This is a genomic window from Arenibacter sp. P308M17 (assembly GCF_003426735.1).
Classification (GTDB): domain Bacteria; phylum Bacteroidota; class Bacteroidia; order Flavobacteriales; family Flavobacteriaceae; genus Arenibacter.
In genome coordinates, this window is sequence record NZ_QVON01000002.1 from 288358 (window position 1) to 346028 (window position 57671).

General features: G+C 38.1%; 43 protein-coding genes, 1 tRNA gene and 1 pseudogene (2 of these 45 only partly in view). 25 read left to right on the top strand and 20 right to left on the bottom strand.

The window, feature by feature from the left end:
* On the top strand, positions 1–600 hold the final stretch of the coding sequence (locus tag D0S24_RS05150; protein WP_220377729.1) for a sialidase family protein. The gene continues 1065 nt to the left of window position 1, outside the view; 600 of the gene's 1665 nt are visible here — the last part of the coding sequence; its start codon lies beyond the left edge, outside the window; the stop codon is at positions 598–600.
* Between the two features lie 10 nt (positions 601–610).
* Positions 611–3271, top strand: coding sequence for a sodium:solute symporter family transporter (locus D0S24_RS05155; RefSeq protein WP_181938032.1), 2661 nt, complete (start codon positions 611–613; stop codon positions 3269–3271).
* Between the two features lie 97 nt (positions 3272–3368).
* On the opposite strand, the gene D0S24_RS05160 is transcribed toward D0S24_RS05155, so the two are convergent.
* The 4 genes from D0S24_RS05160 to D0S24_RS21025 form a co-directional block, all read right to left on the bottom strand.
* Entirely contained in the window at positions 3369–3587 is a 219-nt protein-coding gene (locus tag D0S24_RS05160; RefSeq protein ID WP_117018795.1) for a hypothetical protein, read from the bottom strand.
* Between the two features lie 14 nt (positions 3588–3601).
* A complete protein-coding gene (locus tag D0S24_RS05165) occupies positions 3602–4024 on the bottom strand; it encodes a hypothetical protein (protein ID WP_117018796.1) in 423 nt (140 codons plus the stop codon).
* A gap of 18 nt (positions 4025–4042) precedes the next feature.
* The gene (locus D0S24_RS05170) at positions 4043–4567 is read right to left on the bottom strand and encodes an RNA polymerase sigma factor (protein WP_117018797.1); all 525 of its coding nucleotides are present in this window, start codon (positions 4565–4567) and stop codon (positions 4043–4045) included.
* A 124-nt stretch (positions 4568–4691) separates the two neighbouring features.
* Positions 4692–4868, bottom strand: a complete 177-nt coding sequence (locus tag D0S24_RS21025; protein ID WP_181938033.1) for a hypothetical protein — start codon at positions 4866–4868, stop codon at positions 4692–4694.
* A gap of 442 nt (positions 4869–5310) precedes the next feature.
* Here D0S24_RS21025 and D0S24_RS05175 point away from each other — a divergent pair, with 442 nt between their 5' ends.
* The gene (locus tag D0S24_RS05175) at positions 5311–5673 is read left to right on the top strand and encodes a hypothetical protein (RefSeq protein ID WP_117018798.1); all 363 of its coding nucleotides are present in this window, start codon (positions 5311–5313) and stop codon (positions 5671–5673) included.
* A 298-nt stretch (positions 5674–5971) separates the two neighbouring features.
* Here the strand turns inward: D0S24_RS05175 and D0S24_RS05180 are convergent, their stop codons facing one another.
* Both D0S24_RS05180 and D0S24_RS05185 read right to left on the bottom strand, forming a co-directional pair.
* Complete coding sequence (locus tag D0S24_RS05180) at positions 5972–6445, bottom strand: hypothetical protein (RefSeq protein WP_117018799.1); 474 nt, start codon at positions 6443–6445, stop codon at positions 5972–5974.
* 4 nt (positions 6446–6449) lie between these two features.
* Positions 6450–7052, bottom strand: coding sequence for a cytochrome P460 family protein (locus D0S24_RS05185; protein ID WP_181938034.1), 603 nt, complete (start codon positions 7050–7052; stop codon positions 6450–6452).
* A gap of 11 nt (positions 7053–7063) precedes the next feature.
* Between D0S24_RS05185 and D0S24_RS05190 the strand changes: the two are divergent.
* From D0S24_RS05190 to D0S24_RS05215, 5 genes and pseudogenes are all read left to right on the top strand, one after another.
* Positions 7064–8083: pseudogene (locus tag D0S24_RS05190) on the top strand (ATP-binding cassette domain-containing protein); the annotation flags it as partial.
* A 353-nt stretch (positions 8084–8436) separates the two neighbouring features.
* A complete protein-coding gene (locus D0S24_RS05195) occupies positions 8437–9690 on the top strand; it encodes a tyrosine-type recombinase/integrase (RefSeq protein WP_117018802.1) in 1254 nt (417 codons plus the stop codon).
* 9 nt (positions 9691–9699) lie between these two features.
* Positions 9700–10464: a hypothetical protein gene (locus D0S24_RS05200; protein WP_117018803.1), complete on the top strand. Its 765-nt coding sequence runs from the start codon at positions 9700–9702 to the stop codon at positions 10462–10464.
* 212 nt (positions 10465–10676) lie between these two features.
* The gene (locus tag D0S24_RS05205) at positions 10677–10970 is read left to right on the top strand and encodes a helix-turn-helix domain-containing protein (RefSeq protein ID WP_117018804.1); all 294 of its coding nucleotides are present in this window, start codon (positions 10677–10679) and stop codon (positions 10968–10970) included.
* A gap of 325 nt (positions 10971–11295) precedes the next feature.
* The gene (locus tag D0S24_RS05215) at positions 11296–12501 is read left to right on the top strand and encodes a primase-helicase family protein (RefSeq protein ID WP_117018806.1); all 1206 of its coding nucleotides are present in this window, start codon (positions 11296–11298) and stop codon (positions 12499–12501) included.
* Between the two features lie 257 nt (positions 12502–12758).
* Here the strand turns inward: D0S24_RS05215 and D0S24_RS05220 are convergent, their stop codons facing one another.
* Both D0S24_RS05220 and D0S24_RS05225 read right to left on the bottom strand, forming a co-directional pair.
* Positions 12759–13553, bottom strand: a complete 795-nt coding sequence (locus D0S24_RS05220) for a hypothetical protein (protein WP_117018807.1) — start codon at positions 13551–13553, stop codon at positions 12759–12761.
* A 202-nt stretch (positions 13554–13755) separates the two neighbouring features.
* The gene (locus tag D0S24_RS05225) at positions 13756–16341 is read right to left on the bottom strand and encodes a thrombospondin type 3 repeat-containing protein (RefSeq protein ID WP_117018808.1); all 2586 of its coding nucleotides are present in this window, start codon (positions 16339–16341) and stop codon (positions 13756–13758) included.
* A 1065-nt stretch (positions 16342–17406) separates the two neighbouring features.
* On the opposite strand from D0S24_RS05225, the gene D0S24_RS05230 reads away from it, so the two are divergent.
* The 9 genes from D0S24_RS05230 (at position 17407) to D0S24_RS05270 (ending at position 31337) form a co-directional block, all read left to right on the top strand.
* Entirely contained in the window at positions 17407–18060 is a 654-nt protein-coding gene (locus tag D0S24_RS05230; protein WP_117018809.1) for a hypothetical protein, read from the top strand.
* Between the two features lie 368 nt (positions 18061–18428).
* A complete protein-coding gene (locus tag D0S24_RS05235; protein ID WP_117018810.1) occupies positions 18429–20021 on the top strand; it encodes a class I SAM-dependent DNA methyltransferase in 1593 nt (530 codons plus the stop codon).
* A gap of 80 nt (positions 20022–20101) precedes the next feature.
* The gene (locus D0S24_RS05240; RefSeq protein WP_117018811.1) at positions 20102–22846 is read left to right on the top strand and encodes a P-loop NTPase fold protein; all 2745 of its coding nucleotides are present in this window, start codon (positions 20102–20104) and stop codon (positions 22844–22846) included.
* A 2-nt stretch (positions 22847–22848) separates the two neighbouring features.
* The gene (locus tag D0S24_RS05245) at positions 22849–24036 is read left to right on the top strand and encodes a restriction endonuclease subunit S (protein WP_117018812.1); all 1188 of its coding nucleotides are present in this window, start codon (positions 22849–22851) and stop codon (positions 24034–24036) included.
* Complete coding sequence (locus D0S24_RS05250; protein ID WP_117018813.1) at positions 24033–27038, top strand: type I restriction endonuclease subunit R; 3006 nt, start codon at positions 24033–24035, stop codon at positions 27036–27038. The genes D0S24_RS05245 and D0S24_RS05250 overlap by 4 nt, the downstream gene beginning before the upstream one ends.
* A 36-nt stretch (positions 27039–27074) precedes the next feature.
* Entirely contained in the window at positions 27075–28079 is a 1005-nt protein-coding gene (locus D0S24_RS05255) for a PD-(D/E)XK nuclease family protein (protein ID WP_117018814.1), read from the top strand.
* A 60-nt stretch (positions 28080–28139) separates the two neighbouring features.
* A complete protein-coding gene (locus tag D0S24_RS05260) occupies positions 28140–28406 on the top strand; it encodes a type I restriction enzyme endonuclease domain-containing protein (protein WP_181938035.1) in 267 nt (88 codons plus the stop codon).
* A 66-nt stretch (positions 28407–28472) separates the two neighbouring features.
* Complete coding sequence (locus D0S24_RS05265) at positions 28473–28739, top strand: hypothetical protein (RefSeq protein WP_220377730.1); 267 nt, start codon at positions 28473–28475, stop codon at positions 28737–28739.
* Positions 28740–28766: 27 nt separating this feature from the next.
* Positions 28767–31337: a UvrD-helicase domain-containing protein gene (locus D0S24_RS05270; protein WP_117018817.1), complete on the top strand. Its 2571-nt coding sequence runs from the start codon at positions 28767–28769 to the stop codon at positions 31335–31337.
* A gap of 109 nt (positions 31338–31446) precedes the next feature.
* Here the strand turns inward: D0S24_RS05270 and D0S24_RS05275 are convergent.
* Positions 31447–31531 (bottom strand) — tRNA-Ser (locus D0S24_RS05275).
* A gap of 502 nt (positions 31532–32033) precedes the next feature.
* Between D0S24_RS05275 and D0S24_RS05280 the strand changes: the two genes are divergently transcribed.
* The 4 genes from D0S24_RS05280 (at position 32034) to D0S24_RS05295 (ending at position 37954) form a co-directional block, all read left to right on the top strand.
* The gene (locus D0S24_RS05280) at positions 32034–32666 is read left to right on the top strand and encodes an NAD(P)H-dependent oxidoreductase (protein ID WP_117018818.1); all 633 of its coding nucleotides are present in this window, start codon (positions 32034–32036) and stop codon (positions 32664–32666) included.
* 650 nt (positions 32667–33316) lie between these two features.
* On the top strand, positions 33317–34525 hold the full coding sequence (locus D0S24_RS05285) for a DegT/DnrJ/EryC1/StrS aminotransferase family protein (protein ID WP_117018819.1): 1209 nt from the start codon (positions 33317–33319) through the stop codon (positions 34523–34525).
* Between the two features lie 51 nt (positions 34526–34576).
* The gene (locus tag D0S24_RS05290; protein WP_117018820.1) at positions 34577–36874 is read left to right on the top strand and encodes a GH92 family glycosyl hydrolase; all 2298 of its coding nucleotides are present in this window, start codon (positions 34577–34579) and stop codon (positions 36872–36874) included.
* A 291-nt stretch (positions 36875–37165) separates the two neighbouring features.
* A complete protein-coding gene (locus D0S24_RS05295) occupies positions 37166–37954 on the top strand; it encodes a DUF1080 domain-containing protein (protein ID WP_117018821.1) in 789 nt (262 codons plus the stop codon).
* 169 nt (positions 37955–38123) lie between these two features.
* On the opposite strand, the gene ribB is transcribed toward D0S24_RS05295, so the two are convergent.
* The 10 genes from ribB to D0S24_RS05345 form a co-directional block, all read right to left on the bottom strand.
* Positions 38124–39266 (bottom strand): 3,4-dihydroxy-2-butanone-4-phosphate synthase, encoded by a 1143-nt coding sequence (gene ribB, locus D0S24_RS05300; protein ID WP_117018822.1) that lies wholly within the window; start codon positions 39264–39266, stop codon positions 38124–38126.
* Complete coding sequence (locus D0S24_RS05305) at positions 39263–40678, bottom strand: LptF/LptG family permease (protein ID WP_251795720.1); 1416 nt, start codon at positions 40676–40678, stop codon at positions 39263–39265. Before D0S24_RS05305 ends, ribB begins: the two co-directional genes overlap by 4 nt.
* A gap of 72 nt (positions 40679–40750) precedes the next feature.
* Positions 40751–41395, bottom strand: coding sequence for an outer membrane lipoprotein carrier protein LolA (locus tag D0S24_RS05310; protein WP_117018824.1), 645 nt, complete (start codon positions 41393–41395; stop codon positions 40751–40753).
* Between the two features lie 31 nt (positions 41396–41426).
* Positions 41427–43811 carry a DNA translocase FtsK gene (locus D0S24_RS05315; RefSeq protein WP_117018825.1) on the bottom strand — a complete coding sequence of 795 codons (2385 nt, stop codon included), beginning with the start codon at positions 43809–43811 and terminating at the stop codon, positions 41427–41429.
* Positions 43812–44042: 231 nt separating this feature from the next.
* Entirely contained in the window at positions 44043–44408 is a 366-nt protein-coding gene (locus D0S24_RS05320) for a diacylglycerol kinase (RefSeq protein WP_117018826.1), read from the bottom strand.
* Positions 44401–44907: a thiol peroxidase gene (gene tpx / locus D0S24_RS05325; RefSeq protein ID WP_117018827.1), complete on the bottom strand. Its 507-nt coding sequence runs from the start codon at positions 44905–44907 to the stop codon at positions 44401–44403. Before tpx ends, D0S24_RS05320 begins: the two co-directional genes overlap by 8 nt.
* 234 nt (positions 44908–45141) lie before the next feature.
* On the bottom strand, positions 45142–45399 hold the full coding sequence (locus D0S24_RS05330; protein ID WP_117018828.1) for a DUF6952 family protein: 258 nt from the start codon (positions 45397–45399) through the stop codon (positions 45142–45144).
* Positions 45380–45694 (bottom strand): co-chaperone YbbN, encoded by a 315-nt coding sequence (locus D0S24_RS05335; RefSeq protein ID WP_117018829.1) that lies wholly within the window; start codon positions 45692–45694, stop codon positions 45380–45382. The genes D0S24_RS05330 and D0S24_RS05335 overlap by 20 nt, the downstream gene beginning before the upstream one ends.
* Before the next feature lie 90 nt (positions 45695–45784).
* Positions 45785–46429, bottom strand: a complete 645-nt coding sequence (locus D0S24_RS05340) for a peroxiredoxin (protein ID WP_117018830.1) — start codon at positions 46427–46429, stop codon at positions 45785–45787.
* A 592-nt stretch (positions 46430–47021) separates the two neighbouring features.
* Positions 47022–47633, bottom strand: a complete 612-nt coding sequence (locus tag D0S24_RS05345) for an RNA polymerase sigma factor (protein WP_117018831.1) — start codon at positions 47631–47633, stop codon at positions 47022–47024.
* Between the two features lie 80 nt (positions 47634–47713).
* Here D0S24_RS05345 and D0S24_RS05350 point away from each other — a divergent pair, with 80 nt between their 5' ends.
* The 4 genes from D0S24_RS05350 to D0S24_RS05365 all read left to right on the top strand — a co-directional run bounded on the left by D0S24_RS05350 (position 47714) and on the right by D0S24_RS05365 (position 55883).
* On the top strand, positions 47714–48856 hold the full coding sequence (locus D0S24_RS05350) for a FecR family protein (protein ID WP_117018832.1): 1143 nt from the start codon (positions 47714–47716) through the stop codon (positions 48854–48856).
* A 178-nt stretch (positions 48857–49034) separates the two neighbouring features.
* Positions 49035–52421, top strand: a complete 3387-nt coding sequence (locus tag D0S24_RS05355; RefSeq protein WP_117019318.1) for a TonB-dependent receptor — start codon at positions 49035–49037, stop codon at positions 52419–52421.
* A gap of 12 nt (positions 52422–52433) precedes the next feature.
* A complete protein-coding gene (locus tag D0S24_RS05360; RefSeq protein WP_117018833.1) occupies positions 52434–54242 on the top strand; it encodes a RagB/SusD family nutrient uptake outer membrane protein in 1809 nt (602 codons plus the stop codon).
* A 36-nt stretch (positions 54243–54278) separates the two neighbouring features.
* Complete coding sequence (locus D0S24_RS05365; RefSeq protein ID WP_117018834.1) at positions 54279–55883, top strand: DUF1735 domain-containing protein; 1605 nt, start codon at positions 54279–54281, stop codon at positions 55881–55883.
* Between the two features lie 688 nt (positions 55884–56571).
* Here D0S24_RS05365 and D0S24_RS05370 read toward each other — a convergent pair.
* Positions 56572–57671: the 3' portion of a Na+/H+ antiporter NhaC family protein gene (locus D0S24_RS05370; RefSeq protein ID WP_117018835.1), read on the bottom strand. 376 nt of this gene lie beyond the right edge of the window; the window shows 1100 of its 1476 coding nt (coding positions 377–1476); its start codon lies beyond the right edge, outside the window — the gene reads right to left on this strand; the stop codon is at positions 56572–56574.

The window sequence follows — 57671 nt, forward strand, 5'->3', positions numbered from 1 at the left end:
GACGGTACTTTGGTAATCCCGACCCAAGGTAGGGATGAAAACGGATTGCCGTTTTCCAACATAACCTATAGTAAGGATGGAGGGGAAACATGGACTACAAGTAATCCCGCATCCCATAATACTACCGAATGTATGGCCGTTGAACTCTCCGATGGGGCAATTATGCTGAACATCAGGGACAATCGGAATGGCGAGAACAAATCGGAAACCAATGGCCGCGCCATTATGGTAACAAATGATCTGGGGAATACTTGGACAGAACATCCCACCTCCCATGGTGCACTTATTGAGCCTAGGTGCATGGCCAGCATTCATCGGCATGATTATACGGATAGTACAGGGACTTCAAAAAGTATTTTGCTGTTTTCCAACCCTAATTCCAAGTACAAGAGAATCAAACAGACCATCAAAGTCAGTTTGGATGATGGCAAATCCTGGCCCAAGGAATATTGGATGGAGCTGGACGAAGGAAGGGGAGCCGGATATTCCTGTATCACCTCTATTGATAATGACCATATTGGAATTCTTTATGAAGGGAGTCAGGCCCATATGACCTTTCAAAAGATCAACATCAATGAATTAATTAAAAGGCATGACTAAAAAAGTCTTTTTGGATACTAATAAATATAATACGTTTTCGAGTATATTATTAATTGTTGTACTCTGTTTAGTTTGTTTAAAGGTTAATTCACAGGATGGCTATTTAGAGTATGGCCATCTTCCAGACCTGCCCCCTAGTATAGGGCAAAATATCCAACCAGGTCTTGCAGGTCCATATACAGGGGTGGATGACGATGTATTGATTGTAGCGGGAGGTGCCAATTTTCCGGATAGATTGCCCTGGGAAGGCGGTATCAAGGCCTACTATGATGGAATTTTTATACTTAAGAAAAAAACCGACGGCACATTTCAATGGGAAATAGCTACCACTAAATTGCCTTTTGCCGCTGGGTATGGGGGAGCAATTTCTACAAATAATGGTTTGCTATGCTTTGGCGGGAACACATCGGACAAAAATATATCGGATAGCTGGTTTATAGATTACATTCCAGAAACAGGGGAAACAAAAATAAATAAAGGACCTAGATTACCAGTTCCTCTGACCAATTTTGCCTTTGCCAAAGTTGATCATGCCATTTATGTTGCGGGTGGAATTTCCAAATTTGGAGGTCCGTCCACCACCAGTTTTTATAGACTGTCCCTAGTAGGGGAGGATCCACGGGACTGGAAATGGGAATTACTGCCATCTTGGGAAGGTGGGCCAAGGGCCTTTTCGGTAGGTGTGGGCCAAAGCAACGGTTTGGAGAATTGCTTTTATCTTTTTTCAGGGAGGAATATAAGTCCTCAAGGAGATTGGACGATACTTTCCGATGCCCATGTTTTTAACCCAACTACCCATAAATGGCAGGTCATTTCAAATGGAACGGACCAAGAATTTAAGGTAATGGCCGGCACGGCCTTTCCGCTTGGTGCCAGTTCCATCATTTTTACTTCCGGATCTGATGGTGATCTGGCCGTGAAGGAAATCGGCATCAAGAAAAGATTGGAACAATTGGAAAACCAATTGTTAAATAGGGAAGATGTGGGTGAAATGTTGAATTTGGCCAAAATGGAAATGACCGATCACTTGAACAACCACCCGGGATTTGGAAATGAAATATACGGGTTCAATACCATTTCCAAAGAATTTTATAGGGTAGGGGAGACACCACAAACCGGTCAGGTAACAACCACTGCTGTTCGCTGGGGAGAGGATATTGTAGTGCCATCAGGAGAGATCAGGCCAGGGGTAAGAACGCCAGGAGTAATGAAAATCAAGATTAACAAGGATGCCAAACACCTAGGTACATTGGATGTTTTGGTCATTGCCCTATATTTTCTTATTCTGGCCTGGATGGGCTATTTTTTTTCCAAACGCCAAAAGAACACTGAGGATTATTTTAAAGGTGGTGGCCGTATCCCTTGGTGGGCAGCGGGATTAAGTATTTTTGGGACCGCTTTAAGCGCCATAACCTTTATGGCCGTGCCGGCAAAGACCTTTGCTACGGATTGGTCGTATTTTATGCTCAATATGACCATTTTTTTGGTAGCGCCGGTCATCGTGTTCTGGTTTATCCCTTTTTTTAGAAAACTCAATGTTACTACAGCATATGAATTTTTAGAGTCCCGTTTCAACCTTACCATTAGGCTGTTGGGCAGTATGTCCTTTATCTTGTTCCAAATTGGTCGTATGGGAGTAGTAATGTTCCTGCCCTCCATAGCGTTGAACGTAGTTACCGGAATAGACATTTTTATCTGTATTTCACTAATGGGAGTGGTCAGTATGATCTATACCATTTACGGTGGAATAGAAGCGGTGATCTGGACAGATGTTGTTCAGGTCATAGTACTATTGGGTGGTGCCATCCTGTCTTTATTTTTAATGATATCTTCCATTGAAGGAGGAATTTCCGGCATCTACGAAACGGCCAGGGCACATGATAAATTCAATATAATTGATCTGGATCTGTCCTTGGAGCGACCTACAGTATGGGTGATGATAATAGGGGGGATCTTTGCCAATATCACCACCTACGGCTCGGATCAGACCATGGTACAGCGTTACTTGACGACCAAAACACAAAGGGAAGCCCAAAAAAGTGTTTGGACCAATGCTGTTTTAACCATACCGGCTACATTGATATTCTTTTTTGTGGGTACCACCTTATTCGCGTTTTTTAAGAATTATCCTTTGCAGCTCAATCCCACTTTTGAAAATAATGATGCCATTTTTCCATGGTATGTAGTTTCGCAGTTGCCTACAGGTGTTTCAGGATTGTTGATAGCGGCCATATTTGCGGCGGCCATGAGCAGTTTGAGCAGTAGTATGAATTCGGCAGCGACTTCCTATGCTACCGATATTCATTTTCGATTTGGATGGAATAAGGAGACCAATGAATTGAAATTGGCGAGAATGGCTACTTTGATCATCGGAATTATCGGGACACTTTTTGCGATCATGATGGCAACCATGGATGTAAAATCCCTATGGGACGAATTTCAAAAGGTACTGGGTCTGGTGATAGGAAGTTTGGGTGGTGTTTTTTTACTGGGAATATTTACAAAAAAGGCAAATTCAAAAGGTGTTCTGATCGGTATAACTGTGAGTATCCTTATACAGGTGCTAGTAGGAATTACAGCTCCGGTTCATTTATTATTGTACTCCGCTACTGGGGTGGTTTCATGTTTTTTGGTGGGATATGCCGCTAGTTTGTTATTCAGAAAAAAATAATTGCTCCATAGATGCAGTACCCTTTAATGGTGTGTATAAAACGATTTGAAATACATGCTGATCTCCTTGGGCACCTATGGAATCAGGGACAAAGGCCCTAATCCAACAATGGTTGTATATAAAATCCTTTCTCCTGTATGATGTCGATAACCTCTTTTTCCTTTAATTCAGTCGTAGCCTCAATTCTAAGTATATTGTCTATATCCTCAAGGTCTACGGACCATTTAATAATATCGGAGTGATGGTTCAATATGGGTTTAATGGACTTCACTTTTCCCTTCGATTTTATATCTGTCTGAAATATTAGTACTACCATAATAATAAATTGTGTTATTCCAAATCTGGTTGTTTGCTGTTATCCTGCCTAGAATGGGTTTGCCTACTTAAATAGTCCTTGAAATGTTGATCTCCCTCTTCCTTCCAAAATTTATCGTAGTGCTTCCACTTTGAAAAATCGGTTCTGGATTCATTTTTACAGGTCCTATTGGAATGCTTGGACGATCTTTTCTTTCCGCCACCGCTACCGCCACATCCCCCAAGAAGTATCTTTAAAAGAATGAAGAGTCCAACTGCCTGCCAGTAAGTAATTGGGGGCAAGCCAAATATATCCGGCATTAACCAGTTCCATAACCACATTAAAACAAAACCGAACAATATGGCCAATCCTACTATGGCAATGGTCCCAAGAATTATCATACCAATAATTTTGATGGGCGATTTCTTTCTGAATTTATGGGTAAAAAAATTTGTCATGGTTTAATGATATTAAGTTTATCTATTTATTTTCTGTTCAATTTTAGTGTATAATATGCCAAGTGCCCTATGCCTTCTGGACATCAATGTACCAATGGAAATGCCGGTTTCCTTCGAAATTTCCTTGTACGTAAACCCATCAAAGTCGATCGCGATGATAATGTCCTTGTACGCAGGCTTAAGTTCACCTATACATTCTTTTAATAACAAAACTGTTTCCTCGGAGGAATAGCTATTGGCCGTTTGATGGAGCACATCTACCAGATCCAACAGATCATTATCAATAGTAACGGAAGAGCTATTTTTCTTGGTACGCATTACATCGATAATTCTGTTCCTTATAGAGGTATAGACAAAACCGGCCACATTATTTATAGGGGCGTACCTATCCGCCCCTGAAAATAATTTTAAGGCAACATCCTGGATAATATCCTCAGCGTCACGGTTGGCAGTATCACTTATTTTTGTACCCACATACCGTTTGAGAGCGTCATATTCCCGTCCGAAAAAATCTCTTAGTTTTTTACTGTTTTCCGATTCCAAATTTGGTTATGCCCTTTTAAAGGTGTCTTTATTTTATAAGACGAATAAACTTTAATTTATTGCATTATTGGTCTTTATTTTTTGAAAAAAAGTGGAATTTAATTTTGCAGCGATCTAAATGCCCCTAAAACCTTACCCTTTCCTCTATGTGCCTCTTTTCCGATAAATAATAAGGTCCGTTGACCACAAGGCCCCAAAGGGAAAAAAAGGCTACGTTCAGCGTAACGGGTACACGATCTATAATGGGGATGGATTTCCCATCTACAAAGGTACCGTCCTTAAGGATCGATCGGTTTTTCATCTCCAGGGTCTAAAGCCAAAATACAATAAAACATTACTTCATATTCCATAAGTGACCTAATGGTTGAGCGAGAACCTCTTTCAAAAGGGTTTTATTTGTTGGGGATTATTAGCGTTATTTTACTTTCCAAGGAACGGCTTTAGGAATCGTTATTTTGTACTCTGGATCTTATACACGGGCAGCAGCAGACACATTTGTAGAAAACCAATTGACTTCTATTTCTATCAAACCCAAATCTGCTGGCAAAAATGAGGGAGAATAATAATTTAACTTCATTCCCCAATTATAATTTGTACAGCAAGAAGGTATTCGCTCAGTTTCATAACCAATATTATGTGTTTAATAGACCTAAAATGTTTTTAGGGCAATTTTCATAGCTATTCCGTCAATCAAATCCAGTATCATCGGATAATTTCGATTTATAATTAAAAATTATAGAATTATGAAAATGACATTAAGTATAATAAGTTTGGTATTCTTGGTAATATCCACTTCATGTAGCAAAGATAATGATCCATCAGATGATAATCTTTTCGTTGGCACCTACAACGGAACGGTGAGTTATTCAAACCCAGATGACGGCACCGAAATTTCGACTGATGATGGTAGGGTAACTTTGGTCAAGGTAGGTGATGCCTACAATTTTGATTTTTCGGATGGTATTCCCAGTTTGAACGGAATAGAAATGGAAAAAAATGAAAATGTATTTATCAGCTCCGATGGTGCAATTAAAATTGATGAGGGCACCTTATTGATTGCCTACTCCAGTGAGAACGAAACTTGGGGGGCAAATTGCGACAGATAATTGTAAAATAGATTCACAATTTAAAGGGCCGCTTCATATGAAGCGGCCCTATTGGTTTATAAACTTATTGAGTATCCAATTTTATTTAAAAGAAAGAGATTTTAATATATGATTGTACTGGTTCATAGTTTCAAACAATGTGGGAGTATTTTAGATGTTGGCACACTGCTTTTTGGCCAAGAACTTTGGTGAAAATTTGGTAGCAAGATGCGTTTCCTTTTTTAAACCGACTAATACATACAATTTTTTCAAAAACCCGGGATAACCGATGGATTGTTTAATTGTCAATTTTGAATTTTTAAGGTAAAATGAAAGGTCGATATTCGAATATATAAGTAATTCTATCCTGTTGTACTAATTGATTTCCATCAATAGAAGTTGGAGCTCCATATTCTAAATGGTAATCGATAATTAGATAATCCCGCTGTTCATCTTTCTTCACGTCAATTTTTTCAACAGAGAGCAGATCTTCAGTTATGTTACTTCCAAACCAACGCGGGTTTTCCCTATATTTCCATGTAACATACAAATATTGTTCTCCAAGAATATGCCGCCCATTACCTTTTAATGCCACTTCATATGCTTTTTCATTCCCATATAAAACAGACATGGTTTCTAAGTTTGGATTAATAGCGGTCGTAATTACTTTTAAATCCCTTGAATCAAAGATTAACCTGTCCGAAGTGGTTTCCACTTTACTATTCCTGCCACAAGCTGTTAAGTACAGCGTTGAGAGAATAATTAAACTAAATTTTTTAATGGCTTTTTTCATAAGATTAACTCTTTGTGTTGATCTTTAGCGGTACATTAAAGAGATAACCGGTCTCTTTTGCTTTAAGGCGATGACAACTTATACACGAAGTGACTGCAAAGTTGGGGGTGTTGCCATAGGGTATGAGGTTTTGTGTAGAGAATTTTGCAAAGCCCCAACCTTCAGTATCCTTATATTTTTTTGCATCTTTCACCATAAACTGAACATTAATGAATTTGCCGGGAGAAATTTCACCATGCTTATTTTCAACTTGTTCCCATACCGCTTTTACCACTATGGCACCATCGGGTATTGGATCAAACTGTTCAGCTTCTATGGCGTTCACAACAACATCATTACCATAGGTTACCCGCATTGTTTCACCGTAGAGGGTATTAAGGCTAAGCACTTTCCAATTCTTAAAATCGTCAGAATACCTTACCCCATTTGGAGAGATGGGAACTGAATCTATTGAAATATGATTTTTTTTCCAAAGCTTAAATTCATCTTCAGAGGTTTTTTTGCGAACTGTGTCCTTTGGGTAGTTTTTATCGGGCAATGCCCGAACGTAATCTTCAATAACGGCTATTTCTTGGTCTGAAAGTTTTGCCTCGGGATGTACTTTCAAGTAATGTTCGAGTCGTGGTGAGCCACGACAGAAAATTACTGAACTTTTTGAATACCATTTGCGAAATGAGTAAAGACGGTATTAAAGTGTATGGTGGAAATTATGAATTTTATGATCAACAAAAGCAAATAGAAAACAACGCTTTAAATCAGGATTTACAGAGTAAGGAAAAAGCGCTGCGAAAAGCCAAAGAAAAAGAAAGGGAGACTTTGGAGCGTCAACGAAAGTTGGACAGCAGAGGGAAAGGAAAACAGGAAAAATCAGGTGTTTCCAGAATTATGATGAATACCTTGCGAAACAAAGCTGAAAATAGCACTTCAAAAATAAAAGGCCTTCATGCTGAAAAAATAGGTGGTATCTCCCAAGAATTACAAGACCTGCGTTCTACTTTACCAGGCATTGATAAAATGAAATTCGGCTTTAACAATTCGGAACTATACCACGGAAAAATCCTTTTTACAGCAACGAACATCAATTTTACTTATAACACAAAACCGCTCTGGAAGCATCCTTTGAGTTTGCAAATCACAAGCGGCGAACGCATTGCATTGAAAGGCGTAAACGGTTCGGGGAAAACAACTTTAATAAACCTATTTTTAGGAACTTTGGAAGCACAATCGGGAAAAGTCTACAGAGCAGAAAGTACATCGGTTTATATTGACCAAGACTATTCTTTGCTTGATGACAAATTAAACGTTTACGATCAAGCCCAGCAATTCAATGCTACAGCATTATTAGAGCACGAAATCAAAATCCGGCTCAACCGTTTTTTGTTCGGCCAAGATGATTGGGACAAATCGTGCAGTGTATTAAGTGGTGGTGAAAAAATGCGATTAATGCTTTGCTGCCTGACTATCGGTAATCAAGCGCCAGATATCATCATTCTGGACGAACCCACCAATAATTTGGATATTCAAAACATAGAAATTTTGACAGCGGCCATTAACGAATACAACGGAACGTTAATTGTCGTGTCCCACGACGAATTATTTCTAGAGCAGATTAATATTATAAAAACCATAGAATTATAATCTGCAACATATAAACCTTTGGCAACAAAAATCCCTTAGTTAGAAGCCCTTGATCCGCCATTTCCCTAGTGTCGTGTCAATGCTACTGTCTCGTATATATGATTTTAATGATATTGGCGAAAATTTAAAAAGCCCATAAACATAATATTTATGGGCTTTTGGTGGAATTTGATACATTCCTGGCGGAGAAAGAGGAAATTGAACCTTATATATCCAAATATAGCTTAACCCTAATAAAATAGGCTAATTAGACCATATTCATTGATAAAATATATCTTAATAATATCTCAAAAACATATTTAATTATATCTTTACTGTCACCAAAACTGTCACCTATAAATATATTGGTTACAATGAGATATACTTTTAATTTAAAAAATCCCAAAGACAATAAACTTACGTTAATTTATTTTTCCACTTACTTTAAAATGGAAAACAAAAAATTTGTGTACTCCACTGGTGAAAGTATACTTCCTAGTGAATGGGATTTTCAATTGCGACAACCTAACGATATTACAGGTAGGTCCTCCAGGGCCCAAAACCATCGTTCTATAAAAATGCAATTAGACAGGTATTCCAACTATTTTTTAGAGCTTGTAAATCGATTTAAGCACATAGGGGAAGAGTTGGACATTGAAACTACAAGAAACCATTTCAACACCCACTTTAAAAAAACAAAACCATTATCCAATAAATTTTTTGAAGTATACGAAGTTTTTTTGGAAACAAAACGAAATGATTTTTCCGGTAATGCCAATTCGCCCAGCACAATAGCAAGATATAAGTATAATAAGAAGCTTTTGAAAATGTTTCAAGAGTATAGTAAAAAACAACTAAACATCAATAAGTTGGATTTAGAGTTTTACAATGCTTTTATTAATTATTGTGTAACTGTAATGGAGCATTCTGCAAATACCCTTAGGCGAAATGTTGGACTTTTTAAGACTTTTATGAATTGGGCCTTGGAAAATGAATATACGTACAATACAGACTTTAAAAAGTTTAAATCTCCATCCCCTCAAGCCACGCAGGAAGTAGCATTGACCCTAGACCAGGTGAAAGTGATTTTTGATCATGATTTCTCTAATAACCTTAAATTGGAAAGGGTAAGGGATTTGTTTGTTTTTGGCTGCGCAACCGGAATGCGTATTAGTAATTATTCCAGTGTTAAAAAGGAGGATATAATAAATGGGCATATTCAAGTAGTAGATGCTAAGAACAAAACCAAAAACCTTAAAATCCCACTGAATGACTTTTCAATGGCCATCTTGGAAAAGTACAATTACGAACTGCCAAAAATATCTACCCAAAAATTCAATAAGTATATCAAGGAAGTCTTTATTGCTGCGAAATTTAATGACATGGTAAAAAAAACTACAAGAGTTGGAAACGTCGTAACTGAGGTTACAGAGGAGTTTAACCAAAGGGTTTCCTCCCATACGGCACGTAGAAGCTTTATAACAATAATGAAAAATAAAAAAATACCTGACAAGGTTATTATGGAGTTTACAGGTCATCGTAGTTTAGAGGTTTTTAATAAATACTACAAACCCAATGAAGATGACAAGAAAGAGTTTATGACCAATGTATGGAGCCTTAATCAATAATATAAGTACATGGAAAAACAGTCCAACCAAAAGCGGAATCTTGAAAAAATAAATACATACATATCTGCAATAAAAGAATTATCTAATCTTGACGACAATGAAAAATTAGAAGGATTTGAAAAGGCTGTTAGGGAATTAGCAATTAGTGCAGTTACAGAGGATTTGAATGCTAAAATTCAAGAAGCTAAAGACATCATAGAAATCTTAAACAAACGCATTGCCAGTTTGGATAATGAGTGCAAAGGGTACTTAAAGGAAAAACTTTCCATGAAAAGAGCGAAAGAAGATGCAGAAGAAGAACTGCAGGATCTTACTATTGAAAACAAAATAATGCAGAAAGAATTAGACAAGAGAGATTATGTATATGTAAAGCAGTTTAACAATTTATACTGGGGTGACAACTATCCCGCGCTTAAGGTATTATTTGATTTTCTACAAAAAATGAGCTGTTTAGATATCAATTGGAGTTATTTCTGCTTTAATATGTGCCTTGAAAATTCAGAGGCAATTAATCTCAAAACTACCATGCTGTATAAAAAGGAAATAGGGTACCTTTTGGCCCATATAAGAAAGTTTTTTAATACTGAAATCAAAGGCTCATCAACCACTTACAAATCTTGGTTACAGGAAAAAATATTAATTGATAATTTAGAAGTAGAGGACGACTTTATTAAAAAATATGTTCGTAATTATAAAACAGGTACCCCATTGCAATCCGATAAGGTAGAAATCATCGATGGTTTAATGCTAAAAATAGCAGAGAGATATAATTAAGTATAATTTTTAAAAAAGAATTATTATCCCAGTTCAGTCCCAGTTCTTCAATTCTCCAATTAAACAACAAATCATAAACTTTAAAATACTGAATTTCAATTACTTAACTGTTATTCAGGTTTAACACTTTCTCTTTTTTTTCTCTTTTCATTCTTATAAATCTTTGCCGTAAGCTTTCAGATAGAAGGCCATAACATTATAATTTATAAGCCATGAACAAAATTATTATTACAAGCGCGGAAGAATTAGCGTACATCGTGGATAAGTCCATTGGTGACCGCATGGATGGTTTAACCCAACTCATCCAACAAAAAATTACCCCTTCAAAGAAAAAAGCTACCGTAAAAGATGTGGCAAAGCGTTTAAATGTCACTGAACTTACCGTTAGAAATTACATTTCACGTGGTATCATCAAGGCAGATAAAATCGGTAGACGCATTTTGATAGACCTCGAAGCCTTAGAGGAAGCCCTAAAGGAAGTTAAATCCTTAAAATACCGTAGATAATGATAACTTTATTAAACACCCCTGAGTTAGTCACTGACAATGTATTGTATAAGATAAATAAGCTAATTGAGCACATCCAATTTCTTAAGTGTAAGTACCCTGAAGATCGGGAAGCACATAAACATTTTGAATGGACCATAAATGAGCTTAATATCATTAGAAATTTGGTTTTATATAGTCCAAGATTTGGATGGACCACGGTACAACGAGAAATGGATAGGATTTACAAAGTGGACCCCACAACTACAGGCTATAAATTAATCCTAGATTTTAAATCCACAGACAACCCAAGAAGACCAAAAATTAAAGGATTAATATCAAAAAAATGAAAAAATCAAGTTATTTAAGAATAGGTACCGAGTATTATAAACACGGTGAAGTGCCATTACACAGTGGGGACACCTACAAAACGCTGCTAAAATGGCGTAAATCTGAAATCATTACCGACGAAGGCAAGGAATTTTTGAATACCATAGAAAAGTATGATGGATTCTGTCTTATCCCTTCGCATACGGAATATCAACGGTGCATTAAGAATTTCTATAACAAGTACGAAAAATTGGAGCATAAATTTGAACCTGGTGATTTCCCAATGACCAAGGTGTTCTTAATCCATATTTTTGGTGAACAATATGAGTTGGGAATGGATTATTTAACCATTCTATGGCGGTATCCTACTCAAATATTGCCAATTTTATGTCTAGTAAGTGAGGAACGTAAAACCGGTAAAACCACCTTCCTAAATTGGCTAAAGCTTATTTTTCAAGGCAATATGACAATTAACAAAAATGAGGACTTTAGAAGCCGTTTTAATTCTGATTGGGCAGACAAGCTCATTGTATCGGTAGACGAGGTCTTATTGGATAAGAAAGAGGATAGCGAACGAATTAAGAACCTTTCTACTGCGGTTACCTACAAAACAGAATCAAAAGGAGTGGATAAAGTGGAATCCTATTTTTTTGGAAAATTTATTCTATGCTCCAATAATGAAGATAATTTTATTCAGATAGACTCAAGTGAAATCCGCTATTGGATCAGAAAGGTACCCGCCCTTAAGGATGAGGGAGAAAACCCGGACCTAATGCAGGATTTAAAAATGGAATTACCGTTTTTCATGCACTATTTAAACCATCGGGAAATAATCTCTAAAAGACATACACGAATGTGGTTCACCAAGGAACTAATATACACGGAAGCCCTAGGTAGATTAGTTTCAGGCAACAGAACCTTTGTGAATAGGGAAATAGAAGAAATATTGTTGGATGACTTTATAAAATTTGAAGCCGAGGTATTAAAATATTCCTTAAGTGATCTTGTTGAAAAATTAAGTAAGAATAATATTAAAGTATCCTCTACAAAAGTTTCCGAGGTATTAAGGACTAATTTTGGGTTGGAAAGTAAAAATGGCTCCTACAACAAATTTTATCTTGCTCTGACACCAAATGGCAATACATATATGGTACAGGAAACAAAACAAAAGGGTAGGTATTATACCTTTTTAAAAGAAGATTACATGGATAGCACGATTTAGCTGTTGAATTGTTGAAGTCCTATTAAAAGTACTTATAGACAGGCAATTATAAGATTTCATTGGTTCAACTTCAAGTCACTACCCTAAAATTTACCAGTACCATTAATTATTCCGAATATACAATTTTAGCTTTTTAAGCATTTTTTAATAGACCTTACAAACTTACCACATACTATGTTTCGCTATTTTCCAAACTTGCTACAACTTTTATAATTGTTGTTTGGTTAAGCTGATTCTTCATAAGTAATATTCATAATTTAAGATGAGGGACAATCTTCAAAGATTAATACATCTTCCTTCGTCATAACTCCATCAGCATTGTAAGAATAGGTATTATGTGGGTCGCCAGTTGTGAAAAATGTATGTAAGACAACCTCACTTCCCGAATATGCCCATATATCGAGGGCGACATAATTTAATGGAATCACAATATGGTATAACAAACCATTTTGTGGGGATATATCATAATTTTCTTTACCGTAAAATTCAATGACCACACGGTCAATACATTCGCTAAGTGTTACAAAATATAAAGATTGCACCTCTCTAGGGTCGAACCCTCCTTCAACAATACCGTCCAGGTCAGGTGCTGGATATTCATTGAAGCAAAAAACGGATCCACTTACCGTTTCAGAACCGCTTACCTTGATATCCATTGGCAATGTGGTATCCCAGAAAGGGGACAAAAGAAATTCATCTTCATGAGGTAAGGCGAAGATGGTGTCGTTTCCGTTTACTAATGATACATCATTTAAGGTGTAATTACCGTAGGGAAGGGTATTACTTGTATTCGCGGTACTAACATACTTACCTTCTATCATGGTTACAGACGATTTGTACTTATAATCAACCCCTTGACTGCTTGTGAGATTGTAATGTACTTCGTTAGGTTCTAACCCTTTACAAGACGGAACTTTATAGGTAGAATTTGTGCTGGCTTTTGGTGTCGACAAGGAAAATTCTAAGGAACCAAATTCAAGCGGTCTTAAATCTAGGTCATCTTTTTGGCATCCCAAGGCCGCGACTGCAAGTAAAATAATTATTTTTTTCATGGAATTAAGGTTTAGTGTTGCAACCTAAAAAGATAATTTTTTCTTTAATTTTAATCTAATTTTAGGCCTTTATTTATGTTATAATACAATTATAATAGACATATTACTTAAAATCGTATTAACGATGTTTTTTTGGGTGTATACTTCATGGCATAAGGATACCTATTTCGATTTCAAAATCGATTATTTAGTTAATTTTGATTTAATAACCACAATCTGTTGTAACAGTAATATTAGATGTGTCAATTTCTTCCGTTCCCGAAATAGTGCCTTGTATGTACAAAGGCGTATCGGCCTCTATGCAAGTTGATGGACTAGTATAACCAAAGTTGTCAAAGAAGATGGTCTGTATTTTTTCATTGGCCCCATTTTTTAGGTTAACAAAGTGCGGTAAAATACCACCACCGCCTCGATATCCAGCATCGAAAATAATTTCTTTTAGATTTGAATTATTGGTTAAATTAACCACATAGTTCCCTGCATTATCATAAAGGCCGCTTAGTGGTCTACGTAAAACCAATTGCTCAATGGATTTTGTCGAATCAATGATTCCCTGCATGCCGGTGGCTGAGGTAAGGGCAAATTCAAGTATTTTTAAATTTATGGTTTTTTCTAAACCATTAATCTGGTTAATTGATGTATTTGAACCTGTACCCGGTTCATCTCCAAAAAATCGTAATTCTTCCAAGGCAATATTATCATTCAAATCAAGAACATCTACATGAGAATATACAACAATCAATTTTTTTAGATTTGAGTTTTCAGAAAGGTTCAAGGTTATATTCTGCCCATAAAGTGACAATTCTTCGAGAGCCCTAAAGTCTTGTAATCCTGTATAGTCAGAAATAAAATATTGATTGCAAATTTGCGCGCAATTCCCTAATTGTAGCGAAGTAACCTTATCAATATTCGCAGTATTTACAAAGTTATCCAAAACATCGTCATAACCCATGTCAATCAAATTTTGTTCAAATGCATCGTCAGGTACAGACGTTCTGGATATTTCTTCCAGAGTAGTCGTTATTTGTTGAGACGAAATACCTGTATTTCCATATTGGTCCTCTGTATAAATCCTCCAATAATATGTAGTTCCTGGATTTAGGGGGAAAGGATTGGTTCCACCTATGGTTTGAACATGCCGATTCAAATAATTATTTTCAATAGTGGTAGACCCAATATAAACACCCGATGAAGTTCCAAACTGGATATAGCCTTTACTTACTTCATCCAAACTCCAATCTACACTAAAGGATGTTGCGGTAACATTAGTTATCGTAAAACCTGTAACAACAGGGGGTGATTTATCCTTTTGCCTGTCTGAACAACCATCAGCATCCACTATTTCTCCAGTCACGGTATCTGAACAGAGGTCATCATCATCATTTACTCCGTCATTATCGGAATCTATTTGTGAAGATGAGCATCCTTGTGAATTAACGGTCACGCCCGAAGGTGTTCCAGGGCAAATGTCCTTGTTATCCTTTACGCCATCATTGTCAGTGTCTTTCTGGCTAGCAGAACAACCCTGCGTGTCTACTGATTCTCCTAACGGTGTATTAGGACATTGATCCAATTCGTCCTTAACGGTATCGCCATCAGAATCTCTTTGTGTTTCGGAACAACCTTGAGAGTTTACTGTTTCGCCTGAGGGAGTACCAGGGCATTGGTCAAGATCGTCACTTACGCCATCTACATCGGTATCTTTCTGGCTATCTGAACAACCTTTTGCATCTGCTGTTTCCCCTTCAGGGGTTCCCGAACATTGGTCTAGGTTGTCTTTAATACCATCCCCGTCTATATCTTCCTGAGTTGATGAACAGCCTACCGAGTTTACTCCTTCACCGTTGGGAGTTCCAGGACATTGATCCAATAGATTATTAATGCCGTCACCATCATCATCTTTTTGACTAGGAGAGCATCCTTGGGCATCTATGGTTTCTCCTTTTGGCGTCTTAGGGCATTGATCTAGATCATCCGTAAGAGTATCCCTGTCGCTATCTACCTGTGTAGCTGAACATCCTGTTGAACTTACGGATTCACCCACCGGAGTATTTTGACATTTATCTAAGTCATCTGTAATACCATCTAAATCACTATCCTTTTGACTAGAAGAACAACCAAATTCATCAACCGTTCCTCCTGAAGGTGTGTCTGGACATAAATCTAGAGCATCTGGAATTGTATCTTCATCCGAATCGGTTTGAGAAGTCGAACAACCTGTCTCATTTACTATTTCTCCGTCTGGAGTTTCAGCACAAAGATCAATATCATCTGCTATACCGTCTCCATCAGAATCCATCTGACTATCTGAACATCCATTTACTCCTACGGATTCCCCTTTGGGTGTTTCGGGACAAAGGTCTGTTGTATCATTTACCCCATCCCCGTCACTGTCTTTCTGACTATTAGCACATCCATTCTCATCTACAATCTCCCCCGGATGGGTATTTGGGCATTGGTCTAAGTAATCTGGAACACCATCATCATCAGTATCAAGCAATTCAAACATCGCAATGACTGCTTTATCAGAATTCATAGTTATTGTTACTGGGTTCTTGTTTCCTGTGGCACTACCACTCCAATTCTTAAATACGTATCCGCTTGATGCTTGTGCAGTTACAGTCACCTCTTCACCTGAAATATATGAGCCTTCGGATGGATTTACGGTTCCTCCCTGCGCAGGGCTTATTGAGCTCGTAAATTTATAAACCTTAATATCCTCTTCAGAGCAGGAATCAATTATTACAGATAAGACCGTTATGAATACTAGGAGTAATATTTTTTTCATATAAAATAATTAAAAACGAATAACACCTATATAAAATATTTAGCACAATAGATGAGGTAAATAAATTTTTTGGGGGAAGTTCTGGAAAAGTAAATATAATATTTTTTTTCAGTTTCAAATGATTAGATAAAACCGTTGAAAAGTAATAATATCTGGTGTAGACACTCGAAAAATTTTAAGGTGATAAAGAATCATTTTGGACTAGATCATAAAAATGGCTCCTACAGCAAATACTATCTTGCTTTGACACCAAATGGTAATACATATATGGTGCAGGAAACAAAACAGAAGGGTAGGTATTATACCTTTCTAAAAGAAGACTATATGGACAGACCGATTTAACTGTTGAATTGTTGAAGTCCTATTAAAAGTGCTTATAGACAGACAGTTATAATATTTCATTGGTTCAACTTTAAGTCAACTAACCTAAAAATTACCAGTACCATTTTAAATATTTAGGTTTAGTAAAGTCCACTTGTAGTAAACTTGTTGAATAAATGCACTCTCCTAAAAGATTCATTATTAAGTTATTACGTGAATATTCAACTAATCAACGTAAATAGATTATCTTCCTGTAACTTTAGGTAGTTCAGCCTACTTGCTGCTCGCATTAAAATTTTATTTGCTTTAACTATAATAGCCAAGCTCCTATGGTAGTTACATAGGGTGCGCCTATGGTGAACCTGCGGCTACAAAAAAGCAACAAAGTACTTATTTTCAAGGTTTTATGTGTTTTTGTATAATTAGGATATGGTTAACCTGTGGTGCATCTGTGGTGAAGGTTAGGGTTAAAAAGGGTGGCCACATGTTGGTGCTTGCATACTGTCTTTTAATGATCAAAAGCAGTAATACATCGGATATTATTGAAAATCATCGATAAAGCAAATACCGCAACCAATATTTGCTAACTTAGAAGATTGATTATAGACTATTGGTTGTAGTAATCCCCCCTTCTTTAAACCATTGAAAATTCTTTATATTAACAAGATTTAACAGCTCGGTATAAATAATAATGCCCAGGTTATGGTAACTACTATATGTTACACGCATTTAAAATTGCACTGAATGGAGGTATCTGAATTTACACTTAAATTAATAATCTTGCTTATACCGGGGGCGATGGCTGCTAAATTATATCAAAGACTAACTATTCATGATAAATGGACCCCATTCCAATTTATTGCAAATGCTATTCTTTTAGGAGGTGTCAGCTACTTGACCTCACAGTTGCTACTTGATATGTTTAATGGAAGTAATCATCTTAGTGCTTTTTGGCAGAATCTTCCAACAAAGGAAATACCGTATGAAGATGTTCTTTGGGCTTGTATATCGGCTGTCGTACTAGGTTTTCTGGTTTCCGCAATCGACCATTATAAGCTTCTTAACAAATTTGCAAAATGGATAAAGGCAACCAACAAATATGGAGATGAAAATTTATTTCTGTATTTTCTAAATGCCCAGGAGGTACAAGAAGTATACATACGTGATAAAAATGCAGGATTTACATATCAAGGTATTATAGATTCATATTCAGCAAATGATAGCACACATGAAATAGTCCTTAGGCAAGTTGCTGTTTTTGAATATGAAACGTCTGATCTGCTATATGAATTGGACAAGCTTTATGTATCCAAACTAAAGAATGAACTTACTATAGAACTACCATTTAGAAACACAAAAACAGAAGAATATGGCACAGAAACCGAAACCGAAATCTAAACCATTAAATGAAGGCTTTACTAAGGGAACCTCAAAACCTAATACCGGCTCCAGTAGACAAGCACCACCACCCCCACCACCAAAAAAGAAGTAAGTACTTTCAACATCGACATTGAGGTTAATCAAACTTCCGTATTACCCTTACATGAACCATAAGGATAAACACTTTATTTTATGGTTTTGGATGCTCTTTGAAAGATTGTAGATTATTGCAGCATGTTTATAATAGGCTAAAAATGAATTGTTTAATCAGTCAATAAAAATATATAAACAGTGTTAAGTACCAATAATTACAAAACATTTAGTTTGTCGCACTAAATAGATATCTTTAATTTTTTAATCCAAAACCAAGCATATACAATTTTTACATGGCAAAAAATACGGTAAAAGCTGACATAGATTTTGAAAAAGAACTGTGGGACGCCGCCAACGAATTAAGAGGGGCTGTATCAGAGAATAACTATAAGAACTACATTCTACCACTAGTCTTCCTAAAACACCTAAGTGAGCGGTACGAAATGGTTCATGAGGAACTTACCAAGGAACTGAAAGACCCTAAGTCCGACTACTACACTACTGATAAAGAGGAAATACATTATGTGCTGGAGGATCAGGACGAGTATCGCTCCCGAAATACCTTTAAGATTCCTAAAGCGGCATCGTGGCAGCACTTAAAGGATAATGCAGAGCAAGATGATATAAAGGTGATCGTGGATAATGCTTTTGACGTTATTCAAGAGCTTTTAACGGCTTACAATCCACAATTAAACAACTTGTTGCCTAGAATCTTTGTCCGCAGTGAATTGTCCCCTAAACAGACAGGAGGGATCATCAACTTACTTTCCCATCCCAAATTTTCTGAAAAAGAAAATCCAGAAAGTGATATTCTGGGGCGTATCTATGAATACTACATTGGGCGTTTTGCCATGGCCGAAGGGTCTGGTGCCGGGCAATTCTTTACCCCAGGTAGTATTGTAAGACTTCTGGTAGAATTACTGGAACCTTATAAGGGTAGGATTTTTGATCCTGCTTGTGGTAGTGGGGGAATGTTTGTACAGAGTTTAAAGTTCATTAAGGAACACGGAGGGGACAAAAGTGATATTTCAATCTATGGCCAAGAAATGACCGCCCAAACCTTGCGTTTGTGTTTAATGAATCTATTGTTACGCGATTTATCATTTGATATCAAATTGGGCAACTCACTTTTAGATGATAAATTCCCGGATTTAAAGGCCAACTTTATCATTGCCAATCCTCCTTTTAATGTGAGCAACTGGCACCCAGAGGATTTGCCCGATGGCGATCCACGTCTCTTCGGACCTAAAGAGGAATTTACCACGGATGGTTCCGCCAATTATATGTGGATGCAAACCTTTTGGCACCATTTAAGTGACACAGGTACTGCAGGTATTGTAATGGCAAATGGAGCCATGACCTCCAACAGCAAAGGTGAGAAAAATGTACGCCAATATATGGTAGACAATAGCATGATAGATTGTATTGTAAGAATGCCAGACAAGTTGTTCTTAACAACAGGCATTCCTGCATGTCTTTTTATACTAAGTAAAAACCGTGATGGTAAAGATGGTGAGCACAGGGAACGAAGCAATGAAATACTGTTTTTGGATGCTGCCAAAATGGGGACCATGGCTAGTCGTAAACTTCGTGTTTTTTCAGATGAGGATGTAAGCCTAATAGCCGACACTTACCACAATTGGCGTACTAAGGGAAAAGTCTATGAAGATGTAGATGGGTTTTGTAAAACTGCCACCTTGGAAGATGTGCAAAAACAAGATTATAAATTAACGCCAGGTATTTATGTGGGAACAGAGGCGGAAGAAGACGATGGCATTCCATTTGAAGAAAAAATAGAGGGCTTGAAGACACTATTATTAGAGCAGTTTAAGAGGGGAGAAGATATAAAAAAACAGATTTTAGAAAATTTCGATAGACTTAATTAGACCACATTTATATTATATAATTAGTATTGTCACAATTTTATTTGAAGGCCCATACCAATCTTAATAATTTACCAAATTAAATGAAAAATTTTATAGGGAACTCAAACATAACCTATGAGCTTTTGGTTAGCCAATCTCCTGTTAATCATGATGTAGCAATTGTTTCTACTAATTCTCATGGAACTCCCGGAGATTTAAATAAAATTGTTTTAATACAGTGCGGCTATAAAATGTCTGCACTTAAAGATGTTAATCTAGAAAGGGGTTATGGCGTATTAAGTGAAAAAGGATTAATTCCAATTCTATTAATAGTTACAGTAGGCAATTCGCATTCCAGCACATTATTATTGGAAAATTTGCGTAATGGACTAAGGAATAATATTTCACTTTTGACAAATAAAAAGATATGGATTCCATTAATGGGTACAGGTCAAGGAGGTCTTACTAATCACAATAGTTTTAATTTAACCATAGCAGCTATTCACCAAAATGTAAAATATGTAACAAATGCAGAATTTATAATTGCCTTGCCAAATGAGAAAACCGCCAAAGAACTAGAGGCACAAATTAACTTGCCTCATATTCAAGCCGCAATAGATAATATGGCAGGTTTTGAAACGTATAACAATGAAGTGCAAATAGACAAAAACGGAACTTTTTTTTATGGACAAGAAGTTGGTGAGGAAATAAAAAACTATGACATTATTTTTCTACCAAAAAGCACTATACCCACTATAGGAAATAATGGCATTTCTGCCCACATTGTAAATCTACTTGGCATTGAAAAGAATTCTTTGAAGTTTTCAAAAGCAAATTTAGAGAAATATAAATTTGCCTGGGAAACCATTAAAGTTGACGAAAGGATTATACATCTGTGTTTTATAGTAACTTGGGACAAAAACAATAAACCGGTCCCATTTGAGATTAACTTTGCACATTCCATTGAAAATTTTAGAAAATCGGAAGCATATTTAAGCAGCATTTATAATCCATTAAACATTTTCATTCCGTTTCTTGGTACCGGACAGGCTGGAATGGATATTCGAGATAGTTTAACCAATTTAATGCCTGGTCTAAAAAGAATAAGTTCGATTTTACAACCTAAGAAAATCAGACTAAACTTTCCTATAAAATTAAAAAAAGACGAAATAAATTCATTAACAAATATAATTCTAAGTGAGCTTCAACTGGAAAAATATAAAATTCCAGATAATACTTTAGAAGATGACAATGTTGATCAAATTGAAATTCAAAATGGTAAAGACAGAATCCCTTTCCACCTAGATAACATAGAAACCGTAGATAAGTTAAATAGAGAACCCGTTGCCAAGTCTTTGGCTAGACTCATTAATAAGGAAATTTTTGCTAATATTTCCTTACAACATTCCTTTATGATTCATTTGCAAGGTGAATGGGGTTCCGGTAAATCTACATTTTTGAACCTAATTAAAAACCACCTGGATGTGGATAACAACAATTGGGTTGTAGTCAACTTTGATGCATGGCAAAATCAACATATTAGTCCACCGTGGTGGTCATTTATAGATCAAGTATACAGACAGGCTAAAGAGCAGTTTGAATGGACAGAAAGCCCAAGCCTTTGGCTAAAGGAAAGTGCCAGAAGGATAATCTGGTATAGTGGTTGGCATAAAATCATGGCATTGGTGATTTCAGTAATTTTTGGAATATTATTGATTTCCTATGGTGGCGCGATGATAAAGGTTTTAGCTGAATTACCTTCTGCAGAAAATATAGATAATAGTACCACTGGACTAACACTTGACGTATTTGCCAAATTAATTGTAAGTATTGGGTCTATTTTGGGTCTAGTATATTCTTTGTCAAAATTCCTTTCCACACCATTTTTGATGAAATCTTCTGGTGAAGCAAAATCTTTTTTGCTGCGAGCAGCTGATCCCATGAATAGTATAAAGAAGCATTATAATAAATTGATCGAAGATATAAATGGTGAAGGTTACAATGTAGCCATTTTTATAGATGATATTGATCGTTGCGATAGAAATTATACCATTAGCCTTTTAGAGGGCATACAAACCTTGTTTAAGGAAAAGAAAGTACTATATGTGGTAGCTGGAGATAAAAATTGGCTTTCGACCTGTTTCGAGAATAATTACAAAGAATTTGTGGACAAAATAAATAGAAGGAAAGAGAAGCTCGGCGACTCATTTTTGGAGAAAGTTTTTCAATTGTCTATTAGAATGCCAAATGTTTCTACAAAAGCAAAAGAAAGATACTGGCATCATATCTTGGGTTTAGGTGAATTGTCATTAGATTCCCAGTCAAAAGTCAAACTCTCCGAGGAGCTGCGTGATGAATTAAAGCAAAAGGTGATAAATAGCTATTCAACAATATATGATTCTAACCCTAAAATGTTTGCCGAATTGGAAACAGAATATCAATTAAGTGAGGAAGATTTTTCAGATATTGCCATTGAAGCTTTAGATGAAAATAAAGCAGACATTCGTCATTTGTTTTCTGGCCATTTTAATTTAATAAACCCAAATCCAAGAGCAGTAAAACGACTTGCAAATAATTATACCATGTACAGGAACACTCTGATTGCGGAACGTAAATATTTTAATCCAAATAAATTATTTAGATGGCTAATCATCGATGATTTGTACCCAGCTTTATCGAAAAAAATAAGCAAATTAAATAACATTGAAGACATTAATGCACAGATAGATAAAATGCTTTTAGATAGTGAAGAATTATCGAAACTAAATAGATTATTGTTTGATAAAGAGAACTTGCACGGGGGAATATTGGAAGTGGAGGATATTAAAGATATTATGGGGATATAAATATGAACAATAACTGGAAAACATTAAAGCTTGGAGAAGTAGCAACACTACAAAGAGGGTTTGACCTACCTTCTAGGAAAAGAATTAATGGAAACTATCCAATAATTGCTGCATCTGGTTATACAGAAATGCATAACGAGTATAAGGTTAAGGGGCCTGGTGTCATTACGGGAAGATCGGGAACATTAGGTAAATTTTTCTATGAGAAAAAGGATTTCTGGCCTTTGAACACCTCACTATGGGTGAAAAGTTTTAACGGTAATAATCCACTTTTTATTTATTATTTTTTACAGACATTAAATTTTCTGGAATTCAATTCTGGAACAAGTGTTCCTACACTTAATCGAAATGATGTTCACTCTTTGGAGGTTGAAATCCCACCAATCCAAGAACAAAAAGCCATCGCCTCCATCCTCTCTGCTTTAGACGATAAAATAGAGAACAACCTAGCCATGAACAAAACCTTGGAATACATGGCAATGGCACTCTATAAGCATTGGTTTGTAGATTTCGGACCTTTTAAGGATGGAGAGTTTGTGGACTCTAAATTAGGAATGATACCTAAGGGGTGGGAGGTAAAGACATATTCAAATATTACAACTAAAATCACTGATGGTGCCCACTATAGCCCAAAAACATACAATTACGGATATCCAATGGCATCTGTCAAAGACATGCATGATTGGGGTTTCAATTTGAATACTTGTAGACAAATTGGGGAAGATGATTTTACCAAATTAATTGCTCAAGGATGTCAACCATTAAAGGATGACATAGTTATAGCAAAAGATGGGAGCTGGTTAAAGCATGCATTTGTAGTGGAGCAAGATTTACCTTTAGTCCTTCTTTCTTCAATTGCAATTCTTCGCCCAAATGGCGATTTGAATCCTCATTTGATTAATCTCAATTTAAAGCTCACCGAAACTAAAGGAAGAATGGCGTCAATTGTAACAGGCGCGGTAATTCAAAGAATTGTTTTAAAAGACTTTAGAAAATTTGAAGTTATAGTTCCTGATAAAAATAGTCAAGAAAAAGCTTGTTCTAAAATTATTCCTTTAATAGAAAAGTGTTGGGCTAACAATCATGAAAACCAAACCCTAACCGAAATCCGTAATATGATGTTACCCAAGCTAATTAGCGGAGAAGTGCGCTTAAAGGAATTCGAAGAAACACTAGCCAACGTATTATGACCAACTTTACCGAAGCTGCTGTACAAAATGCTGCCTTATCATGGCTACAAGAATTAGGCTATACCTATAAACAGGGCAATAGCCTAGTCCGTGACCTTAAAAAGGTAGTTTTGGAGGAGGAGCTTCGCAGTTTTTTACACCGCACCTATTCAGATGTTCCTGCAACGGCCATTAACGAGGCCATGGCTAGCTTTACGCAGCATGAGGGTATGGATACCGATAATCGTAACCGCGATTTTCACCGCAAAAGTACTCAAGGTATTTCGGTAATTTGGAAAGATACCCAAGGCAAAGAAAACGCAAAACACATTTACCCCATAGATTTTAAAAATGCTGAAAACAACAGTTTTATATGTGCAGATGAAGTAAAGATTATTGGTAAAAATACCCGCCGTACCGATGTGCTTATTTTTATAAACGGCCTGCCTTTGGTGGTGTTTGAGTTTAAAAATCTATTTGATCACAATGTTGGGGTTAACAATGCCTACGGGCAAATACAGCATTACAAAAAGGACATCCCCCAGTTATTCGACTATAACGCCATTACGGTAGTTTCGGACGGTCTGGAGGCTTTGCACGGCATGTACAGTTCGTCTATTAAGTGGTTTGCCCCATGGAAGAGCCTGAATGGGGAGGAAACAATGCAAAATAATGATCTACAGTTGGAAACACTAATAAAAGGATTGTTCCCAAAAAAAACATTACTTAATTACCTAAAGAACTTTATTTTTCATGAAGATCATAACGGTAAGATCATCAAAAAAGGCGCCAAATACCATCAATATTGGGGCATTACAAAAGCTGTATCTTCCACTATAGAAAACATTAAGCCACAGGGTGATGGTAGGCTAGGTGTAATCTGGCACACCCAAGGATCGGGCAAAAGTATTTCTATGGCCATTCTTACGGGTATATTACGCCAACTACCGGAATTAAAGAATCCTACGATCGTCATACAGGTAGATCGTAGGGATCTGGACCAGCAGCTTTATGAGAATTTTGTACTATGCAAGGATTTGGTTGGTGATGTTCAACATGCCAATACTACGGATGAATTAAGAAGTTTACTAAGTACAGATGGTGGGGGTGTTATTTTTACCACCATAGAGAAGTTCCGCTTAAAAGAGGTAGAAAACGGTAAAGAAAAAAAACACCCTGTACTTTCGGAGCGTTATAACCTGATCGTCATGGCCGATGAAGCTCACCGTACCCAATACGGTTTTAAGGATGGCGGTTTCGCACAAAACATTCGCAAGGCAGTCCCCAATGCCTCGTTTATAGGTTTTACAGGAACTCCGGTTGATGGTAAGGATGCGGATACCGAACAAGTTTTTGGAAAAACGATACATACTTACGATATCAAACAGGCCGTAGAAGATGGAGCTACGGTACCCATATATTATGAACCCAAAATGGTACCGTTAAATATTAAAGCAAAATTTACCCAGGAATTAGAAGAAGTTGCTGAGGGTGATGAAGAAACCACCAATTCGGTATGGGCAGCCGTTGAGGATGCCGCTGGTGCCGAGGATAGGGTACAGCGTGTAGCCATAGATATTCTAACGCACTTTAATGCCAGGATAGCAACTTTGGATGGTAAAGCTATGATAGTCTGTATGAGTCGCCGCAATTGCGTAAAAATGTATGATGCCCTTATTACCCAGGATAATTGCCCAGAAATAGCGGTGATTATGACCAGTAACATCGGCAAAGACCCTGAATCATGGAATCCCCATGTGCGTACCAAAGACAATATGGAGGGCATTAAAAAGCGCTTTCGAACCCCAGAAGACCCCTTGAAAATTGTAATCGTTCGTGATATGTGGCTTACAGGCTTTGATGCTCCTTGTGCGCATACCATGTACGTAGATAAAATAATGAAAGGTCATAACCTTATGCAGGCCATTGCAAGGGTAAATAGAGTATTTGAAGATAAACCAAATGGCTTGGTTGTAGATTTTATTGGTATTTCGGGCTATTTGGCCGAAGCCACTAAAAAATATACAAGAAGTGGGGGTGCAGGTAAACCTACATTAGATATGGAAGCAGCTGTAGGGTCATGCCTAGAGCAATTTGTTGTTACAAAAGGACTTGTAGGAGATTTTGACCAGGCACAAATTGAAGCGATGCCTGAAACCGAATTGATGCAATGGACCAATAAAACATTAAATAGCTTATTACATTCTGACGCAATCACCGATGCTTTTCTAAAAGAAGAACGTAAACTGTCTGAACTAATGGCTATGACCAATTCCGACCCCAAAATATGGGAGATCCAAGAGGAAGTAGCCATAATCCAAAAGTTTAGGGTGTTGATCCGAAAAATAAAATCACCACCGGGTACCCATCGTGAAAAGAACGACCGGATCAAGGATTTAATAAGTAAGAGCCTAGCCTCACAAGATATAGTGGACCTGGCCAAAATGTACAATTTGGATAAAATTGATATTTCCATAATAGACGATCGCTTTCAAGCAATTGTTAAGGAAAAAGGAGGGGAGAACATAAAAATTGAACTGTTAAGGCGTATCATTAATGATGAACTGAAGGTACGCATGTCAAAAAACATACGTAGAATGACAAACCTTAGGGATGAACTGGAAAAGGTACTAGGCAAATACCACAAGAACAGTATGGATTCAATAGCCGCCATAAAGCACCTATTGGATATAGCCCAAGAATTTCAGCAAGACGATATAAGGACAAAACAATTAGGCCTTACAGAGGACGAACTGGCTTTTTATGACCTGCTGTCCGCCAACGAAAAATTATTGAACGTAAAGGGCCCTATTCAAGACCTGGTACATTCCGTTGTAGCTTCAGTAAAGAAAAACCTACAATTGGATTGGACCAAGAAAGAAGATGCCAGGGCAGCAATACGCCTGGCGGTAAAAAAAGAATTGCGAGGCAAGATACCTTTCTCCGAATTGGATAATCTTTTAAAGGAAGTTATTGAACAGGCTGAAGGTCAATATAAAGATTGGCCGTTGATGGGGTCATAAGCTGAAAAGAATAAAAACAAATTGTGGGTCTCAAAAATGACTGAATCAGTATTTAGTAAAATATATTCTTACAGGCAAAGAGAAAATAAAAACTCTAAAGAGAATTTTTTGATTGAAATTTTTGCCCATTGTTTACAAACAGACAAAAAGCTGCTATTTGATTTTCTTCAAAATTTTGATATTATACCCGATAGTGAAACCAACATTAAAACGCAATCGATTTATGAATTTGGCAGACCGGACATTGAAATAAATATACCATCAACACAGACCTGCATACTTATAGAATGTAAGATCGAGCATTTTGAAAGGCCCAATCAACTTGAAGATTACAAAAAAATATTGGAGGGCAAGCCCTTATTAAATCGATACTTGGTATACTTGACTAAGTATTACGACTTCAAAGAAAACGATAACCCAAATATAAACCTTCGTCTTTTTAAGTGGTTTGACATTTTTCAAATCATCAATATCGAAAACACGGCTATAACACAAGAATTAAAATCATACTTAAAAGAGGAAAATATGTCAGAATCAAAAAATTTCACCTATACCGATCTAACTGTTTTGAGAAATATTTCAGGGACAATCCGTAAAATGGATGAAGTGCTAGATGGCATCAAAGAATACTACGAGTCCAAAATTGGGACTTTATCAAAAGATTCAGCACGAAGTACAAGGATGAAAGACGAATGGTATTCCACATACCAGGGTTTTCACCGTCCAACTAGTCATTTTTTCAGTATAAGCTTTGGCTTTATCTGGTGGGACAATGAAATGGTGCTAAGTTCCAGAGTTTATATTTCAACAGCAAAAAAATACAAAAAAACCGAAGATTACATTAGGCTGTTCAAAAAAGTTCTAAAGAAATGGAAAGTAGATGAATTTGATGACTGCGTTACCATTGGACTATATGAACCCATCGCGCAATTTATTATTGACGAAGAAGAACAAATTCCGGCTATGGTAGATTTTTTAAGGCAAGGTGTAAACGAACTTGAAGCATTGAAAAAAGTGGATCCTATGATATTAAAAAAATAATAACATAATAGTCAAATCAACATATAAAATACCTGCATATACCCGTTCAGAGAGGACGAATTGGCTTTTTATGACTTGCTGTCCGCCAACGAAAAATTATTGAACGTAAAGGGCCCTATTCAAGACCTGGTACATTCCGTTGTAGCTTCAGTAAAGAAAAATTTAAAACTGGATTGGACAAAGAAAGAAGATGCCAGGGCTGCCATACGCCTGGCGGTAAAAAAAGAATTGCGAGGCAAGATACCGTTCACCGAATTGGATAATCTTTTAAAGGAAGTTGTTGAACAGGCTGAAGATACATACAAAGATTGGCCTTTGATGGGGTAGTGAAGAGCTAATTCATACAATAAAATGGCTTTTGGATTGTTTAATTAATCAGGTAATTTAATAATCATGAGAAAAGAAGAATACAGTTATATTATTGTAGAAAGTTATAAACCGAAAGTTAATAACGGATATCATGGTGACATTCACATAAAACCTATTCCAGGACAAGAGCCCTACATTGAGGAAATGCATGTAGCTTGTTCTAAAGTTCTAAGTGAAGAATATCCTGTTGGCACAAAATTTAAGATAAAAGCAAAAATCACAAATAAAGAAGGGGGTAAACCTTTTGCTTATTGTCATTACTCTTGGCCTTTTGAGGTTCTGGGCCAATAAAGTGAATATTAATTTTGTTTTAGAAATATGAATATTAAGTACATCTATAAAAAAGAATTATTAAAAGAGCAAATCAAAGCTTTACACCGCCGCGGAGGTCATTATCAAAAGGCCGCAATTAAGATAAATTCCATTATCGGAAGTATTAACATGGGAGAGGCTCAACCATTCAAAGGTGTGCCTTTAACCAACCATGGCGAAAGCAGAATAAAGCACTGTATAAAATATGACCTTAATGGTGCTTGTAGATTGATAACAATTCAAGATAATAATGTTTGTGCTTTGGTATTTGCCGGTGATCACGATGCCTGTGATAAGTGGTTGAATATCAATAGAAATTACACCCTAACTATAAGTGCGGATTATGAAATTACAGGGATTAGGATAACCGAAGATTTGTCCAAACTGGAACAACCACGAATTGTAGAAGAAATCATAACAGATGGCAGTTTAATATCAAAACTAAAAGATAAATACTTAGAAGTTATAGAAGACAATGTAAAATTTTCCAATTTCAAAAAGATATCTGCGCTAGATAGCTTTTCAGATGAAGAAGAAATCCTAGATGCATTAGTGGGCATTGCAGATTCCAAAGTACAGGATATGATCTTCGATGTGCTTCTTTACATTAAGGGAGACGATGTAGATAATGCTAAAGACAGGATTTTAATATTTTCCGAGGAAATTAAGAAGGTATCGGATGCTCTTCCTAGAGATCTTGAAAAGGTTACCAGCGGCGAAGAATTTTTGTCCATGGATGATTTCATAGGAAGAGATTTCAAAAAAATAATTGAAGGAAATAATTGGCTTGATTGGATGCTTTTTATGCATCCTCAGCAAAAAAAAGTTGTAGATGAAGACTTTAGCGGGCCGGCGAGATTATTAGGGGTAAGTGGATCGGGGAAAACCTGCGTGGTCGTAAACAGGGCCATTAGGTTATCCAGGAAATACAAAAATGAGAAAATATTGATAACTACGATCAATAGGTCTTTAGCAGATTTAATAGAAGATCTTATCGAAAAGGCTTTGGAATCGGAAAATGACAAAGAGGAACTAGCAAAACAAATTGAGGTGAAGTCTTTTTGGCAAATTTGTAGGGACCTAATTTTAGAAAACTCCAAGGAAGCTCAAAATGACAAATTACTCTCGGATGTTACCTTTAAAACTGACGAGGATGTTGATCAGATATGGCGAGAATTTTATCAGTGTCGTGAAAACAATGATGACGCGAAAATACTATTGGATGTTCATGGCTCACTGTTGTCGCGTAATATTTTCCCAAGTCAATATCTCAAACAAGAATTTGATTATGTTCGAAGTTCACTAAGAAAAGATGAAAGAAACGACTATCTTAAAATGGAAAGGGAAGGAAGAAGTGAAGCTTTCCCAGAAAACTTTAGAAGTTTCATCTTGCAAGGTCTAGAGAAATGGGAGGAAAAAATGCGATTTGTAGGGGTTAGTGATTATTTAGGACTATTGGAACCGTTACATCAATATGTAACAAATATACACCCGAAATACAGATGTATATTGGTTGATGAATTACAAGATTTCGGGACAACCGAATTAGAAGTTCTGCGTAAATTGGTGGAACCAGCAGATAATGATTTATTTCTATGTGGGGACATTGCGCAACAAGTATTGACCAAACAACATAAAATAGTAAAGGCCGGAATAAAGCCTGTTAAGTATTTATCTATTACTAAAAACTATAGAAATAGTAGACAGATTTTAGAAGCCGCAAGTGACGTCTTTAAAAAAAATACGGACGAAATACAGTATAATCAAAATGGATTTCAATTGTTAAATCCGGAATATGCCAATTTTTCTACTCCAAAACCATTTATCAGGAAAAGTACAGATCTAAACGCGGAGATTCAAAACAGTTACTCGTATCTCAATGAAAATTTAGAAAGTCAACAAAAGGCATGCTTGGTGGTGGCAGGTTTGACTTATTTTCAAGTAAAATATTTAGGTAAAAAAATGAAATTACCAGTCTTAGATGGTGACCACGACCTATCATCAAGTAATATATTTTTATCAGATCTAGAACAAACCAAAGGATTTGAATTTGATATAGTAATTATCGTTAACTGTTCTAAAAATGAATTCCCCAATTCCAAATTACCACAAAGTGAAAAGTTTAGGGAAATATCCAAACTTTACGTTTCCATGACAAGAGCAAAAAAAGAGCTCATTATTAGTTACAATGATCATTTAAGTGAAGTATTTGAAACAAGTTTGGAGTTTTTTAATAGTGATACTAATTGGCAAGAATATATTGACGAATCCAAAGCCAAAGAAATCGAAATTCCGGAAACTGAAACAGTTTTCGATAACAATCCAAGCTACAAACTGTTGAATGGGCGAGAATTGCTATACCAACCTATTGCTGTAGGGCTTAGTCTATCTGCCCAACAGAAAATTGTAGATTCTATTCAGGGTAAATCCTCGTCAGCGACCAACGGTAGTCCTGACGGTTGGAAAACAGTTGGAGAATTTAAAGAATCGTTATTCTCCACCAGGCTATTTCCTCATATGAGCAGACTACTTGGGCCAAAAGTAGTAGAAGAAATTAGAGAAAAATTACCTAGATAAAGAGACTGCAAAGTACTTTGAAGGTGCTGTAAATAAATAATGAACTGTCACCTAATCTGTCACCCATAAAAACAAAGCCCCGTAAACATTGGTCTACGGGGCTTTTTAGCGGAGAAAGAGGGATTCGAACCCCCGGAGGTGTGACCCTCAACAGTTTTCAAGACTGCCGCATTCGACCACTCTGCCATTTCTCCAGTCAATGTGCTTTGGAGGCGTTTCTGCCGCTTCGACCTCCCGATAGCTATCGGGACAGCCATTTCTCCTTAGCGGCTGCAAATATAGAAACCTTTTTGTTCTTTTTAAAAGAATTAAAGATATTTTATTTAAATAATTCCCTGAAGCCCTCCAGAACGGCACTGGCAGGCCTACCTTTGTATGACACTGCTTCCAATGCAGGGTATAGATAGTCGCGATGCACAACATTGGATTATTTTGTCCTGTATCTTGGTTCTTGTTGCGTAGCGGTAAAGAAAGCAGCTTACACCCGGGCAACTTTATACTTTTTAAGTGGAACAACAAGTTGGATTGGAAAATAGCCTTAACTTTAACCTCTATAGAAACCCTTGAAGGATTGGACGCCCAATGGTAATGATCCGTGAACAAAGGGGAGGGAATTGTGCAAATGATATAGCTTGCGGTATTATTTTCATATAGAGGCGATTTAAACTATGGTTATTTATTAAAAGTGTTTGTATTTTGGATATTATCAAAAAATTGGAATGGCGCTATGCCGTAAAGAAATTCAACGCCGATAAGATGTTAACGGAGGAAAAACTGGGTAAGTTAAAGCAGGCCTTTAATTTAACGGCAACTTCCTATGGATTGCAACCCATCAAATTATTGGTAGTTGAAAACAAGGAACTGCAAAAGGAACTGGTAAAGTTTACCTATGGACAAAAACAGGTGGAACAGGCATCCCACGTTTTTGTTATTTGTATAGAAAAACAAATTGGCCGGAAATTTATCCATGACTACTTTGAAAGGGTACAGCAAATAAGAAATACGTCCAATGAAATTCTTGATCCGTTCAAGGGTGCCCTGATCGAAAGCTTTTCCAAAAAAGAAATGGAAGAGGTCAGGGTTTGGGCCACCAATCAGGCCTACCTGGCATTGGGTACCTTGCTTACCGTTTGTGCTATGGAAGAAATAGATGCCTGTCCTATGGAAGGCTTTCAGCCCAACTCCTACGATGAGTTGTTAGGGCTGGACAAGCTGGAACTAACCTCGGTATTGGTACTTCCTGTTGGCTATAGGGCAACGGACGATATGTTCGCTTCCCTTAAAAAAGTGCGTAGGGATTTGGATGAAAGCATCATCCACCTTCCCTAGTGTCAAGTCAACGTTTAAATGACGGGTAAGGAATGATGGATATTGAGTTGGGCCAAGGCGCAAAAAACGAGCATAGCCGTAGCTACGTAAGGATTTTTGCAACGCAGGAGCGGCTCAAGAGACACATTAGATTACCCGTAGGTTTAGGCTTGACTGGACACTAGTGTCGTGTCAATGCTACTGTGTCGTTTAAGTCGCCGTTATTTTTTATCTGGGCAAGGCAAAAAAATGTTGCATAGCCGTAGCTACGGAACTGTTTTTTAACGCAGGCCGGGTGAAAAAGAACAAGACTTGGGATGGCCAAAGTAGGGTTGACAGGACACTAGTTACACTTTAAACTATCCACAATGGAATACAGGGCTCTGGAAAGGAATGGTATTCCCTGTCAAGGACTGGGTAATATGTTGGTCGTAAGCTGCATAAGCTATTAGCAATTGGCAATGGACAATAAACTTAGGCCACAAGGTTGGTAAATAAATGTTTACTGAACACTATCTACTGCCCATTACCTTTTGTCAAGGGTGAACTACCCAGGCTTATAGAAGCAAAAAAGTAACTGTAATGAAGTTAGAGGACAGTAGGCAGGGTTTTAACATTTAAAGGGATAATTAAATTAAATCAATTAAAAATCATAAATAAATATTTAAAGTATGCCAGGATTTGAACTTTTTGGGGATTTGGAACGAAAACAGATCAAGGATGTTATGGATTCAGGAGTGTTGATGCGGTATGGGTTTGATGCCATGAGGAATGGCCATTGGAAAGCAAAAGAATTGGAACTGGCCTTGGAAAAACGAATGCAAGTAAACCACGCACAGTTAGTGAGCAGCGGTACCGCAGCCCTGACAGTGGCACTGGCCTGTGCCAAGGTAGGTGCAGGGGATGAAGTTATATTGCCCACATTTACCTTTGTAGCCAGCTTTGAAGCAGTACTTTCTCTGGGGGCCATTCCCATCCTGGTGGATGTGGACGATACCCTTACCCTGGATCCCCTGGCCGTTGGGAAGGCAATAACCGATAAGACCAAAGTAGTGATGCCCGTACATATGTGCGGATCCATGGCAGATCTGTCGCCTTTAAAAACGATATGCCAAAAACACGGCCTAATTCTTTTGGAAGATGCCTGCCAGGCCATTGGCGGTAGCTATGAAGGCAAGCCCCTGGGTAGTTATGGGGATTTAGGCTGTTTTTCGTTCGATTATGTGAAGACGATTACCTGTGGGGAAGGGGGGGCCGTAATCACCAACAACAGTGAGTTTTATAACACTGCCGATCAATATTCCGACCACGGCCATGATCATATCGGTAAGGATAGGGGAGCGGAAAACCACCCCATTTTGGGCTATAACTATCGCATATCCGAACTCCACGCCGCCGTAGGCCTTGCCCAAATTGAACGTTTGGACGATTTTATTGCGATCCAGAAAAGAAATTATTCCATCATTCGTTCCGCCCTAAAAAAAATTCCCGGAATTAGCTTCAGAAGGGTTCCAAAACACGGAATAGAGAACTATTCCTTTCTAAGCTTTTTTCTTCCCACGGAAGATTTGGCTAAAAAAACCATAAAAGCATTTGCTGAAAATGGTGTGGATGCCTGTTTTTATTGGTTCGATAATAATTGGCATTATTACAGGAAATGGGAGCATTTAAAAAATCTTAATGGCCTGGGCAATTTTTCCGAAGAGTTAAAAAATGGCTTGCCAAATTATAATTCGTCCAACTTTTCAAAATCCGATCATTGGGTAGGACGCAATATATCCTGTCTTATCAAATTGGGATGGAGTGAAGAGGAGGTCGAAGCAAGGGCCAAAAAAATGACAAATGTTCTACAAAATAGTGTTGATATCTCCAATTATTGAGTTATTATTGAGTTCTATATATAAACTATTGTTAAGCATAAAACCAACCAAATGAAATTAGATCAAGTCTCCCTTTATTTGCTTCTTTTACTTACCATTTCATCTTTTTATTCGTGCCAGGAAACATCCCCGCCACAGAACCCAAGATCCACAAATGTTGTTGACCTGGTATATCCACATCTCGATTCCGAAAACTCCAGATGGTTCTTCTTTTCCTCGGCATCAAGACCCTTTGGCATGGTAAATTTAAGTCCGGACACAGCAATTGAAGGTGCCTGGGGCAGTGGCTATAGATACAAAACGGATACCATTAAGGGATTTAGCCATGTTCATGGTTGGCAGATTTCCGGGCTTTCCGTAATGCCCGTAAGTGTTGGCCCCGAAAACGAGACTACTATATACAAGGATTTCTATTCAAAATTTAATCACGAACAGGAGAAGGTGTCGCCCGGTTATCACCATATAGAGCTGTTACGACAGGGAATATCTGTGGAACTCAGCAGTACAAAAAGAGTGGGCTTCCACAAATATTCTTTTCCAAAAAAAGGAAGTCCGGCCATACTTTTCAACCTGAACACCCTCTTAGGACCCAATGAAAATATAAACGGTATCTTGGAAAAAACAGGAAACACTACCCTTTCCGGAGAACTGGAAATGACCCCAACAATGAGACGGCCCAAACCCTTCAAGCTATTTTTTAAAATAGAATTGAACTCGGATATCCGTGCTATTTCCCATGATCCCGAAACCGGCAATTATTTGGTTTATACGGATGAAAAAAACCGCAATGTATTGATGAAAGCCAGTATATCCTATACTTCTGCCGAAAATGCCCGAATCAATATGGATTCGGAATTGAACCATTGGGATTTTCAGAAGGTGGTGGACGAATCCAAAGAGGAATGGAATGGTTTCCTTGGCAGAATTAAAATTGAAGGGGGCTCTGAAACACAGCAGCGTAGATTTTATACAGATCTCTGGCACGCCCTGCAGGGCAGAAGGGTGATAAGCGATTTTAACGGGGCCTATCCCGATAATACGGGAGATAACTTTAGAATAGGGCAAATACCTTTGGATGCTACCGGACAACCAAAATTCAATCATTATAATTCGGACTCCTTCTGGGGGGCGCAATGGACCATCAATACCCTTTGGGGTTTGGTTTATCCGGATATTATGGAAGATTTTACCCATTCCCTAATGCAATATTATAAGGATGGCGGTTTGGTCCCGCGCGGACCTTCGGGAGGCAATTACACCTATGTTATGACCGGTGCCTCGTCCACTCCCTTTATAGTCAGTGCTATACAAAAAGGAATTATTAAGCAGGATCTGGAATCCATCTACGGGGCATTGAAGAAAAACCATATGCCAGGCGGTATCATGGAAAAAGCAGGTTATGAACATAAGACCGCACTTGGTGGGGGATTTAAATATTACTTGAATGATGGCTATGTCCCTTATCCCGTACCCGAGGGTAAATTTGGCGGACACCAGGATGGGGCCAGCCTAACCATGGAATACGCCTACCAGGATTGGACCTTGGCTCAATTGGCCAAAAAACTTGGGCACAAGGAAGACTATGAGCTGTTTTTACAGCGTTCCTATAATTACAAAAATGTGTTCGACAAAAGCTTGGGTTGGATGAGACCGAAGGATGTGGCCGGAACCTGGCAGGAAGATTTTGACCCATACGTACATCAACATGGATTTATAGAATCCAACGGAGCCCAATCCACATGGTTCGTACCCCATGACATTAACGGTCTGGCAGACCTAATGGGTGGCAGGCCAAAGGCTGTGGAAAAACTGAATGCCCAGTTTGAAGCGGCAGAAAAATTAGGATTCACGGCAGGCAGTTCCCACTCACAGGAACTCCACCCGGAATACAGGCGTATTCCCATAAATTACGGGAACCAACCGTCCATACAAACGGCATTCGTATTCAATCTGTTGGACAGGCCAGATCTAACACAATATTGGTCCCGAAAGATTGTGGACAAGGTATTTGGCGGACTTTCCCCTTCCACCGGTTATAATGGCGATGAAGACCAGGGACTAATGGGAAGTTTGGCCGTATTAATGAAAATAGGGCTTTTTCAAATGAACGGGGGAACCGAAAATGATCCGGTCTATGAATTGGGAAGTCCGGTTTTTGACAAAATTGAAATAAGTCTCCACCCCGATTATTATACCGGGAAAAAGTTTACGATAAAGGCTAATAGGAAAGGTATGGACCAATGGGCCGTTAAAGAGGCCCGTTTGAACAATAAGGCTATAAATGATTATACCCTTAGACACTCACAATTGGTAAAAGGCGGGGAACTGGAACTGGATATGGGGGAGTAGCCATATTGATATGTAAATTTAAGTATTATAGCTTTTAGTACATGACAAAATTCAATTTCGCAAGATTTTCCTTGATTTTTTACCACAACCCTAAAGCCCGCCTGAACGAAGTAGTCGGACAGGGGAGAAATCAAGGAAAATCAGGCTCCCCTGCCTACCGGACAGGCAGGCTTTAGGGTTTGGGGTAAAACGGATTTTCCGAGAAACCTAGTTAAAATGATTTTTGTCATGTACTTAGATTATAACTATATTTAATAATCTAAAAAAAACACCTTAAAATCCATAGTTCATATGAATTCCAAGACTTTCCTTAGCTGTATTTTTACCATTGCGCTTTCAATACAAATCGGGGCCCAGAACAAGCACAGCGGTATTCCCCCGGAAGTATCCCCCATGCCCATGAAGCCTGAAATGACCGAAATCTGGGAGCCGGAGGTAGGTGTGGTGACCCCTGCAAAAACTTTGGGAGATGCCCCTTCGGATGCCATTATTTTATTTGATGGCAGCAACTTGGACCAATGGGTGAGCCAAAAGGACAATACCTTGGCCGCTCCATGGAAAATAGTGGATAAGGACCATTTTGAAGTGGTTCCGGGGACGGGGGGAATAAGTACAAAAATGAAGTTTGGGGATTGCCAGATACACATCGAGTTCAGCGCTCCGGATGTGGTGGAAGGCCATAGCCAGGGTAGGGGCAATAGCGGATTGTTTTTACAGAACAGATACGAACTGCAAATATTGGATTCCTACAACAACCGTACCTATAGGAACGGGCAGGCAGGCAGTATATATAAAGACCACGCGCCCCTGGTCAACGCTATGCGCGGCCCCTTGGAGTGGAACACCTACGACATCATCTATACGGCACCAAGGTTTAAGGAAGACGGTCGTTTGGATGCCAGGGCAAAAATTACAGTGCTGCACAACGGGGTACTGGTACAAAATAATGTGGAGATCAATGGCAACACCTATTATACCGGCCTGCACAACTATCCATCGGCCCATGGGGATGATGTACTTTCCCTACAGGACCACGGCAACAAAACACAGTTCAGGAACATCTGGGTAAGACCCTTGTAAATCCCTACGATTTCTACCAGAATAAAATGCCGAAGACTCATTTTCTTCGGCATTTATTATTTGAACTCATCTTGACCTTTTGTTTTCAATCGAAAAGTTATGCTTTTATGCCCTAATAAAGGCTTTATGGAGCAGCATAGCGGCGCTACGGTGAGAGAAAAAGACAAAATTAGTAGGTTACGTATTCCACTATTTCGAGTCCGTAACCTACAATACCCACTCTTTTGGTATGGCTGGAATTGCTCAACAACCTAATTTTGGCAATATCCAAATCGTGCAGAATTTGGGCCCCAACGCCAAAATCCTTGGCATCCATATCCACCTTGGGCGCCTTGTATATACCTTGTTGTTGCAATTCTTTAAGTTCTCCCAAACGGCCCAAAAGGTTCAAGGACTCGGATTCCTGATTTATAAAGACTATGGCCCCTTTGCCTTCCTTGTTAATGGCATTGAACATGTCCTCCAATTTTTTATCCGGATTGTTGGTAAGGGTGCCCAAAATATCATTGTTGATCAAGGTAGAATTTATTCTGGCAAGGACCTTTTCGTTTTTATCCCAAGTTCCCTTGGTCAGCGCCAAATGTACCTCATTATTGGTCGTCTGCTGATAGGCCCTCAATCTAAATTCGCCAAATCTGGTGACAATATCAAAATCTTCCTTTTTACGGATCAGGCTGTCATGTTCCATACGATAAGCGATCAGGGCTTCAATGGACACAATTTTCAAGTTGAATGTCCTGGCTACTTTTACCAATTGTGGCAATCGGGCCATAGATCCGTCCTCGTTCATGATCTCTACGATTACCCCGGCAGGCTTTAGACCTGCCAAACGGGCAAAATCAATGGCTGCTTCTGTATGTCCCGTTCTTCTCAATACCCCACCTTCCTTGGCAACCAATGGAAAGATATGTCCCGGCCTTCCCAGATCGTGGGCCTTGATATTGGTGTCCGTCAACGCCTTAACGGTACTTGCACGATCTGCCGCAGAAATGCCCGTACTAACCCCATGGCCCCTTAAATCTACGGAAACGGTGAAGGCCGTTTCCATAGGATCGGTATTGTTGTGGACCATCATGTGAAGTCCCAATTCCTTACACCTACCTTCGGTAAGGGGGGCGCATATCAGCCCCCTGCCATGGGTAGCCATAAAGTTGATCAGTTCCGGTGTTGCCAATTCCGCAGCGGCCAAGAAATCCCCTTCGTTCTCCCTATTTTCATCATCCACAACAATAATGACCTTGCCCTGCCTTATATCCTCAATGGCCTCTTCTATGGTATTTAGCGTAATGGCCTTTTCAACTTTTGTTGTCATGTTACTGCAATTTTATCTTTCTTCTTAAATACGCCCTTAAAATAATCAAATATGCTCCCAAAGGACATCAGTCCTTTGTCCGCAGTGGCCCTCCTGGTAAGGAATACCCCTAAAGGTAACATTATTAATGTAGAGAGCCATGCCCCTATAATAGGATGAATATTCCCTTCCTTGGCATAATTTCCTGCAAATACCCCAATAAAATAATAGGTTAGGAAGAGGATAATTGCTATAACCATGGGGAGGCCCAAACCACCCTTTCTGATAATGGCACCCAAGGGGGCCCCAACAAAGAACAAAATAATACAGGACAATGCCAAGGCGTACTTTTTATGGAGCGATAAAATATGGAGCCGATATATCTTGTACTTTATTTGAAGCTCATTTTTCTTGCCCTGAATACTTGTAATAATATTTGAAACGGAACTCTTTGCCGAACTTAAAATCTGGGTCTGGTGCCATGAGGGAAAGATTGACAAAATACTATCCGTATTCTTATTGGTGCCCAAAGAATCCATCTCCCTCTTTTTTTTATCGATGGTAATTTGGGTAAGGGAATCGGGTTTTTTCAAAGGTACGAAAGCGCCCATTCTTCCTGTAATATTCTTGGAAAAAGCGGTGACCAGTTTAACATTGTCCTTCTTCAAGGAATCTATATCCTTGGTAAGGCGGGAAATGTTTTTCATCTTGTCCGTACTTACATCCCGCTCCTCATCCAAATCTACATCGTTCAGGTCCGATAGGTCCTTGTTAATGGTATAGGTCTTAAAATTTGCCTTGGTAAACGGATTTTTCTTCCTGTCCTTGTTATTTTTAGTAGTCACGTCCAAATAATAGTGTCCGTCTTTTAATACCAGCTGTAAAATATCGGAGTCCTCACTGCTGATAAGTTCTCCGGATTTGGCCTTGATTACCGTGGTGTTTACCTTTGTTTTGGACTTTTCATGAATGATGACATTTTCCAAAAATCGATCGTTTTCCCCGTATTTACGGTCTACCTTCATGTTCATATCGGTACCTTCCAAATCACTGAATACCCCTTCTGAAATAATGGCCGCCGGTTTTACCTTGGCAATATTCCTTCTTAAATTGTATATTTTTTGTTCGGAAATAGGAATAATATTATTGGCAAAATAAAAAGTGACCCCACCTAAAAATGTAACAAAAATAATAAGTGGCAACATGGCCCGCTGTAAGGAAATACCAGAGGCCTTCATGGCCGCGAATTCATAATTCTCCGCAAAGGTGCCAAAGGTGAGAATGGAAGAAAGCAATACCGTTAAGGGAATTACACGTTCCATTAGGTTGGGCATAAGGTAAAAAAGGAATTTTCCAATTATGAAAATATCCAAGCCCTTACCTGCAAAGTCATCAATAAACAACCAGATCGTTTGAAATACGAAGATAAACATCAGTATTACGAACGAACTGATAAAATTAAAGAGGAACCTCGATAATATATATCGGTCTAGAATTCTCAATGTCTAATTTCTTATGATGTAGTACCCATCATTCTTATACTTGCTCTCGTCAAAAGTAAATAAGGTTTTGGATAAAGGCTGGTCAATTTTAAAAGAATTAACAGTAATGGTCGTTTTTGTTCCGTTCCTCCCTGTTTCTATAAGCTTATAGATATGTTTGGTCTCCACATCTATGCCCAACAAAATAGATTTGATTTCAGAATTGGTATCGATCGGTGTCAACTTCACAAATTGTATTTTTCTTCCCTGGATATTTTGTAAAATATCCCAGGCATAATTGTGCCCCTGCTTGTAAAAAGTAAGCATCTTGGACGGAGTAATGGTGTTTTCATCATCCAATTTATCCTCAATGGTCACCTCCTCATTTTCAGGAACAACGGTATACACCTTTTTTCCATCATACAATTGTTTGGACCCCAGATAATTGAATAAATATTTATCGCCCTGCATGGTTACATCACCACGTGTTTCCGTATTTATGTTGGCCTCCTCATTGTGAAGGCTGTATTTAAAGTCTACAAAAATATTGTCATAACTTGTTACCTTATTATACACTTCATCCAACAACGTTTTGGCCTTTGCAGCGTTTTGTGCCATTGCTATTGAAGTAGATAATACCAATAAGATTATGGATAGTTTAATTTTCATTCTTTTCTATTTAAATTTTTAACGGTACCTCCTAAGCACTTTCATTGTTCAATAGTTGATCCAAGGCATAAATATCGGGAACAAGGACCTGACGGGCCTTACTACCTTCAAAGGGGCCAACTATGCCTGCGGCCTCCAACTGATCTATAATTCTCCCGGCCCTATTGTACCCCAATTTCAACTTTCGTTGTATCAAGGAGGCCGAACCCTGTTGCGCAATTACGATTACTTCCGCCGCTTCCCTGAACATGGCATCCCGTTCGGAAATATTGTAATCAATACTTGTGCCAGAATCGTCATTTCCCATATATTCCGGAAGTAAATGTGCATCCGGATAGGCCCTTTGCGAGCCAATAAATTCAGTAATTTTGGCGACCTCCGGTGTATCCACGAAGGCGCATTGAATACGGGTAACGTCATTGCCCTGGGTAAATAACATATCCCCACGACCAATCAATTGATCGGCGCCTTGTGTATCCAGAATGGTCCTTGAATCTATTTTAGAGGTCACCCTAAATGCAATCCTGGCCGGAAAGTTGGCTTTTATTATCCCTGTAATTACGTTAACGGAAGGTCTTTGGGTGGCAATGATCAAGTGTATCCCGATAGCCCTGGCCAATTGTGCCAGCCTGGCAATAGGGGTTTCCACTTCCTTCCCGGCGGTCATGATCAAATCGGCAAACTCGTCTATGACCAATACGATATAGGGCAGGTACATATGGCCATCATTCGGATTCAGTTTCCGCGCTTTAAACTTGGCGTTATATTCCTTTATATTACGGACCATGGCCACCTTTAACAACTCGTAACGGTTGTCCATTTCTATACAAAGCGAATTCAACGTATTGATTACCTTATTGTTATCGGTAATAATAGCTTCTTCGGAATCCGGTAATTTGGCGAGGTAATGTCTTTCAATCTTGTTGAATAGTGTAAGTTCCACCTTCTTGGGATCTATAAGCACAAACTTTACCTCTGCAGGATGCTTTTTATAGAGCAAAGAGGTCAATACTGCATTTAGGCCCACGGATTTCCCCTGGCCGGTAGCTCCTGCCATCAACAAATGGGGCATTTTGGCCAAATCTACCACAAAGGTTTCGTTACTGATGGTTTTTCCAAAGGCAATGGGCAATTGCATCTCTGCCTTCTGAAATTTACTGGAAGCAATAACGGATCTCATGGATACGATAGTGGCATTCTTATTGGGCACTTCAATACCAATGGTTCCCTTTCCTGGAATGGGAGCTATAATTCTAATACCGAGTGCCGCCAAAGAAAGGGCAATATCATCCTCAAGGTTTTTTATTTTTGAAATTCGTACTCCGGCGTCGGGCACAATTTCATATAAGGTAACCGTAGGGCCTATGGTCGCTTTAATCTGTGCGATACCAATTTTATAGTTCTTTAAGGTCTCGACAATTTTATTCTTATTTTCCTCCAGTTCCTCCTGATTGATGGTAATACCTCCACTTGCCCCGTGCTGATCCAAAAGATCCAATGGGGGAAACTTAAAATTGCCCAATTCCAAGGTAGGGTCGAACTCACCGAAATCTTCCACCAGCTTGTCGGAAATATTATCCAATTCCTCTTTCTCCTCCTTAATTTTCTCCACTTCCATGGCAATGGTATCCTCTTCGGCACCCACCTTAACTTCAAATTCCCCTTCATCGTCCTCTTTTGCCAAAACGGGAATATCCTTCTTATGGGTGTAGGTATCGATTACCACAGGGGTCTCTTCCTTTTTCGGAGTAAAGGAAATATCGTTTTCCCGGTCACTATCGGAATCGGACTTGACAGTTCTATCTTTCTTAAATTCGGTGGCCAAGGATTTCCCCTTGTCGTTTATATATGCAACCGCTTTATCCGGGGAAAATTGGAACAAGCGAACCAAAATAACGATCAAACCAAAAAGCAATAAAAGAAATACCCCGATTTTCCCTCCATAATCCTGAAGGAAATCGTTCATCTCGTACCCGACCATTCCGCCCAACAACGGTTTTCCAGCTGCAAAGAAACCCAGGGCAACGGAGAACCAGATGATAAATACCAATCCCCATATCCATTTTCGGAGCAGCCCTTGTTTTTGCATACTCAAAAATAGATAGAGACCGGTTATAAAAAGAAGAAAAGTAAAGATAATGGACGATACTCCAAATCCTTTGTAAAGTACAAAATGGCTTACGTTGGCACCAAATTTATTCAACAAATTCCTGGCCTGTTCATTCCTGTCCGCAAATTCTGTTAAAAGGCTCTGATCATCCTGCCAGGTAAAATAAAAGGAGACAAAAGAAAAGAACAGCGCAATACTCAAAAGCATTAACAACCCTCCAAAAATAATTTTGTTCTGTTGTGATAACTTTAAGGAAAAGCCTTTTTTAGTGGGCGTAGACTTTGGTTTTTTTACCTTTTTTGCCATTAAATCTTCTATTCTGGTGGCTAAATTACAAATTTACTAGATAATCGGGATTTAAATGTTTCAACGCTTGCCCGTTTCCGTTCAGGCAGGCGTCAATATCTAAAAATAAAGTTCATTTCAATGTCCCGAGGTAGTTTACTTATGAACGCATCTAAACTTTTCCTATAGATATAGCATTAAACGGATTCCTTTTTTTAGCTGGATAGCAAAATAAGATATATGAAATTGATCTTAAAAGAGTTTGGGAATATAAATGATAAGGCCTATAATGGATGCGGCAATGGAAACCAGCATAACGGCACCGGCGGAGATGTCCTTGATAAACCCAATTTTTTCATCATATTCGGGATGGACAAAATCCGCAATTTTTTCCACTGCCGTGTTTAAGCCCTCAATTCCCAGTACCAATCCAATAGCCAAAATCTGAAGAATCCATTCCGTATTGGAAATTTCGAAATAGAATCCGGCCGCGGTCATCACCAAAGTGATAAAGACCTGGATTTTGATACTGGATTCCGTTCCAATCAAGAGGATCGCTCCCCTTAAGGCATAACCAACGCTCTTTATGCGATTCACCAAAAAGCTTTCCTTATGCATCCATCAGGGCTTCCAAGGCCGCTTTATAATTGGGCTCATCAACGGTTTCCGCAACCTGTTCCGTATAAATAACCTTAGCGTCCCCATCCAAAACTACCACTGCCCTGGAGTGCAGGGATTTTAGTGGTCCGTCCACAAACTCCAGGCCATAGGCCTTTCCAAAGCTGCCGTCGCGAAAATCGGACAACATTTCAACATTTTCTATTCCTTCAGCACCACAGAATCTGGCTTGGGCAAAGGGAAGGTCTTTTGAAACACATAAGACCTTGGTGTTTTCTAATTTGGCAGCTTCTTTATTAAATTGCCTTACAGATTGGGCACAGGTGCCCGTATCCACACTGGGGAATATATTCAATACCACTTTTCTACCTTTATAATCTTCCAAATTTGAATTGGATAAATCTCCCTTGGTCAAAGAAAACCCGGGCGCTTTACTCCCAGATTTAGGTAGTGTTCCTATAGTGTTCAACGGGTTTCCTTTTAGTGTTACTGTAGCCATGATTGTGTATTTAAATTTTGGGTGAAAATAAAAAATATATGCTTGATAAATAAGGAATAATGGATAAAAAATAAGAAGGGGCCAAACCAGTGTCCGGTCAACGTTTAAATTACCCGTAGGTTTAAGCTTGGCTGGACACTAACCCAAAACTACGCTTAAATACAGATTCCTTTATCCTACTCTATTTACAGCATAAGATAAAGGTATCTGTTATTATTAGAGGATAAATGGCTTTTACCTGTCTATGGAACCGGTTACCCGTTGCATAAATTCGTTTAAGGCCTCTTTTTGGGGCTTCCCTTCCTTAATGGATTTTTGTACCTCCAAGGCGCCGTATAGATTGGAAATCAATTCACCAATAACGTCCAATTCCTCATCCTTTAACGAGGCTACTTCGGTGATGGATTCCAATGTCTCTATGGTTTCCAATACATAATCCTCGTCATTTTCGGCTATAAAGCCTGTTAGGTGCTTAATTACTGGTAATTTCACTGATCAATTCTTTTAAAACTTCATATTTATTGGTCTGGACCTGATTCTTGAATTCGCCATCACTGAAAACGGCAAAAGTGGGAAGATTGTCCACATTGGCCAACTTTCTGGATTCTGGAAATTTCTCAGCATCTGCCAGAACAAAGGTGATGCCTTCATTTATGGATGCCTCTTTTTTAAACTTGGGTTTCATTATCCTACAATTACCGCACCAGGTAGCGGAATATTGAACAACCACATTTTTATTCTGATCAACAATCTCTTTCAGATTATCATTTTCCAATTCAACTATCATAAATTCTATATTTAATTTTGAACGAGTCCTTTATAAAAAAGGAGCCAATGCTACATCGCCATTGACTCCTTAGATATGTATTTATTGAACTTAGTTTGCGTGTGCCGACAAATAACTGGCCACACCATTTCTATCCGCTTTCATGGCATCTTTACCTTCTTCCCAATTGGCAGGACAAACTTCTCCTTTTTCCTGAACATGGGCGTAGGCGTCGATCAAACGAAGATACTCGTTTACATTCCTGCCCAAGGGCATATGGTTAATTCCTTCATGGAATACGGTACCATCCTCATCCAATAAATAAGTGGCCCTATAGGTTACATTGTCGCCATCTACCATGACCACACCAGTTTCCTCATTATACTGTTCATTGGTAATGTCCAATATCCCCAAGGTTGAGGCGAGGTTTCTATTGCTATCTGCAAGAATAGGGTAGGTAACCCCTTCAATTCCTCCATTATCCTTTGCTGTATTCAACCAGGCAAAATGAACTTCGGCAGTATCACAGGACGCACCGATCACCAAGGTGTTTCTTTTTTCAAATTCACCCAAAGCCGCTTGGAAGGCATGTAATTCCGTTGGGCAAACAAAAGTAAAATCCTTTGGGTACCAAAATAAGATCACTTTCTTATTATTGTTCTTAGCTTCTTCCAAAACGTTCAATTTGAAAGTATCCCCTAAATCGTTCATTGCATTAACACTGAGATTTGGAAATTTTTTACCTACTAAAGTCATATTTATAAAATTTAAACAATTAATTTCTGATGTAAAATTACATCTAAATAAAGGGGTTTGGGCTATTCTGGATTAAAAAATCTTATTCCAATATAGCTATTGTATATACCTATGGCGATTACCCTAATTACTTGTGAAATCGGAAAAATATAGGCATGAAATTTTCCGATTTCCCAATATGGAATGCTCAAAAATATCAAGTTCATTTTTGAATAAAATGGGTGACCGATAAAATAATTTTGATTTGATTAAATTACCTCTACGCAGAGCGTACGAGATATAGGATTTAAGACCGCTGCGCTAAAAGAACCAAGATACAGGACAAAATAATCCAATAGGCAATAAAATGCCTACCTGCCGGTTTTTGATGGACTGCGATACCGTTCATATATTTAAGTTATAGAGATGGGTAGGGGTATCTGCACTTCCGAGATCAGGTTGGGCTTATATCGGCAATACCGTTTCAACTTATTCGACACATTGGGGAGAGATGCCCTTTGCTGTTGCATTCCGCGAAAAGAGAAGGTAGGGAGATATCCTTGGGCAGGAGACACCATCAAACACAACGGTGTATATTGTACTTACTGTACTCTTAAGATTTAGGCCCTGTTTTAAAAGAGCTGGGGACTGAAAATAGTAGAAATAAAAGTGATTTTGGAATATTCTGTCTTATTCGCTTTAAGGCTCGACTTATATGACTCTCCACAGTGTTTTCGGAAATATCCAAAATTTTTGAAATTTCCTTGTAAGTTAATCCCCTTCTTTTATTCATTATAAATATCTCCTTGGATTTAGGGGGCAATGAATCAATTTCCTTGTTGACCCAATCTAACTTAATTTTAATTGATTGTTCCTCTTCCTCAAGTGATTGCAGCAATACCTCATAATGTATTTTGTCGAGAACATTGTTATTTCGCAACTCCTTCCTATAATCGTTGATAAATAAATTATAGACGGATTTATAGAGATAGCTTTTAACGGAGGTCCGAATTTCCAGAGTGTCTCTTTTTGTCCAAAGGTTTATAAAAGCATTTTGTGCCAAATCTTCCGCTTTTGTTTCATTTTTGGTCAGACTGGAGGCATACAAAATTAGAACTTTGTAGTAATTCTCAAAAAGTAAGCGATATGTTTGTTTATCGCCTACCCGAATCCTATCCAGCATCACATCTTCATCATAAATTATCCGATCGAACTCTTCATGCATAATCGAAATTAAAAAAAAGATTAAAAAAATGCATGGCAATACCTTTCTTGATTGTCATAATGTAAACTAGATAAGCTAAAGTGAAAAAAAGCATAAAGATAATAATAAGACAATATCTTCAAAATACAATTTCGGAAGAGGATTTAGACCATCTTAAAGATTGGATTTCCAAAGAAAATAATCAAAAGTATTTTAGGGAATTTATACACTCTTACTATAAGAATAAAGTTTATGATATAAAGAAGGCTTTTAAATTATTCGAAGATGCAACATTTGACAAAGAAGTTGCAATTGCAATGAAATATAAAAGTTTGCGAGCTACTATTTTAAAGTATGCAGCAGTGTTTATTGGCTTAATTGCATTGGGTTATTCTGTGTTTTATTTTAACCAAAATACGGCACTTGAACTTCCCGAAAATCAAGTAACATTGGAAGTGGAAGGTAGTGGAGTAAAAGTCCTGGATACTTCTGTCATAAAAAATCTTACTGGTAAGCACGGAGAGGTTCTGGCGAAGCAAAATAAAAACACTTTGGACTATCAAGGGTTAGGTACTGAAGACGGTGAAATTGTGTTCAATGTTCTTCGCGTTCCTTATGGAAAAACTTTTCAAGTATTGCTGCCAGATCAAACCCACGTATTCTTAAATGCCGGATCCAGTTTAAGATATCCCAATAAATTTCAGAAAGGAGGGAAAAGAGAGGTTTTTTTACAAGGAGAAGGCTATTTTAAGGTTAGTAAGAACAAAAATTCCCCTTTTATCGTAAGGGCCAATGAAATGACCATAGAAGTTTATGGAACCGAATTTAATATATCCTCGTATACGGATGATTTATTTACTGAAGTAGTGCTAATTGAAGGTAGTGTAGGAGTAAAAGATAATTCAGGGCAGCCCAATTTTAAGCCTAATGTAATGCTAAGGCCCCATGAAATGGCATCTAAAACCAATGGTGCAGAAATTTCTATAGAACAAGTTAATATATCTGAGCATATTTCATGGATAGATGGTACCCTCTTTTTCAAGAATGAAAGCTTTGGTTCAGTTGTTAAGAAATTGCAGCGCCACTATAATGTTGTAGTCACTAACAATTATAAAGCTTTAGAAGAGAAAAAATTTACTGGCCGTTTTGATATAGAAACGGTAGAACAAATCTTAAGAACCTTTCAAAAGACAAATAATTTTAACTATATCATCACTAAGAACAATATTATTATTAACCCTTAAACCTATAATAAAACATGAAGTGAACCACCATCAATAATAAAAATCGGGAAATGGTACCAGCATCTCCCGATTCGCAATTCAATTAAAAAAAGCTATTAAATAACCATTTAATCAAAACAAAAATATGAAAAATGCAGGAAAGCATTACATCTTTGGTGTATTAAATATTGATTTAAAAATGAAACTAACGACTCTACTGCTGTTTGCATGTTTGTTTCAGATCAATGCCAGTACTTATTCCCAGAAAACCAGAATTACATTAGATATTAAAAATGAAAGTATTGAGTCGATACTATTTGAAAAGATAGAACACGTTACCGATTTCAAATTCTTTTATGAAAATTCCGCTTTGGACTTGGGTAAAAAAGTTACGTTCAAATTTAAAAAGAAACGCATTGATGAGGTCTTAAAAATAGTGTTTAAAAACACGAACATCGACTTCGATATTATAGACAAGCAAATCATTCTTACAAAAAGGAAAATTCTTCCAATTAAAATATTGGAGCCATCTACTCCTACCCAATCAGGTACGTTAAAATGGCAGAACACCATCAATGGTACTGTTAAGGATGCAAATGGTGAAAACTTACCTGGTGCAAATATTCTAGAAAAAGGCACCACAAATGGTTCCCAAGCAGATTTTGACGGAAATTTTTCAATAAATGTGTCAAATATAAACGCAACTTTAGTGGTTTCATATATTGGTTATGTAACCAAAGAGGTGCCACTTAATGGACAATCCAATGTCAACATTGTTTTGGAGGAATCTACATTCGGATTGGAGGAAGTAGTCGCTATAGGATTTGGTAGACAGAAAAAGGAATCGGTTGTTGGCGCAATAGAATCTATAAAGCCCGCAGAACTTGATGTTCCTATACGTTCATTATCCAATTCATTGGCAGGGCGAGTGTCCGGGGTGTTGGCCGTTCAACGCTCCGGAGAGCCGGGTAAGGATGATGCTCAATTTTGGATTAGAGGTATCAGTACTTTTACGGGTAATCAAAACCCTTTGGTTTTAGTAGATGGTATAGAAAGACCACTAAGTGATGTAGATCCTATTGAGATAGAATCTTTTAGTGTTTTAAAAGATGCGAGTGCTACGGCTGTTTACGGTGTAAGGGGAGCTAATGGTGTTATCTTGGTCAACACCCGTAAAGGGGTTAAAGGAGAAGCAAAAATTGATGCAAGGTTGGAACAGGGTTGGGCATGGGCGACAAAGCGACCGAGCTATTTGAACGCCTTCGAGCAAGCCACCTTATTCAATGAAGGGATTGATGCAACACCGGGTTCTTCCCAGTCTCTTAAGTTTAGCCAAGAGGCATTAGATGCATTTCGAGATCATACCGATTTGGAATTGTATCCAGATGTTGACTGGCAGGAGGCATTAATGCAAGATATCACTGCTACGCAAAAGTTGAGTGTCAATATATCAGGTGGGGGTGAAAAGGCCCGATATTTTGTAGCTACATCTGTATATAATCAAGAAGGCCAATATAATATCAACCCAGGAGAGTATTCTTGGGTTTCTAGTTCAATTGGAGATTTTGGAAGTAATGTAAAGTACTTACGTTATAATTTTAGATCTAATGTAGACATGGATCTGTCCGAATCTACCACAGTTTCATTGGGCCTTCAAGGAAATATATCTGAAAATAAAGAACCTGCAGGTGATGTAAACGAAGGATCTGATTCAGTTTATAATTGGATCGTAAACTCATCACCTTATGCATATCCCTTACAATATAAGGACGGACAATTGGCTCAAAGGGAAGTAATGCAAAACCCATATAATTTGTTGACGCAAAGAGGACATATGGAAACTATTGGTAATGTTCTTAGAAGTAACCTATCTATTCAGCAAAATTTAAATAGTATTACAGAAGGATTAAGTGCCAATATGAAGTACGCTTTTGATGCGGTGAATTGGAACCGTACCGAAAGATTGCGAAATATTGAGTACATAACGGCTATTGGTCGTAATGAGGATGGAGAATTGAATTACAATACCTACGGTACTGCAGATAATACAGATTACCTTAATTATAGTTCAACGGCCTGGGGTGATAGGACACAGTATTTTGAGACCTCTTTAAATTACGATAACGCGTTTGACAAACATAGTTTTGGAGGGCTGATACTTTTTAACATGAGAAGTTTTAGCACCAATACCTCTGATTCTTATATAAATAGCTTGCCCAATAGGTCTTTAGGACTTTCGGGTAGGGTAACCTATGCCTATGATTCTAAATATTTTATTGAAACAAATTTGGGGTATAATGGTTCTGAGAACTTTCCAAAAGGCCAAAGAATGGGCTTTTTCCCATCCCTTGCCGTGGGTTGGTTGGCCTCAAAGGAAGAATTTCTTGAAGATAATGAAGTGGTTACTTGGTTAAAGCTTCGTGGTTCTTTAGGACAAGTGGGGTCGGATCAAATTGGATCTACACGTTTTGCTTATTTATCTACTATAGTTGGGGCACCTGGATATTCTGGTTTTGGTCAAAATTATGACCAGGGAATTGAGGGACTTCAAGAAGACCAAATCGGCTCCACCGATATTACATGGGAGGTTGCAACAAAATATAATTTGGGTATAGAACTTGGGTTATATCGTGACCTGCGTATAAATACAGATATCTTTTATGAAAAAAGAGAAAATATTTTTCTGCAGCCACAGACCTCTGAAGTTGAGGGAATTCGCAATTCCATTTGGTCCAATGATGGGGTAATGGAGAATAAGGGTTTTGATATGTCCATAGAGTATAGTAGGGTGTTGGGCGATTTAACGCTTACTGCAAGGGGTAACTTTACTTATGCTAGGAATAAAATCCTTGAAGATGGCCGTTATTATGCAAATTCTTGGCAGGATGCCCGTGGAACCCGTTATGGAGAACGACTTTTGTATGATGCAGAACATTTATTTTCGGAAGAAGAGATTCAGGCCTTACCAGATTATTACGATCAATTTAGCTTGGATAAAACTCAGCTTAGGCCAGGTGATATAAAGTATAGGGATGTAAATGACGATGGTAAAATTAATGAGGATGACCGTATTTTTGCAGCTAACCCTTCTACTCCAGATGTCGTTTTTGGTTTTGGAGCTTCAATGGAATATAAGAATTTTGATTTTTCTTTTCTTTTTCAAGGAAGTGCCGGGGCTTCATCCTATATAAATGCTGCATGGTATTTTTATCCATTCCAGGCGGATAGGGATCCAAAATATTTAGGTTCCTTGATTGATAATTTTCAAGATAGATGGACGCCGGAAAATCCAGATCCCAATGCTTTTGCGCCACGTCTCTATGTTGGCCAGGATCAAAATAATTACAAAGCCTCTACTTGGTGGGTAAGGGATGCCAATTACCTTCGATTACGAAATCTAGAGCTTGGTTATACCTTTTCTGTTCCTGAAAATTTTATAAAAATTGATAAATCCCGTATTTATTTAACAGGAGTTAACTTGGTGACTTTTAGCAAGTTCGCAAAAGATTTCTGGGATCCTGAAACAGGGGCTGCCGCTTACCCTATCCAAGCATCATTGTTCTTAGGATTTAATGTATCATTTTAAAAAATATAACAGATGAAACGAATATTATTAATATCAATATTATCGCTTTTTATATTTAGTTGCTCAGATTATTTAGATCAAGATCCAGAACAATTGAATACCCTGGAAAAAGTTTTTGCAAGTAGATCAGAAGTAGAAAAATGGCATGCACAATTATTTAGCAGTGATTATTATATAGATATGCTAGCAAGTTCTTCTTTTTATCAGCCTTTTTTGGCAGCTACCGATGATGCGGCAAACTTGGTCGATTGGCATGTTCAAACCATGTATTTGGGACAAATTAATCCATCTCAGCCCTCCGCCTCCTATGGTATCTATTTTTTCTCTAGATATTATCAGGGTATTCGCCATGCCAATATATTCTTGGAGAATATAGAGGAAGTTAAGGATATGGGAGAATTGGAACGAACACGCCTTGTGTCCGAAACTCGTTTTATGCGTGCAATGTATCATTTTTGGCTTTTACGGGCTTATGGCCCTATACCAATAGTAGCATCTACCGGGGTGCAAAATGAAGATGGAAGTGCTTTGTTGGGAAGAAATACTATGGAAGAATGTGTAGACTGGTTAGTGAGCGAATTGGATGCATCAATTCCTGGTTTAAGTGATGTAAGCCTTCCGTCAGAATATGGTTTTCCAACAAAAGGAGCGGCATTGGCAATGAAATCCCGTATCCTATTATATGCGGCAAGTCCCATGTATAATGGCAATAGTGTGTATGCCAATTGGAGAAATAATGATGGTACGCAACTAATTTCGCAGACCTATGACAATGAGAAATGGAAACTGGCAGCGGATGCGGCAAAGGCTGTAATAAATACAGGAAACTACTCGCTATTAGAGGCACAAGAGGATTCATTTGATGGGTATGTTGAAAATTATCGGAAAATTACCACTACATGGAACAATGAACTCATATGGGCTAGACCATCCGATACAAATTGGTGGGTAAGTGGATGTCTCCCTGGAGTATTTTCAGGGTGGAGTGGTAGAAACTCCCTTACTTTGGAACTTGCGAATGCTTATTTTATGGCAGATGGAACAACGGCGCCTCCAATTGACGATTGGTTCGATAACCTATCATTTTCCAATACAGTGAGCAATGGTACGGTTGAAAATACATTTTCAATGTTTGTAAATCGTGAACCACGATTTTACGCCTCGGTACATTTTCCAAATATGGAAGTAGGATATCCTCCAGCTAGCCACCCGGATGCTCTATATCGCTTAGGCTTTTATTATACAGGGAACTCTGGATTAATCTCTTCAGGGGGGGATCGAAACTATACAGGATTAACACCAAGAAAACATATACCTCTTGAAACTACTACCTATAAGGGGAGTGATGGTGTGGAGCCTGTTTATTCTCCCAACGTTCCCTATCCAGAGATTCGTTTAGGTGAAATTTATCTTAATTATGCCGAAGCAATGAATGAATATGCCGGTGCTTCTGCCCAGGGGGAAGTGCTACAATATTTAAATGCCATAAGAAATAGATCTGGTATAACAGGCTATTCAGGAACTTATACGAAAGAGGAAATGAGAGAAATGATAAGACAAGAGAGAAGGGTTGAATTATCTTGGGAAGGCCATCGTTTCTTTGACGTTAGACGCTGGTTTATTGGTCATGGGGTAGAAGGGGTATTCAATCGGCCCGTTCATGGCTTTGATTTAACTACGGGGACCTATGATATGGATCCTGATTTTTTCACGAATACCGTTATACAAAATAGGTTGTTTAGAACTGAACATTATATGTTTCCAATTAGAGCGTCAGAGGTTGCTTTTAACAAGGAACTTGTTCAAGCTCCTTTTTATTAATAATTGTTCCTTAGTTTAATCTAAACCTTAAAAATTATGAAAATATATAAACATATAGTCCTAATAAGTGCTATACTCCTATTTCTAGGATGTAGTTTTGAATATGAGAATGAACTGGATACTGCTTCAGTTATCTCCGATGTATTTGTATCGGAAAGAAATTTTCAAATTGTGGATGTAATTACAACGTATCCAGAGTTTGAAAAGGAAATTATTGTTGAGCGTACCAAAGGTCTATCTAAGGAAGTAGCATTAACAATAGATGTTGCCCCAGAATTACTGGAAACCTACAATAGTAATGAAGGTACGGATTACCAATTATTGCCGGATTCCTATTATACCATGCCTGAAAGTTTAACATTTCCAATGGAATCCATGGCTGTGGAGTTTTCCATCAATTTCAGGCCCAATGATTTATTTGAATCTCAGCCAGAAGCCGCTTCCAATTATATATTGCCCATTAGAATTTCCGGTACCCAAAATGTAACCGCTATTGACAGTGATTATTCAAACATATTGCTACAACTAAATTTTGATCAACCAACGGTAACTGTTTTGGATTTGGACACTGTAACAGAGCTGTCGTTTATTTCAGGGGTAGATATAGCGCAAGAAATTGTGTTGGAGGCCACTACAAATTTTACAACTTTAGAGGTGTCTAAAATTGATTATAGTATTTCACTACAGGATGTTCTTGATTACAATTTAGAGAATGGCACTTTTTATGAGTTACTTCCAGAAACTGCTTACACTATTGGTGATATTTCATTTAACGAGCAATTGGTAACCTCAAATATTAGCGTACATGCGGCACTAATAGATGCTTCTAATTCTTATTTATTACCGTTACGAATGGAAAATACCGCAAGCTATGTTATTGACCAGGATAAACCAATATTTGTAAAGGTAATCCTGGAAGAGATTAGATTGTCTTTTGATGGGGCAGATAATCCCCTGGAGCTACTTACAAATACAGCATCGGCCAGTGGTACTTTTACAGCAAGATTAAATTCGTCCTTGCTAGAAGATATGCCTATAAATTTAGTGCCAAATAACGCATTGGTTGCGGAATATAATACAGCTAATGGGACAGATTTTATGCCCGTTGGGATAGATAAAATAAGTATTAATAATGGAGTTATAACAGCTGGATCCAATACCGTAAATGTGGATTATTCCGTAGATACTTCGGGTATTGAATTAGACGGTGAGGACCGTTACCTAATGGCCTTTGAAGTAGATCAATCCGGTTTATTGGAAGGAACCTTGGTAAATCAGGAAGTTATTTATGTAGAAGTGAAAAAATCCCTAGAAGGAAAGTATACTTGGTCCAATTCTTCCGGATATTTTAGAACAGAATCGGATATCGTTGAGTTACATCCAGATCAAGGTGATTACAAATACAGAGTTAAGGCTTTTGGTACAGCGGCCGGTTGGTTTGTAGGTTTCAATCTGACAACCGATATGCACAACGGAAACCCGGACCAATTAAAAATACAACTAGAACCTGCATTTGGAGCAACCATTACAGAAGCCTCCTATTTTGATACCATTACAGGGACACTTTATTTTGATGTAGTTTTTGGCGACCCTGTAGAAACGGCCACAAATACATTGTCCGAAATAAGGCCTATCGAGTAATGAATTAGTTATGTTGAAAGCAAGCACGGGTACAATTCTACCCGTGCTTTTTTTTACCGAATATGAGACTTCCCCTGGCCATTTGTTTTTGCATATATTAAAGCGGGATCAATCCCAAAAGTTGTGTGTGAATAGTAATAAGATAGAAATTTTTCCATAGATAGTCCATAGATACTCCATAGTTAGTCCATAGATAGTCCATAGATACTCCATAGTTAGTCCATAGTTAATCCATAGTTAGTCCATAGTTAGTCCATAGATACTCCATAGTTAATCAATAGTTAGTCCATAGATACTCCATAGATACTCCATAGTTAGTCCATAGATACTCCATAGTTAGTCCATAGATACTCCATAGTTAGTCCATAGTTAGTCCATAGTTAGTCCGTATATGAAATGGGCACCGCCAAAATTTGGTCGCCAGCCCAAAAAATTCATTCTGGCGGGCAAACTCAAATGAAGATATGCGAATTACACCCGCCTGTCCGCCAGGTTCCGGTACGGACGGGAACGATGTAGTCGGGTAGGGGAGAAATCAAGGAAAATCAGGTTCCCCTGCCTACCGGAAAGGCAGGCTTTAGGGTTTGGGATAAAACGGATTTTCCGAGAAACCTGGTTAAGACAATTTTATCATGTACCTAAATCCATTGGATATAATGAAATCCTGTTTCCAAGAATCAATTTTGAATTAAGCCACTGCAGTAGATGTTTTTAGCTGCCTGATCTTTATGTGCAGGGCAGCAAAGAACAGGGTCATAAAAGGACTTAACCAATTGAATATGGCATATATGAAATATTCGGCCACACCAACTCCAAGTACCCCGGACTGATAGGCCCCACAGGTATTCCAGGGTATCAAAACAGAAGTTACGGTTCCCGAATCCTCCAAAGTCCTGCTTAAATTTTCCGGGGCCAATCCCTTATCATGAAAGGCTTTCTTAAACATTTTGCCAGGGATAACGATCGCCAGGTATTGATCACTGGCAATAGCGTTAAGACCTATACAGCTCATTACGGTACTTGCAAACAATCCAAATATGGAACTGGCAATGGACAATAAGGATTTTGTAATTCGGGCCAAGGCCCCAATGCCGTCCATAATGCCACCAAATATCATGGCACAGCATATAAGTAATATGGTCCATATCATACCTTCCATGCCTCCAGCGCTAAAAAGATCGTTCAACTTTTCGTTTTCCGTAACTATGGCGGTATCGGTAAAAATAGCATTGAAAATGGCCGTTAGATTGGAATCCGAAAGGGTTTTTAATACTTCTGTTTGAAAAAATAGGGCAAATACCCCGGCCAAGGCCACCCCCGAACCGAGTGCCACCAATGGCTTGGTTTTAAGTAGAATAAGCGCAATGACCACAATGGGCACAATAAATAAATATGGACTTATATTAAAGGTATTATTGATAGTGGCCAAGAGGGCACTAACATCCGCGCTCCCAGTAGTCTCTATATTAAAACTGATAATGGTAAAAAAAACCAAGGTTATCAAAATGGTGGGTATCGTTGTAATGGCCATGTATTTTATATGGGTAAACAGATCGGTCCCCGCCATGGCGGGCGCCAGATTGGTGGTATCGCTCAGGGGGGACATCTTATCCCCAAAATAAGCTCCGGAAATTACGGCGCCTGCAATCATACCAGGGTAAATGCCCAAAGCGGTCCCAATGCCCACAAGTGCAATGCCTACTGTGGCAGAGGTTGTCCATGAACTACCGGTAGCTACAGAAATAATAGCGGCTATAATCACTGAAGCCGGTAAAAAAATGGAGGGGT

What these genes read in the sequence shown, in the direction of transcription:
- D0S24_RS05255 (WP_117018814.1), top strand. Translation starts at nt 27,075, where the DNA reads ATGACTGAATCAGTATTTAGTAAAATATATTCTTACAGGCAAAGAGAA.
- D0S24_RS05285 (WP_117018819.1), top strand. Translation starts at nt 33,317, where the DNA reads ATGCCAGGATTTGAACTTTTTGGGGATTTGGAACGAAAACAGATCAAG.
- tpx (WP_117018827.1), bottom strand. Translation starts at nt 44,907, where the DNA reads ATGGCTACAGTAACACTAAAAGGAAACCCGTTGAACACTATAGGAACA.
- D0S24_RS05265 (WP_220377730.1), top strand. Translation starts at nt 28,473, where the DNA reads ATGAGAAAAGAAGAATACAGTTATATTATTGTAGAAAGTTATAAACCG.
- D0S24_RS05250 (WP_117018813.1), top strand. Translation starts at nt 24,033, where the DNA reads ATGACCAACTTTACCGAAGCTGCTGTACAAAATGCTGCCTTATCATGG.
- D0S24_RS05245 (WP_117018812.1), top strand. Translation starts at nt 22,849, where the DNA reads ATGAACAATAACTGGAAAACATTAAAGCTTGGAGAAGTAGCAACACTA.
- D0S24_RS05305 (WP_251795720.1), bottom strand. Translation starts at nt 40,678, where the DNA reads ATGTTTATCTTCGTATTTCAAACGATCTGGTTGTTTATTGATGACTTT.
- D0S24_RS05355 (WP_117019318.1), top strand. Translation starts at nt 49,035, where the DNA reads ATGAAACTAACGACTCTACTGCTGTTTGCATGTTTGTTTCAGATCAAT.
- D0S24_RS05240 (WP_117018811.1), top strand. Translation starts at nt 20,102, where the DNA reads ATGAAAAATTTTATAGGGAACTCAAACATAACCTATGAGCTTTTGGTT.
- D0S24_RS05165 (WP_117018796.1), bottom strand. Translation starts at nt 4,024, where the DNA reads ATGACAAATTTTTTTACCCATAAATTCAGAAAGAAATCGCCCATCAAA.
- D0S24_RS21025 (WP_181938033.1), bottom strand. Translation starts at nt 4,868, where the DNA reads ATGAAAAACCGATCGATCCTTAAGGACGGTACCTTTGTAGATGGGAAA.
- ribB (WP_117018822.1), bottom strand. Translation starts at nt 39,266, where the DNA reads ATGACAACAAAAGTTGAAAAGGCCATTACGCTAAATACCATAGAAGAG.
- D0S24_RS05340 (WP_117018830.1), bottom strand. Translation starts at nt 46,429, where the DNA reads ATGACTTTAGTAGGTAAAAAATTTCCAAATCTCAGTGTTAATGCAATG.
- D0S24_RS05225 (WP_117018808.1), bottom strand. Translation starts at nt 16,341, where the DNA reads ATGAAAAAAATATTACTCCTAGTATTCATAACGGTCTTATCTGTAATA.
- D0S24_RS05310 (WP_117018824.1), bottom strand. Translation starts at nt 41,395, where the DNA reads ATGAAAATTAAACTATCCATAATCTTATTGGTATTATCTACTTCAATA.
- D0S24_RS05220 (WP_117018807.1), bottom strand. Translation starts at nt 13,553, where the DNA reads ATGAAAAAAATAATTATTTTACTTGCAGTCGCGGCCTTGGGATGCCAA.
- D0S24_RS05235 (WP_117018810.1), top strand. Translation starts at nt 18,429, where the DNA reads ATGGCAAAAAATACGGTAAAAGCTGACATAGATTTTGAAAAAGAACTG.
- D0S24_RS05290 (WP_117018820.1), top strand. Translation starts at nt 34,577, where the DNA reads ATGAAATTAGATCAAGTCTCCCTTTATTTGCTTCTTTTACTTACCATT.
- D0S24_RS05230 (WP_117018809.1), top strand. Translation starts at nt 17,407, where the DNA reads ATGGAGGTATCTGAATTTACACTTAAATTAATAATCTTGCTTATACCG.
- D0S24_RS05175 (WP_117018798.1), top strand. Translation starts at nt 5,311, where the DNA reads ATGAAAATGACATTAAGTATAATAAGTTTGGTATTCTTGGTAATATCC.
- D0S24_RS05270 (WP_117018817.1), top strand. Translation starts at nt 28,767, where the DNA reads ATGAATATTAAGTACATCTATAAAAAAGAATTATTAAAAGAGCAAATC.
- D0S24_RS05345 (WP_117018831.1), bottom strand. Translation starts at nt 47,633, where the DNA reads ATGCATGAAGAGTTCGATCGGATAATTTATGATGAAGATGTGATGCTG.
- D0S24_RS05195 (WP_117018802.1), top strand. Translation starts at nt 8,437, where the DNA reads ATGAGATATACTTTTAATTTAAAAAATCCCAAAGACAATAAACTTACG.
- D0S24_RS05180 (WP_117018799.1), bottom strand. Translation starts at nt 6,445, where the DNA reads ATGAAAAAAGCCATTAAAAAATTTAGTTTAATTATTCTCTCAACGCTG.
- D0S24_RS05365 (WP_117018834.1), top strand. Translation starts at nt 54,279, where the DNA reads ATGAAAATATATAAACATATAGTCCTAATAAGTGCTATACTCCTATTT.
- D0S24_RS05215 (WP_117018806.1), top strand. Translation starts at nt 11,296, where the DNA reads ATGAAAAAATCAAGTTATTTAAGAATAGGTACCGAGTATTATAAACAC.
- D0S24_RS05320 (WP_117018826.1), bottom strand. Translation starts at nt 44,408, where the DNA reads ATGCATAAGGAAAGCTTTTTGGTGAATCGCATAAAGAGCGTTGGTTAT.
- D0S24_RS05295 (WP_117018821.1), top strand. Translation starts at nt 37,166, where the DNA reads ATGAATTCCAAGACTTTCCTTAGCTGTATTTTTACCATTGCGCTTTCA.
- D0S24_RS05160 (WP_117018795.1), bottom strand. Translation starts at nt 3,587, where the DNA reads ATGGTAGTACTAATATTTCAGACAGATATAAAATCGAAGGGAAAAGTG.
- D0S24_RS05335 (WP_117018829.1), bottom strand. Translation starts at nt 45,694, where the DNA reads ATGATAGTTGAATTGGAAAATGATAATCTGAAAGAGATTGTTGATCAG.
- D0S24_RS05205 (WP_117018804.1), top strand. Translation starts at nt 10,677, where the DNA reads ATGAACAAAATTATTATTACAAGCGCGGAAGAATTAGCGTACATCGTG.
- D0S24_RS05360 (WP_117018833.1), top strand. Translation starts at nt 52,434, where the DNA reads ATGAAACGAATATTATTAATATCAATATTATCGCTTTTTATATTTAGT.
- D0S24_RS05315 (WP_117018825.1), bottom strand. Translation starts at nt 43,811, where the DNA reads ATGGCAAAAAAGGTAAAAAAACCAAAGTCTACGCCCACTAAAAAAGGC.
- D0S24_RS05200 (WP_117018803.1), top strand. Translation starts at nt 9,700, where the DNA reads ATGGAAAAACAGTCCAACCAAAAGCGGAATCTTGAAAAAATAAATACA.